The following is a 57671-nucleotide window of genomic DNA, read 5'->3' on the forward strand; positions in this document are numbered from 1 at the left end:
CAGGGCGCGCCGCTTTCGCTCGTCCAATCGACATAGGGCGCTTGTGGGATGAAACCGTCATCCAACTCAGCGTAGATCAGGCGCACGGAGCCAGCCACATCGTTGCGAATGGCTTTGCCCAGGGTCTGCGCCGCCTCGCCCAGCACCGAGCAGGGCGCAGAAGACAACAGCAGGCCTTTTTGTGCGGCCAGCTCATGTAGCGCGATGGCGTCAGCCATATCGGTGGCCAAAGGCTTTTCGGAATAGACGTGATGTCCTGCTTCCAAGCAGGCTCGCGAGACCTCGTAATGCGCGCCGGGGTTGGTCAGGTTCAACACCAGAGAGCCTTGCGGCAGGTTGCCCAGAAACCGCTCCAAACTGTCCGCGGTGTGCAGGTTCCAGTGGTCGGAAAAGGCTTTCAGGCGCTCTGGATCATGGTCATACACCTGCGTCACCGCGATGTCGGGGTGGGCTGCAAACGACCGCATGTAGAGGTCGGCGACAAAGCCGCAACCGATGATCGACACACTGCGGGTTTGGGCGGCTGACATGGTGGGAATCCTTTTGAACCAATACGGCATGACTATAGGTATTTTGGCGCGAAATACCACCAAGGCAGGGCGCTTGGGCAGGGGAATTGTGGCGGTTTTGAACCACTTGAGGGAAATTGCCGCACAGTTTCTGACGCTGCCAGCGGGAGTTGTTAAACTGTGCCAAATTTCAGGATCGAGGGGCGGCCAACGTGCAGTTTTCCACCATCAAAGGGCCGGTCACGGTCAATGTTGCTGATCGCGCCACCTTGGAGCGCGTGGTGCGGGACCGGTTTGCCGCCCATGAAGGCTTTGCGCTGGCGACCATCAATCTCGATCATTTGGTGAAGCTGGCCAAAGATGAAGTCTTTGCCGCTGCCTATCTGGCGCAGGATTTTGTGGTGGCGGATGGCAATCCCATTGTGTGGTTGTCGCGCAAGGCCGGGAAACCGGTGGACCTGCTGCCGGGTGCAGATTTGGTGGTTCCATTGGCGCGGTGGGCAGCTGAGGAAGGCACGCCGGTAGCCTTGATTGGCAGCACGGAGGAGGCTTTGGCCGCGGCGGCGGAGGCTTTAAAAACACAAGCACCGGGATTGGAGGTCGCGGCATGTATTGCGCCACCCATGGGGTTTGATCCCGAAAGCGCTGCGGCAGAGGCTGTGCTGAAACAAGCTGCCGAGGCGGGCGCGCGGATGGCGTTTCTGGCGCTTGGCGCGCCGAAGCAGGAACGGTTGGCCGCGCGGGGACGACAGGTTGTGCCGCAGATGGGCTTTGCCAGCATTGGGGCGGGATTGGATTTCCTCGCAGGCACGCAAAACCGTGCCCCGGCTTGGGTCCGGAAGCTGGCGCTGGAATGGCTCTGGCGTGCGCTGAGCAATCCGGCGCGACTGGCCGGGCGCTATCTGCGCTGTATCGGGATATTGCCGCGCCTGATGAAAGAGGCATGCGCGCAGCGGGACTAAGTCGGGCAGAGCCCGACCGCGGGTGGGCGTGCTTTGATCTATTTGCGCGCGCTAGGGTTCCCTCTGTGTGAGTGGGTTTTTGGGTTTTGCGAGGGTGCAGAAGCGCCCGCCCATGGGGGCGGTCGGGCGCTGCCCGGCGGCGTGCAGGGCACGCCACTTTTCGGGCTAGGTCGGAATGACGCGCGGCTTGCGGCGTTTCAATCGCACCGCATCTTTCAGGCGCCCTTTCAAACCGCGCGGCGGCAGGATTTCCCGATCCATTTCAAACACCGCACCATTCAGCGACGGATCTTGCCAAAGCGCCAGACCGGCGCCCCATTTGGCCGCCACGGCTGGATCAAGCCCTTCGGCCAAACCCATCTCCGTGTTGAGCATGCCGGGCATCCATGTGCTGATCACAATCTTGGGCAAACGATCCCCAAAATCGGCCACCAACGCGCGGGAGAAAGTTGTCACCGCGCCTTTGGACACGGAGTAAGCTGCGCTGCAGGGCAGGGGGTGCATATCCGCAAAGCTCGACACGTTGAGGATGCGGCCGCGCCCTGCCTCGGTCATGTCCTTGAGCGCCTCAGACGTGCAAGCCACCGTGCCACCAAGGTTGATGGCGACAGTCTGCATAAAGCTTTCCGGCGTTTCGTCCAGCATGTCGCGGTGCGGATAAACCCCGGCGTTGTTGATCAGGATCGAGACCGGCGCGATGGCGCGGATGCTGTCAAAAGCGGCGCGTACCTGCGCGGGGTTGGAGACATCTGCCACCACAGGGGTGAAGCTGTCACCCGCCAAGGCCGCTGTCTCGCGCAGCGCGTCTTCACGGCGTCCCAAACCCGCGACCAGCAGGCCCCGCCCGCAAAGCTCTATCGCCAAGGCCCGCCCCAATCCAGAGCTCGCGCCAGTGATGACCGCCAGTAGCTTAGCCATTTTGGGTCTCCATCAGTTCTGCCGCCACAACCTCCCCAACCCGCAGCGCATTGGCGGCGATGGTCAGCGACGGGTTCACCCCCATGGATGTGGGCATAAAGCTCGCATCCGCCACCCATAGGTTTTTCGTGCCGTGCACTTTGCAATTGCGATCCAGCACCGAGGTTTTGGGATCATCACCAAACCGCAAGGTACCGCAGGGGTGGCCAAAATTCAGTTCCGGCCCCGCGCCGGTGAACGCCATGCGGATGCCTTTGAGGCGCTGCTTCAGAGCTTTGCGGAAAGCCTTGCGCCGCGACAGCAGTTCCGGTGCCATGTCATAGGTGATCGCCAAACGATGCGGATCAGCGGGATCGTGAAACACGCGGTTTTCCGCATAGGGCAGGTCTTCCAAGATGCCGACAAAGATCTTGGCGCTGCCAAACAGTTTCACGGCAATCGCGGCGGGCAGGCGGGTGAACTGACGCAGCCAGCCCAGCTTGCGCAATGGCGAGCGGTCAAAGGCCATGTTGAGATAATGCACAATCTCACCATAGCGCGCCTCAACCCCCAAAGCCTGCACCATACCAAAGCGCTGTCCGTCCTGATGGTACAGATCGCGAAAGGCGAGGGATTTGGACGCCCCCGCGCTGTGTTTGCCTTTGGGCGGCCAGAGCGCAAACATCTCGTTGAGGTGAAACATCAGGTTGCGGCCAACAAGGTCATTTCCATTGCCCAAATTTCCCGATGCCATCAACAGGCGCGGAGAATGCAGCGCTCCGGCAGCCAGCACATAGCTGCGCGCGGTAAGCGTGGCTTCTTTGTTTTTGCACGCCACATTGAGGCCAATCACAGTGCCGTCCTTGGATAGAATTTCCTGCACTTCGCAAAAGTCCAACAGGGCCGCGTTGCCGGTTTCCAAAGCAGGCTCCACGCCCGCGGAGCGCCCATCCATCTTGCAATCGTTGGGACACTTGCGGCCCAAATACTGCTCAAACCCGTCCTCTTCGCGGACGGCCATATGGCCCCGATACGGGGTTAGCCCAATATCTTTCATGGCCGACATCAAGCCTTGATCTGTCGCGCTCATCACCGTTGGCGGGAAGAGGTTGCCGTCTGGCTGCAAGGGATCTGGCGTGCCGCGCACGTGATACAGCGCTTCGGCGCGGTCAAAATAGGGTGCCATCTCCTCGTATGACACCGGCCAGCCGCCGGTTGGGTGCGGGCGGGCGTCGCTGTGGTCCAGATCATGCGGCGCGGGGCGCTCTAACGTGGCGGCGTAAAACACCGAACTGCCGCCCACACCGGCCCCCAACGGTGCGTGGAAGGTGGTGGTCATCCCGTTCACTGTCGCTTCCAGAGGTTCGGGCCAATAACCGCGCACCAGTCTCGCCTCGCGGTCCCAAATGTTGGGGTTGAGCTCCTGTTCTTCAGCGCGAACACCGGTTGGCCCACGCTCGACAAACAGCACCGACAGGCCCTGTTCCGCCAAATAGCGGCCAATGGTGCCGCCGCCCATGCCGGTGCCAATGACGATCACGTCCCAAGAGGTGCCGCTGGCCTCGGCAAGCGTGGTCATTGCGTGGCCCGGGCCATGACCGGGTAAAACACCGAGCGCATCCGCCGCGCCGCCGAATTGGTCACGTGGTTGTTGTCAAAATACTGGCCCACGCCGCCTTGCACCGCGTCACACAGGAATTGGTCACAAAACCAGCCCCAGCTGTCCAAGATGGTTGCGCCGCTTTTGGCCAGGGCCGCCGCCGCGCCGCGTTCGCGGGTTTGAGCGTCGGTCACGGTGATCTGCCCAATCCTGCGGGCCAGTTGCTCCGACAGGCGGCCATGCACCAGCGCGCGAGCGACTTTCGGGGCGTGGTAATTCTGAATTTCCGGCGGTTGGCGCAGGATGTAGACCTGTCGGTCCAGATCGCCAATATCGGCAACCGTGGCGGCCAAAGCGGTACCCAAAAGCGCGTCCTGGGTCATATTGCCATAAACGTCGCTGCGCAGGCGGATGGTGTTGTGCGCGTCACTGCCGCTGCCTTTGCCGGAGGCATAGTAAGACCAGCGCCCGATCAGGATGACGTCTTGCAGGTGGCGCATGTCGCGCAGCGCCTTGCGGATTTGCGCATTGGCGTCCGCACAGGCGGCATCCTGTGCCGGGGTGGCCGCGCTTTCGCGTTTTTCAAGATCAAAGGCCGGGGCACAGCCCGCGCGCCAGATCACCAAGGCGCTGCGATCGGCCTCACGCGCGGCTTGCTTCAGACCCTCGTAGTAGGCCCGCACATGGCTATCGCCCCAGATGATCAGGCTCGGTGAGCTTTCCTTGGGGCCAATCGGGCAAATCTCGATGCCCTCAAACGGTCCTTCGTCGGGCACGTAACAATCAGAGAAATCCTGCAGAAAGTCACCGGTAGCCGCGATATGCACCTGCGCTTGTGGGCCAAAGCGCTGCGGCATGCCGTCTGCCTTGAACACCATAAACGACAGGCCCACCACACTGACCGAGGCCAGCGCGGCGGTGAACAAGAGACCCCAGGTCGGCAGGTTCTTGGCCTGACGCACCGGCTGTTCCACCAGGCGCCAGGAGAGCACGGCCAGCACAAAGGAAATCGCGATCCAAAGTGACGTTTCGCCGGGACCGCGATACTGACCTTGCAGGTATTTGGTGAAGGTAAAGACCGGCCAATGCCAGAGGTAGAGCGAATAGGAGATCAGCCCGATCAGCACGGGGATGCGCATCGACAGGCCACGGTTGACCCAGTTGTCATCCTGCCCATTGCCGATCAACAGCACGGTGCCGAGCACCGGGAAGATCACCTGCCAGCCGGGGAAGCCCTCGCCCGGCACCACCAACACAACCGAGGCCAGCACCAACGCTAGCCCGGCCCAGCTCAGCGCTTGGTGACGGCGCCACAGATCGGGCCGTTCGATGTTTAGCACGGCCAAGCCAACACCGACCAAAAGCTCCCAAGCGCGGAAGGGGAACAGGAAGAAGGCCGCCGGATGGGACACGGGCGTGGTCGCCAGATTGCTGACAAACGACAGGCCAAACACCGCGCCCAAAGCCCAGAGCATCACAGTTTTGTTGCGGGCAAACAGCAAAAACAGTAGCGGCAGGAAAATGTAGAACTGTTCCTCCACCGACAGAGACCAGGTGTGCAGCATGATCTTGTCTTCAGCCGCCCCGTCAAAATAGCCGGATTGGCGGAAAAACAGAACGTTTGACAGATAAACTGTGGCCGCAATCACGCCTTTGGCGGTTTCGCGGAAGTCATTGGGCAACAGGATCCGCGCGCCAATGATCAACACCACAAAGGCCATGACAAAATAGGCTGGTGCAAGGCGTTTGATGCGGCGGATGTAGAATTGACCCAAGGCCAGCCGCCCGGTCTCCTGCTGTTCGCGCCATAGGATGCCGCCGATCAGAAAGCCGGAAATCACAAAGAAGACGTCAACCCCAATGAAACCACCGCCAAATCCCGGCACGCCAAAATGATAAAACACCACCGCCAGCACCGCGATGGCGCGCAGCCCGTCGATCTCCGCTCGGTGGCCTTTCGCGGCTTTCAAATCAGCGGCAAGTTTGGGCGCGGAGGTTTCTACCTCAGGCGACTCTTGGGTGCTCATGCGCTTGCGCATCCTTGGGTTGCTTTTTTGCTTTTCTCCAAAAAACATAACTCCTCCCTGCGCCGCAAGCGCCACCGCACAGCAGAGTTAAGTTGCTTTAACACAGAGGTTTTGCGACAACGCTTTGAAACGGCCCGCTTTTGCGGGATTTGGCGCGGAGGCAAATGCTGTGCAGACTGACCAAAATGTGTCCGCCACAGAGCCGGATTGGTCGCGAGAAGTGCCACGAGGCTTCTGGGATCCCGGACCCAAGCTGCTGCGCGCGCTGCGCCGTTATCAAGCGGCCAAGGCGCGGGGTGGTCTGCTTGGCAAGCTGGCGTCCAAACGCTGGGTGCTGTCCCACCGTTTTTGGTCAGTGATTACTCAGTCGGAGCTGCATCTGAACATGCAGATCGCAGGCGGGCTGCGGCTGCCGCATCCCACCGGCATCATTGTGCACCCAAACGCCACCATTGGACCAAACTGCCAACTGATGCATCAGGTGACCCTGTCTGGCGCGGTGGTGCTGGAAGGCCATGTGGACATCGGCGCGGGCGCGAAGGTGATTGGTCCTCTAACAATTGGCGCGGATGCTGAAGTCGGCGCCAATGCGGTGGTCACAGGCGATGTGCCCGCCGGGGCTGTGGTTGGCGGAATACCTGCGAAGGTCTTGAAATTGAAGCCGGGATACGGCGACTAAGTCACAGAATGGTACGGCGCTTTGATGGCGCGGGCTGCTTGGTGGCCACGGACTGCGGTTCTTCTTCGCCCTCTTCCCGGCGGCTCATCGGGCTGCGGCGAAACGCCGATTCCGCCCCGCGTCGAATTTGCGCCAGCCGCTCCGCGTGGCCAAACAACGTGCCCGCAATCAGCCAGGTGGTGGGCGTGAGCGTGGCGTTGGGCAGCATATCGATCATGTTGAACCCCAGCATCAAGGCCAACGGCCCAAGGTAGGGTGATAGCCCACGATCGTCGCGCTCCTGGAGATGCTGCTCGTCCAGCAGCGCAAAAGACGCATCGCGTTTGAAACTGTCCCGCTCTGCTATCCTGATCCGGCTTAGTTCCCGGTGCACCAGGAAGATCGGCAGAGCCATCAGGCCAAACTGGGCGATGTATCCGGCCCAGCCCCAGACCCCCATCACGATGATCCAGTATCCGTCAGTGACCGAGGTGATTAGCCCTGTGGTGGGGTTGTGGATGTGGTTGCGCCCCCAGATGCCCCAGCCAAACAGCGGTTTCTCCAATGCCCGATCCAGCAGCACGTCCTCGTTCTCGATCCGGAAGCTCAGGGAATGGGCACGCTCGGCACTGACCTTTTCGGCTTGGGCAATGATGGCGTCGCTTGGCACCAACCCGGAAGTTTTGAGCACCGGATAGGCCAGCATCATCAGCGCCAGTATGGCCGCTACTTTCACCTGCGCGCGGGTGTTGAGGAAGACAATCAACAGGCCCGCCGCCCCGGCATAAACCAATGTCGCCAGTGTTTTGCAGAGCACCAGCACCGCTGCGAAATAGAAGGCGGCAATCAGGTATTTGGCGCGGGTGCGGCTGGTGTCGGCCTTCCACAGGGTCAGCGCGGCCAACAGCGCCGTGAGTACAAAATAGGCCAGCCAGATGCCATGGTAGAGGAACACCATCGGGCGATAGCCATTGCCACGAATGGTCTGGCTGAACAGGTGTTGATAATAGCCATAGACCCAATTGTTAAGCTGCGGGCTGAGCCGCACTTCGATCAGGATCGGCAGGGAATAAGCCAGCCCGGCAATCATCAGCGCCAACAGTAGGTCGCGCTGATCCTCGCGGGTGCGCAGAAGGGCGCGGGCCATCAAGAAGCCAATGATGCCAATGAACTGGTTGATTGGCTGGGCAATGGCGTCCTGAAAATACAGGCCACGCACATAATTCTCGGTGAAGACCAGTGGCTCGCCATTGGTGAACACGGTGAGCACCGGGCTGAAAATCATGATGCCCAACAGCCAGCGTGCCAGAATATTGTCCGGCAACAGCTTGGGGCGTTGCGGCAGCACAAAGAACACCACAATCAGGATCGCCAGATTGGGCAGGCTGCCTTTATCCAATGCCGGCATCAGCGGGAAGTCAAACTCCGCTGGCGGTGGGGGCAGCAGCAGGTAGGCTCCCAACAAGGACCAAATCAGCGCCCGGCCCGGCGACAGGCTGACAAACAGCCGCCAAATGACCACCGGCCAAAGCATCAGCATCAACGTGGCGAGCATGTTGGGCATAGGGGGCAGGTCTTCCTTTGTCAGCGGCGTGGTCAGGGCCACACAAACGCAAAACGCGCGCCATGACTATAGCGCGCGTGTCTCAAACTGTCAGGGTGTGGCGTTCACACGCCGGTGCCGGCCATCACCACGGCCACGGTGCGCCAGACAACCGAGACATCGGTGCGCAGGCTCAGCGCGCGGTCATAGTGGCTGTCGTGAATGGCACGCTCGGCAAAGGAACACTCGTTGCGCTCGGAAATCTGCCAGAAACCGGTGATGCCTGGGCGCATGCGGTAATAAGCCGTGCCCGGGTACAGTGCGGTCTGTTGCGGCATCATCGGGCGCGGGCCAACCACGGACATGTCGCCCATCAGCACGTTCAGGAACTGTGGCAGCTCGTCCAGCGAGGTTTTGCGGATGATGCGGCCAATCGGTGTGATGCGCGGATCATGCGTCAGCTTTTGCTTTTCGTTCCACTCCAGACGGGCGGCTGGATTGGCGCGCAGATAGGCCTCCAGCTTACGGTCTGCATTGGGCACCATGGAGCGCAGCTTCAGCATGGAGAAGCGCTTGCCGTTTTTGCCAACACGTTCCTGACGGTAGAACGGAGACGCGCCATCCAGAGAGATGAACAGGGCGAGCAGCAGTACAACCAGCGTGACGGGCACCGCAATGATCAGGACAAACAGGATGTCGAACGCCCGTTTGAACACGCTGCGGTAAACGCTGTAGCGCACCGGCGTGACCTCAAAGGCCTGTTCAAAATCTTCACGCGAAAAAATCGCCATTCGGTGTCATCCCCGTAACCCAACCAGAAGGGCATCAAATTGAAACGCAACATCGGTTCGCCGGACCAGACATGGCCCGAACGTGTGTCTCACGTACCTTGTTTGCTTAAGCACCCCGGCAGCAGGGGCTGATCACATAGGTCCTTGCGACGTCGCTCTTTTTGATGCTCCTTCATAAGAAGCGCCCACCCAGGACTTACATTAGTCGCAAATTTACAGAAATCCACCTTATCTTTCGGATAGTTTTGTCTAAGTAATTGATAATAAACGATTTGATGAATTCCGTTTTTGGCGTTTTTTGCAAACTTGGTTAAAATTTGTGGCAACCCTGCCATTTTGTGGTTCGTGTTTGGAAACGGTGATGTAGGCCACTTTTTGATTGTTTCTTAGGGTGAAAAATTGACTTGGCGTCACCCAAACAAAACTTGGCAGCGATTCGCCGAAAACTGGCGTAAGCGGGGTGAAATGTGGCGCAATTGTGGCCGCTATTTGCCCAATTTCAGGATCATTGCCGCCAATCCTCCTGACACCGCCAGCAGGCCAAACACTTTCGTCAGACGTGTCAGCTTGCGCCGTCGCCGCTGGCGCGGAGTTTCCAGAACCGGAATGGCCGCCACGGCGCGCAGGCGCAATTGGCGCTCCAACTGGCCACGGGTCCAGATCACAGGGCTGCGCATCTCCAGCACAAACACCAGGCTTAAGGCGACCATGACAGACAGCACGCCACCCATCGCCAAAATGCGTTTGCGCGAGGGCGCAATCGGCCAATCCGGCGGCAGCGCTTTTTCCAAAACGGTGAAACTGTCGGTTTGCTGGCTGGCCTCCAGCATCTGCTGCATCTCCGCCTCGGCCTTGCCTGCGGTGATCGCCTGATACTGTTCTTCCAGCTTGGTCAGCTGCCGTTCCAGACGGTTGTATTGTTGTTCAATACGCGGCGTGTCTTTGAGCGCGGCCTCAATCTCGGCAATCTCGATTTGATAGAGTTCGCTCTCTTCCTGCAGCCGGCGCAGGCGCTGGGCACGCACGGAATTGCCACCGCTGGAAATACCCACGTTCTCCAGAAGTTGGCGCTGCACTTCCAATTCGATCTGCTGCAAATCCACCAGACGGGTGCGCAGGGCTTCCACGCCGCCGGGCAATAGCACCGCGTTTTCCTGTTTATAATCGGCGATCTGCTGTTCCAGGTTGGTGATCGCCGCGCCAATGCGGCGCTCTTCGCCATCAAAGAAGGACAGGGTCTCGCTCACCTGTTCGGTGCGGCGCTTCTCTTCCTGCTCCAGCACATTGTTCACCAACTCGTTGGCCACATTGGCCGCCAGAACCGGATCGGTCATGCGCACAGAGACCAACAGCGCGGAGGGGCTGATGTCCTGACGCCAGCGGAAGTCGGGGTTGGTGATGTGGATCACGCCGGCCGCTTTGCGCAGCAGCTCCACCTTTTGCAGCTCGCTCAAAGGGGCGTCATTGTAGAGGCCAAACTTGTCGATGATGGTCAGCAGGTTGTCCCGCGCCATTACCCGCTGCTCCACAATTTGCAGCTTTTGCAGTATGTCCGCGTTCAACGCACCGGGGGAGGTGGCGCCGGTTTTGATCGAGGGCTGCTCGATCTGGATGGTGGCATAGGTCTCATAATCGCGTGGCAGACCCAGCACGTAGGCCAGCGAGATCAACCCGCCGATGACAATGATGCTTGCCCACAGGAAGAACCTCCTGCGCAGCATGCTCAGCACCTCGCCAAATGATTGGAACTTGTCCATGCCCGTCCTCAATATCGTCTTGGCGCGACTCGGATTCGCGCTCTTGAAGACAATTTATGACAAGCGAATGTGGTTATCCCGTGGCGCAAACCGGAAAATTTGCGTTCTCCATACCCGCCTGCGCGCCCAAAGTGACCATGGCCAACACATGTTCCCCGCCGGTGCCGCATTGCCCGGACAGCACCGTGCCCTCGGGCACCTCGCCTACAGACTGCATAAAGCGCGCGGTAAACCCGGTGCTGCGCACGTTGAGCGTGACTTGAATGGTGTCAAAGCCAAACAGGGTCTGGGTCAGGGGATATTGCGCCTTATACACCGCCTCTTTGGCGCAAAACAGCCGCCGCGCCATCAACGCGCGACGCGGTGTCGGCACCTCCATCAACCAGGCGCGTTCCTGCGGCAGGCAGATTTCTGCGGTCAGGTCATCATGTAGCGGCGCATCCGGTTCCACATCCACGCCGAGCGCGCGGAAGTGCCCTCCTGAGCCCACAATGGCGACACAGCTGGTGGCATCATGGGTGATCGAACCGGTCAGACCCTTGGGCCACTGCGGCGCACGGTCGGGGCGTGTCGGCACCGCTTGCTCCGGTCGTCCCAAAGACCGCATCGCCAGCCGCGCGGCTTGCCGTCCGGCGGCAAACTCGCGCCGCCGTTTGGGCACCGCGCGGGCAATGGCCGGGGCTTCTTGCGGCCAGACAACGGCCACGCCACGCGCAGGGTCGGTCACGGCCACGGCAACTTGTGGCGGGGCAATACGCTCCGCCAGAGATTTTAGGGCCACAAGGTGCTGGTTGGGTGACAGGCTCATGTCCGCGCCCTCCGACGTGCGCGCATGGCGCGGCGCTTGCTCATGGTTTCCGCGCGGCTCTGCGCTTGGTCGCTGACCTCTTCGGCGGCCTTGGCTTCCGGCGCATCCGCTGGTTTGGGCGTGCCGGTCAACTCCTGCACCCGGCCTGCCAGCGCATTCAGCGTGGGGAAGCGGAACACATCGGTGATCGACAATTTCGCCGCGCCGGACCGTGCCCGTATTTCGCGGTGGGCCTGTACCGCCAGGAGGCTGTGCCCGCCAAGGTCAAAGAAGTTGTCGGTTGCCACCACTTCGCGCACGCCAAGCACCTCGGCCCAGACATCGGCCACCAGTTTGGCAATGTCACCACCGGCGGCAACGGGCGCTGCTGGTGCCGCCGTCTCCACTTTGGGCGTGGTGATCTTGCGGGTCTCTTCGGGCCGAGGCAGCGCCTTGCGATCAACTTTTTTGTTCGGTGTCAGTGGGAACTCTTTTAGCGTGACATAGTGCTGCGGCCGCATGAAACTTGGCAGGTTCTCGCGCAACTGCGCCCGAATGTCGGCCTCCACAGGCACATCACCTCGCAGATAGGCCACCAGCCGCACGTCGCCCTCGGTATCTTCACGCGCCATGACCACCGCCTGCGCCACGCCGGGCACCTCTTCCAGCCGGGTTTCAATCTCACCCAGTTCAATGCGATAGCCGCGCAGCTTCACCTGATGATCGACACGGCCAAGGAAGTCGAGCTTGCCATCCGCACGCCATCGCACAAGGTCACCGGTTCGATACAGTCGCCCATCCCCAAACGGATTGGCAATGAACCGCTCCGCCGTCAGCTCCTCCCGCCGCCAGTACCCACGGGTCACCCCCGCGCCACCAATCAGCAACTCACCCGCCACGCCCACCGGCACCGGAGCGCCCGCGTCGTCCACCACATAGACCTGCGTGTTGGCAATGGGATCACCGATGTTGGCCACGCCCTCGCTGGCACCCGCTATCGATGTGGTCGACCAGATTGTGGTCTCAGTCGGCCCATACATGTTCTGCACGCGGGCACCGCTGGCCGCATTCAGATCGGCCACCAGACTGCCAGACAGCGCCTCGCCGCCCACCATCATCTGCTGCACACCCGAGAGCGCAAACCGCGCCTCTTCGTTGTCGGTCAAAAGCCGCGCCATCGACGGGGTGCACTGCAGGTGGCTGACCTCATGGCGGATCATCTGCGCCGCAATTGAGATATCCTCGGGGTCCAGCTCGCCGCCCTCATTGGCGCGTTTCAGCACCTCGGCCAATGGCTTCAGCCCTTCCAAAACGGTCGCGCTATCGATGCCGTAATCGATCAGACAGGCAATCTCGGTCACACCAATGCGCTTGACCTGTTCCACCCGATCCAAGGCATCCTCAACCGTGCCAAACAACCCGCTGTCCTCAAAATACCGCAGGAAGGCAAAGTCGAGGATTTCTTCGAGTTCGTCTTCGCTCAGAATGCCGAGGTCCAGCTCAAAGGCGTTGTTCACCCCTTCGGGTTTCTTGAACGCGGGAAACGCCCAGGCATAGCTTTTGATCAAGCCCGCCGCCGCGCGCAGGTAGTCTTTCATCGGCTCACGCGCGATCTCGCGCGCTTTTTCCCGGTCTTCGGCCAGGAAGCTGTGCAGCATCAACGTAACGCTAAAGTCATCCGGGTTGTGCCCCGCCTCGCGCAGCGCATCATGATACAGCGCGATCTTTGCGCCCACTTCTTCCACGCTTTGCCCCAACAGGTGCGTCAGCACGTTACAGCCATTCCGCCCCGCATCTTTCCAGGTCTCCGGGTTGCCGGCCGTGGTCACCCACAATGGCAACTCTTTGGACACCGGGCGCGGCTGCGTCATCACCGGATGCATCGAGCCGTCTTTTTTCGGGAATTCCACCTCTTCGCCGCGCCAAAGTTTGCGCAGGTCGTCCATCTGCTCAAACATCACATCGCGGTTGCGCGGCGGGGTGTTTTCGGGCCGCAACACAAAATCATCCGGCTGCCAGCCGCTGGCAATCGCCAGGCCTGCGCGGCCATTGGTGAGGTTGTCGATCACCGCCCATTCTTCTGCGATGCGCGCGGTGTGGTGCAGCGGCGACACGCAGGATCCAGCGCGCACGCCGATCTGTTTGGTCACAGCCGCCACCGCCGCGCCGGTCACCGACGGGTTGGGGTAGGGGCCGCCAAAGGCGTGGAAATGCCGCTCCGGCGTCCAGACCGCGCAGAACCCATGGGCATCGGCAAACTTCGCGCCTTCCAGCAGCAATTCGTATTTCTTTGAGCCCTGACCATCGTCGTTGCCCCAATAATAGATCGAGAAATCCATTCCGCCAGCCGTGGCTGGCAAACGGCCACCAGAAATCTGCGTGGTGGTTTCATCGCCTGACAGCACCAGCTTAAAGCCGCGCGACAGGGTCCAGAACAGTTCCAGAACCGAAATGTCAAACGACAGCGACGTGACCGCCATCCAAGTATCACCGGCCTGATGGGGCACCCGCGCGTCCATCCCGGCAAAGAAGTTGGCCACGTTTCCATGCTCGACCATCACGCCTTTGGGCGTGCCAGTGGAGCCAGATGTGTAGATCAAATAGGCGAGGTCGCCGCCGGAGACGATGGCCTCTGGATTGTCCGCCGAGGCCGTCGAGAGCCGCGCGTCGCTGTCCATCTCCAGCACTTGTGCGCTGTGGTCTGGCAAGTCGCGTGTCAGCGCCGCTTGCGTCACAATTACGGCTGCGCCACTGTCGCTGATGTAATGGGCCAAACGGTCAGCGGGGTAGGCCGGGTCCATCGGCACATAGGCCCCTCCGGCTTTCAAGATCGCCAGCGCGGCCACCACCAGATCGGGCGACCGGCGCAAACAAAGACCAACCAGCGCGCCGCGGGTCACGCCCATGTCACGCAACACATGCGCGGCGCGGTTGGCCCGCGCGTTCAGATCGGCGTAGCTGAGCACTTCATGCTCAAACACCAACGCGGGGGCGTCCGGTGTCTTGGCAACCTGCGCCTCAAACTGCGCCGCCATGGTGAAATCCGGGTCAAACGGCGCATCGGTGGCGTTCCAGCCCGTCAACACCTCGGCGCGCTCTGCCTCTGGCAGCACATTTAGATCCGCCACATTGGCCGCGGTGCCAATCTGTGTGCAGATCAGCTCCAACCGCGCAACCAAACGCGCGGCGTGTTCTGGGGATACCCGCGCCGCATCAAAATGCAGCACAGCACCCGCTGCGCCAATGGCCACGGTCATCGCCGCGCCGTCGATTGGACCAGCCAAGCCGCCAGTCGTCACCGCCAAGTCCGGCATGGTCGGTGCAGACAGCGCCGGATCGCGGGCGATCAGGTCGCTGGCAAAGCTGCCTTTGGCATCTGCCTGCGCCACACGCTCGGCCATCGCGGTATTGGCCTCGGCCACTGTGTCATGCAGCAGCTCGGCTCCCACACGCAGCGGTACCCATGGCGAAATCAGCCCGGCGGCTTGCGGATGCTCCGCGCCGCGATAGGCCACATCACAGACCTCCGGAAGGCCTGACCGCAGCGCCCAAATGGCGACCGCGGTCAGGATACTCTTGGAGGGAGTCTCGGAAATCTCAAGCGGCAACTGCCGCATATCGGCCAGATCACCTGCGCCACGGATCAGCGGCAGGGTGGCTGGCACAAATTCACCCAAACGCGCGCGCCAGAACGGCTCGGCTTTGGCAATGGGGGTCATGGTGGCGGACAGCGCCTCACTCGCGGCTTTGTCCAAAAGCGGCAGGCGTTCACCGGCACGGATCACATGGCTGGCGGTCTCTTCTTGACCTGCCCCATCGCTCAAACCGCTCAACACCACGGCTCCCCGTCCACAGGCCACGGTCACATTGTCTTCTCCAACGGCTAGAACCGCGCCCGGCTCTCCCCGGCCCGCGCTTTCGGCGACTTCGGCAGATGTCACCAGCAGCACGCGTCCGGCGGCGACCATCTTGGGCGCAAACAGCGGGTTGAAGTAATCGCCATGATCCAGCGCGCGCACGAGTGCCACCACATCCTGTGCATCGCGGCGGAAATCAATCCGACCTGCAGCCTCTGGCCGTTTGGCACGGCCAAAATAGCTGCGTTGGCTCATGTCCTGCGCCCGCGTGTTGGCGAGGTCTTCGCCCAAGGCGCGCATCACGTCCGGGAAGCTTTCAATGGCGGCGGCGTAACATTTGGTATTCAGTGTCAGCGCGGTGTCCGCCTGCCCAATGTCAAACATGCGCTGGGCAACAATCTCGCCGGTGTCCGCGCCCACTTCCATCTTGTGCCATGTGATGCCGTGGCGCGGCTCCTGAGCCAGGCGCGCCCAGACCGGTGCATTCAAGCCCGCATAACGGGGTAGTGGCCCATCGTGGAAGTTCACCGCACCTTTGGCGGGCAGCTTCAGCACGGTGTCTGACAGCATGTCCAAGTTGGCGACACTCAACAGCCAGTCAAACCGCTCCCCCAGCAGTTCACCCGCAATATCGCTGTCCGATGATATCACCCGCAGCCCGGCCTCGGTTGCCCAGTCGCGGATCTCTGGCGCGCGCGTGACCACAGCGGCCAGCGTGTTGCCAGTGTCGAGCCACAACGTGGCACATTGGATCAGCAGACTCTCGTTGCCAATCATTACGGCAGACATCGGCGCGGCGTTGGTGAAACTATCAAGGCTCATGAGGAGGCCTCCTTGCGAACAGACAAAGTGGGGATTTTGGACGGTTCGCGCTGCGTCCGAGTGAAGAGAGATTTCAGGTAGTGGCTGATCAGATCCCGCAGAAAATGATCCGGGTCCCGCTTGGGTTTGCCGCCAATCACACGGCGCAGTTTCCACAGGCAGGCACCTGTGACATGCGCCAAAGTGGCGGCAAAGGCGTACGCCCCACCGTGGTTTTTGCGGAAGTAATGCAGGCGGCTGTCAAACCAGTACTGCGGCATGCGCTGCCAGGTTTTCATGCCGGTAGACACGGACCCGATATGGGTCACAGAGCTGGGGCGCACATAATCCGTATGCCACCCCGCGCGCTGGGCACGCAGGCAGAGGTCGGTTTCCTCAAAATAGAGAAAGAAGGTCTCGTCAAAGAGGCCAATCTGTTCCAACACCTCACGCCGCATCAACATGGACGCCCCCGCCAGCCAATCCACCCGTGTGGTTTCCGCCGGGATCGGCAAGGGCACGATGTGTGTGTGCAAAGCACGGCTGATCAGCCCGACCCGCGCCGCGCCTTCCAGTTCACTTCCAATGGTATGGAAGCGAAAGGCGGTCAGGTGCGGTTCGTTATCTTCGCCGTGAATATAGCTGCCCGCGAAGCCGCAGGTGGGCATCTGCGCCATATGATCCAGCAACGCGGTGATGCTGCCCGCGTCGGGAAAGGCGTCGGAGTTTAGGATGTAGACAAAGTCAAAATCGCGCTGCACCAAGCCATGGCGGATGCCAAAGTTGTTGCCCGCGCCAAAGCCACCATTGCGACCCGACTGCACCACTTCCACGCGGCCCGCAGCCCAATCGGCCTCAGCAATGCCCGCCGTCATAGCCTCAAACGAGCCATCGCCGCTGTCATTGTCGACAATCACAATCTGCCCGTCGATGCCCGCCATCTCGCGCGCCGCCGCCTCGGCCGCTTTCAGCGTCATCTCCGGCGTGCGCCAGTTCAGGATCACGGTCAAAAGGGATGAGTCACTCATTCTGCCGCCCTCCGCGCCGCGCGTTTGGGCAGGTCTTTCTCCGCCGCCGCAATCACCTTTTTCATGCGGGTTGCCAGTACCCGCACGTTGGGTTCCAGCACCATGCTGTCATGATCGCCCGGCACCTCAAACACCTGCACATCGGGCACCCATTGGCTCCAGTCATTGTCTTGGAACACATAGGCGCGGTCGGCGTCCACCAAACGCCCGTCGCCCATGTCCCATTTGCCCACCAGCGGCGGACGGAACAGCACCAAATTGCCCTGCCAAGCGTGCATCGGGTATTGCGCCACAGCCCGCAGGAAAGCCGCCTCGATATCGGCATCATGGAACTGCTGCCCCTGCGCCTCGGCTTCGGTTTCCTCTGTCGGGCGACGCTTCTCGATCTCCCAGGCAATGCGGTTTTTGGCCCAGATCAACGGATAGGCCGCGCCTTTGGATTTGAGCTCTTGCATCTGGATGCGCATCCGGTCCTGGCGCGACAGCGGGCGACGCACAGGTAAGGGCGTATCAAGCATCGCCACCAGCGCAACCTCGTCGCCGTGCGCCTCTAGCTGTCGAGCAATCTCATACGCGGTGATGCCGCCCCCGGAGAAACCACCCAACAGGTAAGGCCCTTCAGGCTGCACCTGTTTCATCTCCGCAATGTAATCCGTGGCCGCCTCGACAAGGTCATCATGCGGCGCGGCATCGCCAAACAGGCCGCGCGCTTGCAGGCCATAGAATGGCCGATCCGCACCGATCAGATGCGCCAGATGGCGCAGGTTCAACACGTTGCCAAACATGCCCGCCACCAGGAAGAACGGCGTGCGGTGCCCGCCTTCACCCTGATGCATCGGCACCAGATGGGTGAATCGGCTTTGCGGACGCGCCTCTGACTCCGCAGGACTATCCCCAGTCGCAACCTCCCCCAGCGCCGTGTCACCTACCCGCTCCGCAATCATCGCGGCGCAGGTTTCAATGGTGGGTGCCTCAAACAGCACCGAAATCGGGAACTCAATCGCCCAGGCCTTTTTGACCATGGCAAACAGGCGCACTGCGATCAGGCTGTGCCCGCCGAGATCAAAGAAACTGTCGCGGATGCCAACCAGCTCCACGCCCAGCAAATCCTGCCAGAAGCCCGCCAACGTGCGCTGAATATCGGTTTCCGGCGCGACATAATCGGTTTCCAACTCTGGCCGCTCAAAGCTCTGGCTTGGCCCATTGTCCTCATCCGCGCCCGCCTCGGCCTGTGCAATCAAGGCTGCCAGATCCAGCGAGGAGATCACCACCTGCGACCGGTCCCCGCGCAGCGCGGCTTCAAACAGATCGGCCCCCATGTCCGGCGGAATGCCTTGAGACAGATTGTGCGCCAGTCGCTCTTCGGCGGTGGACAGCGGCGCTTGCGCCTGCGCGTCTTCGTCAAAGGTGACTTCTGCCTTGCTCAACGGTTGCGCCTTGGCAAAGCCCGCGGCGGTTTCCACCTGCCGCAACGACAGGCCTTTGACCTCAATGCTCACTGCGCCATTGGCATCGGACAGCACCACGTCAAACCGGGCGGAGCCAGCATCGCTGCTGCCCTCGACCAAGGTCACATGGCTCATCACCTCGGCGGGCAATGCGCCATGGCGAACCAGCCGGTCATAGCCCACGGGCACCCACAAATGCTCCTGCGCATAGCCGGGGATCAGGTCCATGGCCCAGCCAGTGGCGATGTCCAGCAGGCCAGGGTGCAGCTGCAAGCCGTCGCCGTCAAACTGCGCGTCCAAACTCAGCCGCGCGAGGCCCTGTTGCGCCCCAAGCGCGGTTTCGCGCAGCACTTTCCAACGCGGCCCAAAGCGCATGTGCGCTTCTTGTGGGGCGCTCAATGCCGCGCCAAAGCCGTTCTGCTGCACCGGGCAGTCCGCCTTGAGCGCGTCCAGATCCAACGCCGCCGGCGCACCGGATCGCACCGGTGCCAGCCGTGCCTCGGCGTGGGTTTGCCAGCCGGGACGGCCGTCAAAGCTCACCGCTGTTTGCACCTCAAACCGATAGCCTTCATCCGAGCGGATCAGGCGCAGGCGCATCTCCGTGCCGCTGTCGCTCACGCGCATCGGGCGCAGGAACAGCAGGTCATGTATCGCGAAGGGTGCGCTCTCGCCCTGCGCCTTCAGCGCCTCATAGGCCAAGGAAATGTATCCGGTGCCGGGCATAACCGCGTCGCCATCCAGCGTGCGGTGCTCGTCCAAAATCCAATCTTTGGCAGACAGGCTTGCGGTGAAAATCCGGTTGCCCTGTGCGTCAAATCCCGCGCCTTGCAGCAGCGGATTGTCGATCGCCTCAGTCGGCACATCGACAACATGGCCCTGCCGTGCCGCAACCGCCTCGGCGGCCATGCCAACCTCGGCCCAAAGACCCCAGTTGATCGCCCGCACGCGGGTTTTGTCGGTTTGACGCGATTGCGCGTAGGCGTTCAGATAGGCGTTGGCGGCGACATAATCGATCTGCCCTGCCGGTGCGGTGGCCGTGGAAGACGACGCAAACAGCAACAGCCAATCCAGACTGCCATCCGGGAATAGTTGCTCGAGCACCTGCGTACCGTGCAGCTTGGGCGCCAACACATCGTCGATGCCCGCCGAGGTTTTGGCCAGCAGTGGCCCGTCGTCGATCACACCGGCGGCGTGGATCACGCCGTTGATGTCGCCAAAGGCCTCGCGCGCGGCATCTATAGCCTCCGCCATTTCATCCACGTTGCACACGTCTGCCGCCAGCGGCAGCACCTTGCCGCCCAGGCTTTCCAGCCGCTCCACCGCGCGGATGCGTTGGGCCACGCGATCATGCGGCGCGTGCCCTCGCAGGTAATCGCCCCACTTCTCGCGCGCCGGCAAGCCTTCGCGGGCCAAAAGCACCACGTTGGCGCCGGCGCTTTGGATCATGCGCTCCGCCAGCGTCAGGCCAATGCCGCCAAAGCCACCGGTGATCAGATAGGTGCCGCCGTCTTTGAAAACCGGCATCTCCGCGCCGTCCATCGCCACCTTGCGATAGCCGCGCTCAAACCGTTTCTCCCCCCGCCAGGCCGCGATCTGCCCCCGGGGGGCGGCCAGAATGTCTTCGAGCAGTTTGCCCACCAACCCACCGCGCGCTTTCTTCGCGGGTGGCTCCACATCCAGCAGGGCGCAAGTCACGCCGGGCAACTCCCGCCCAATCACCTGCACCGCGCCCAGCACCGTGGATTTCTCCGGATAGGGCAGCGCCTCTTTGCGCACCTGCACTGCGCCAGAACTCACCGTGGTGATGTGCAAAGGCGTGGGGAGATTCTCGTCGCTCACCGCTTGCGCAAGGAAGAACAGGCTCATCAGCCCCTGTTCCTGATTGCGGTGGAAAAAGCTCGACCCCGGACGGTGGCTTTCATTCTCGGTCAGCAGCCACAAATGCACAACGCGATCCGGCACGCGGCCTTTGCTCATCAAGCTGTGAATCAGCGCGTCATACCCATCGCGCCCGCGTTCCGGCGCCAGTGCGTAGCTGTCCGGGCCGGTCTCGGCAAAGGCGTCGCCAGTGGTCACGGTCACCACATCCTGACCCGCGTCGCGCAGGCGGCTGGCCAGCGCCGTGCCAGTGCCGCCTTGGTCAATAAAGATCAACCAGCTGTGCTTTTCCGCGTCGCTCAGCTCGGTCTCGATATCAATCTCACATTCCGCCAACCGTGGAGTCCACACCGGCGCATAGCTCCAATCCGCTGTGTCCTCGAGCCGCATCAACAACTCGTCTTGCGCCTCAATCTGACCCTGACCCGGCTCAATGAAATAGCGGCTGCGTTGGAAGGCATAAGTCGGCAGCACCACCTTTTGGCGCGGGACGTCCCCCCAATATTGGTCAAAGTCCACATCGACCCCGCAGGCCCAAAGCTGGCCCAAGACGGTGAGGAAATAGGCATCATCGCCAATGTCATCTTCTGGGTGGCGCAGGGAGGACAGAACTTTGTCGGCCTTCACCTGTCCGTGCATTTTTACCAGCGACGACAGTGCCTTGCCCGGGCCGACCTCCAGAAACACCCGCCCGCTTTCCTGCGCGAGGGTGGTGATGCCGTCGGCAAAGAACACGGTGTTGCGCAGGTGCCCAACCCAATACTCGGGATCGGTCGCTTCGCTGTCGAGCAACGTGGCGCCCGTGCGGTTGGAAATGATCGGCAGGCGCGGCGCGTGAAGCTGAATTGTGCGCAGGTAATCCCCGAACCGTCCCAGTATCGGCTCCAACATACGCGAATGTGCGGCGATGTTGATCGGCACGCGCTGCGTTTCAGTCTCCTGATCCGCCAGCTTGGCCGCCAAAGCATCCAGCGCCTCATCCGGCCCGGACACCACGGTCAGCGCAGGCGCATTCACCGAGGCAATATCAATCTCGTCGCTCAGGTGGGTTTCCACTTCGGCCAATGGCAGCGGAATCGACAACATCCCGCCCGCCGGTACCGTGTCAAACAGCTGCCCGCGCAGCTGCACCAGCCCCAGACAATCCTCAAACGACATCACACCGGCCAAACAGGCCGCTGTGTTTTCGCCCATGGAGTGGCCCACCAGCGCGGCAGGTTTTACGCCCCAACTCATCCAAAGCTGCGCCAGCGCATATTCCACCATCATGATCAGCGGCAGTTGCAGGCTGGGTTGTTTCAGACGCTCCTCAGCCTCGGCAACAGCCTCCCCTTCGGCCAGCCACAGCGCGCGCAATTCCTCGCCGCCTTTGCCCGCCAAATGGGCAAATCCGCGCTCCATCCACTCTTCAAAGACCGGTTCGGTCTCAAACAGATCGCGCCCCATGCCCACATACTGCGCCCCGCCACCGGGGAACATGAAGACCACTTCCGGCGATTCCGCCTCAGCCGTGTGCGTGAACACCCGCCGCAGATTGCCGCTCTCCAGATAGTCCGCCGCCTGTTCATGGCTCTCCGCCACAACCACACGTCGTTTCTCAAACGCCCGCCGTCCGTTCAGCAACGTATGTGCCACATCGGCCAGCGGCTGTTCCGGATTGGCCTGCAGATGCGCCGCGAGGTTGGCCGCATTGGCGTCCAGCGCCTTGGTCGAGCGGCCCGACACCGCAATCAGTTGAAACGGCCAGTCGCTCTCTTGGCTCTCGGCCCGCACTGGCGCTTCCTCGACCACCACATGCGCATTGGTGCCGCCCACGCCAAGGCTGTTCACCCCAGCCCGTCGTGGCCCTTTGTGGCTCTCCCACGCCCGCAAGCTGGCGTTCACCGCAAACGGGCTGCTCTCAAAATCAATCGCCGGATTGGGCTTCTCAAATCCTAGGCTTGGCGGCATCTCTTTGTGGTGCAGCGCCAAAGACGTCTTGATCAAGCTCGCCGCCCCAGCTGCCGTGTCCAAATGGCCAATGTTGGTTTTCACCGAGCCAATGCGACAAAACCCGGTCTCCTCGGTGGTTTCGCGAAACGCCTCGGTCAGGGCCGCCACCTCAATTGGATCGCCCAAATATGTCCCGGTCCCGTGGCACTCGATGTAATCCACCGTGTCCGCGGGCACATCCGCAATCGCCAAAGCATCGGCGACCGCCGCCGCCTGTCCGCCCACGGATGGTGCCAGATAGCCCGCTTTCTCAGAGCCATCATTGTTGACCGCAGAGCCTTTGATGACGGCCCAGATGTGATCGCCCTCGGCAATCGCATCCTCCAGCCGCCGCAACACAACCACACCTGCGCCGGAGCCAAACACGGTCCCCTGAGCGCGATGGTCAAAGGCGTGGCACTCGCCGTCCGGGGACAGGATTTCGCCATCCTCAAACACATAGCCGCGCCCATGGGGCAACTCGAGGGTCACCCCCCCAGCCAGCGCCATGTCGCATTCGCCGTTCAGGATCGACTGCGCGGCATAATGCACCGCCACCAGCGACGTCGAGCAGGCGGTCTGCAATCCAAGGCTTGGCCCATTCAAATCCAGAATGTGGCTCAGCCGCGTGGTCATGAAATCCTTGTCGTTGCCCGTATGGCGCAACAAGAACATGCCGGTGCTGTCCACCAGATCGCGGTTGGAGCAGATGTTGAAATAGAAATAGCTGCCCATTCCGCAGCCGCCAAACACCCCAATAGGACCGCCGAAGTTCTCCGGCATATGGCCCGCGTTTTCGAGTGCCTCCCAGCTCACCTCTAGAAACTGGCGGTGCTGCGGGTCCATGATCGCGGCCTCTTTTGGCGACAGCCCAAAAAACTCCGCGTCAAAATCGGCAAAGCCGTCCACTGTGGCGGCGGCGGGCACATAGTTGCGATGCGCCATCTTGGCCCGGCTCTCGCCATTGGCCAGAAGCTCGTCTTCACTCAGCTTGCGGATGGAACGGATGCCGTTGCGCAGGTTGTGCCAATACTGATCAATCCCGCCCGCGCCGGGCAGGTGGGCCGCCATGCCCACAATTGCAATATCCGTCTCTGCGACCGGTTGGTCCGTCGGGCTTGTCACCACATCCACCTGCTATTCCATTACGCCTTCGTCGGTCCCCTTCTGATAGGGGGACTCTTACACTTGGCTTAAAGATAGAATCCCATCGGACCAGTAGGAAGGTGAAATCAGGGCAAATTGAGGGCAGAAAGCTTAACAATCGCGCTCTGATATAGCCAAAAGGCAAGGCCGCCTATGCCAATGCCCACGGTCCAAAACACCGCATCATGGCGCGCATCCCAGGCATCATGTGCCCGCGCCAGACAGACCACCGCCGGATAGGCCAGCACCATCGCCAATCCCTGTCCCAGCAAGGCACCGGTGAGGCCATACTGGCTTGCTCCGATCATCAGGCCCACCATCATGAGCGCCGCCCGTGTCGCGGCCAACAGGAAGAAACCACGGCTGTCCCCGGCGGCCAAAGCGGCCTGGTCGTAGGTCAGGGCAATCACCTGCGGGATTTGCATCACCGCCAAAAGCACCACCACCCCCCCGGCCAGCGCATAGCGCGGATCATAGAGCGCGGCGACCAGCCAGACGCCGATCAAGGCAAACAGCGTCAAAAGTCCCATCAACCCGCCGCTCAAGAGCATGCGCATCTTGTGCAATTTGGCGCGGTTCTCGGCGCTCTCGCTTGGGGGCTTTTCGCGGTAGATCGGGATCATGATCCGCCGCATCAACATCCCGCCCAGCAACAGCGGGAAGGATGCCAGGAAGTAGCCGATGTTGTAGACCCCTAGCGCGCCAAGGCTGAGGTGTTTGCCCAGCACAATTTTGTCACCTTGAGACAGCAGAAAACCGGCGGCGGTGGAGAGGAAAATCCACTTGCCAAAGTGGATTAGTTCTCCGGCGGCGGGCTTGTCCCAGCGCGGCTTATTGATCGCGCCGGGCAGGAAAATATAGTAGAAAATCAACTGCATGACCGTGGTGGTCACCGCATTGGCCACCAAGGCCCAGACCGATCCCGTGGCCCAGGCAATGGCCACGCCGACCACCAGTCCTATCACTTGCGCTGACAGGTCGATCATCGTGATCCGCCCCAGCGCAAGGTGCCGGTTGGCGCTGTCTTTTTTGGTGGGGAACAACCCCATGATCAACAGGGTCAGGCCGACCACCGGTAGAATCTCGGCCAGCTCCGGCGCGTCATAAAACGCCGCCGCTGGCACAGCCAAGGCCCAGGTCAGGATCAGCAGGAACACGCCGCGCAACACCTGGATGGTCCAGGCGGTGTCGAGGAAGGCGCGATCCTCGCCGCGTTTGCTTTGCAGGATCGACTGGGTCACGCCCATGTCCGACAGGTTGGACAGCCCCTGCAAGAAGACCCAAACAAGGCTCATCAGGCCAAAAGCTTCTGGAAAGAGCAGGCGAGTGAGGATCAGGTTGGAGGCCAGTCGCAGCGCTTGAGACCCGCCATACCCAAGGATGGTCCAGCCGCCACTGCGAATGGCGCGTGCGGCAAGCGAATTGCCCTGCGTGAGGCTTTTGAGGCGGCTCATCTTCCGCGCTCCCAGGCACTGGATTTCTGGGGCGAAAACTTCACCACAATCGAGACCGCCGCATAAACTGCAAAGCCCAACGTATCGCGCACCATCATGGTTAGTTTTGTGCCTAAACTGAGGGTGAATTTATCGTCGTTTTGCAGCAGGTCCGGGAACCGTGCCTTAATTTCGTCTACACCTGCGTTTTGGCGTCGCCGAACTTTGACCAAGGCGGCGAATCCCTCAACCAGCGGCCAGTCATAACCCGCTTCGGTGCCGATCCGTTCTTCTGGCGTGAAGTTCAGCCGCACAAAGGTGTCGTCCGAAATGATACCGGGAAACTCATCCCAGCGCGCGCGACCGGCGGCGTTCACCGCAAACAAGCCAGCCCCCGGCACGCCGTGAGTGATGAAAGGCACTTTGCTGTAGGTGCGTGCATAGGCCCGCGTAGCCCATGTCTTGGCGCGCGGCAGTCGCAACTTGCCGCTGGCATATCGTGGCGCATCTGTGTTCAGCGCTTCGGCAATTTGTCCCATCAGAGCTGGGTCGACCCGAACATCGGCATCCAGATAGGCGCGGGTGCCAAAATTGGCAGCGTCATCGGCGGCATTGAGCGCGCCCATTTTGCCCAAAGCGGGCAGGTCCAGAACCGTGAGGCTCCAGCCTTTGTCTTTAGCTTGTGTACGGAAGCCCTCGGCAATCTGCACCGTGTCGTCCTCACAGCCATTGGCCGCCACCACAATCTGCGCCACCGCTGGCCCGTCAGAGGCCAAAACGGCTTCCAAACAAGGGCCGATATGGGCGGCCTCATTGTTGGCCGGAATGAGAATGCTCAACACGGAAATGGCTCGCCTCTGACGTCACGTTTGGCGCAACCTATCAGATCGGCTAGGGTCGGGGCAGGGGGATTTCCCTTTCACATCAACCCTGTGTCACAAAAGCCCGCTCAGCGGCAGCACCAGCGCAGGGGCGTCTTCAAAGGCCACGGCCTCCATCTCGGTCAAAAGATAGCTGCGACCGTCCGCAATGGCCCGCACCTGCGCGCCCTCGCGGCTGAATTCATACTCGCTCTGTGTCCCCGGCAAGATCGCCCGATCGGTACCCGGCCCACCATGCAGCAGATCGCCCGGACCCCGCGCCACCAGCACATCGTTGCCGCCCATGCCCAACAGCACATCGCGTTTGCCGGTGCCTTCCAGCCGGTTGGTTTCGTCGTCACCAAGGTAAATTCCGCCGTGCAGGAAAGTATCTTCGGCGCGGTCCTCACTCCAATGTGGGCCGGTGAGGTTATACTCCATCAGCACGTCATGCCGGGGCGTCTTGTCCCCTAAATACCGCAGATGCCCCCAGCTGCCCCATTTGCTCGGCTTGCCCACATCGGTAAATGCATTGAAGCTCTGCCCGCCCAAACTGCGCCAGCTTGCCAGCAGCTCTTCATACATCGCGCCCATCTCGGCGCTGGTGCTGAACTCCATGAAAAACGCCGTCAGCGCCGCGTCATTTGCCTCAACACCCACACCCACCGCATGGTTGCCGCCTTCATACATCACCAGTTTCAGACCATTCTTGCGCGCCACATCGCGGTGATACGGCAGCAGCTTCCCGGTCAGTTCCTTCAACTCCCCCTTGCGCAGCCACGCCGCCGCCTGCGCCGCCACGCCGTCATGCGCGTGGTCCTCTACATAAGCCGTTAGCGCCGCCCGTTGCAGCCCTTCTGCCGCCCCCGCAGCCTCGGCCTTTTTGCGCGCGTCCGCCAGCCAGCCGTGCAGCTCTTGCGCGCCTTCATCTTCCAGCCCCAACGTCACGCCAAAATAGCCTGTCACACCGTAAGCCTCAAACAAGCTCACCGGCGCCGGATTGCCCTCCGCCTGCCACAGCGGCGCCTGCAGAAGTCCCTCTTCAAAGCCGGGCCAGTTGGTGTGTGTCGCAATCACACGCGTCAACCGCCCTTCGGCCGCCTCGCCATAAACCTCGCCCCAAATGCGCGCCATCTCTGCGGCGCGCATGCCGGCAAACTGCATCTGCACGTCCTGGCCTTTACCCCAACGCGCTTCGCCCTCTTTCAAGGCCCATTGCGCCTGCTCAAAGCCCCAGTTCCACATCTCGTTGGAGTATTCGACATGGGCGTTGAGCGCGGCATCCAGATGGTCGTGCACATAGCTGGCAAAAGCGGTCAGGTAGCCCTCATCCGCCAGATGCGGCATGGTGAACCACGGGTCCGCGCCAATCTCATTGGCCAGCCGCACCATCACCTCCACCGGCACCCCGCGCCAGCCATAGGTGAAGTCACTCTGCAAAGGCCGCCCGTCCCAGCTGGACTGGGTAGAGCCATTCGTCTTCATCCAATCCATAAATCGCACAAGGCGCAGGTCATCGACCACGTTGAGCCAGGCCGGGTTGAACACCGCCCCGGCCTCCGCCAGCATAATGTAGGGCTGCGCCATCACCTGAATGTCGCGCACATAATCGCCGGTCATATCCGGGTCCGGTTGGCGGATCTTGATGCCCACCGGTCCTTCGCCGGGCGTGAAGTCAAACCAGATCTCCCCTGGAACCTTGGAGGTCACCCGTGCCCGCCCAGTGAGCTCAATCTCCCCCACGCCTTGCCACGTCACCCGATAGCGCCCGGCGAGACCGCTGGCCTCTTCCGGCAGGTCGGTCAGGATAAGCGCCTCAACCGACTCGATGTCCTCCGGCACGCCCCAGACCCAGCCATCCTCGTCCAGCAAGCCGCGCGCATCCAACTCTTCGAAGCTCACGCCGCCCCATTGGCCGGGCAGATGCCCCACCCAAGGCCGTGCAGTTTTCATCACATCGATAAACGGCCGCTGCGTGGACCAATCGCTGATCCCGCTCAACCCCATGGCCAGCGCCGGATCGGCCAATCCAAGCCCGGCTAGCTGCGGCGCATCTCCCTCTGGCGTGCGAAAGGGCACACCGGACGGCACCTCCCGGGCCGCCGCTTGCTGCAAAGGTTTCAACACCAGCCGGTGAATTTCATCGCGCACCGCTTCCCAATAGGTGAGCACATCCGCATGGATGCTCTCCGGAATATCCAGCACCAAGGGCAGCTCCGCCTCATAGAGACCCACATAAGTGATCGCGGCGGCCAGGAAATAGGTGGTTGGCGTGCCATGGGGCGCGTCGTCGGTGTAAAACACTTCCGCGTCCAACCCATCCAGCACGCCGCCTTCAATCAGCTCCGCCAAGGTGCTCGCCACCGGGATCAGGTCAATCTCCGCATCCGGCCGGGCCTCGCGCAGCGCGTCGACATAGTCCTCAAACCACTCATGGTAATCGCCGCTATTGAACCGCTGATACTTGCGCATCTGCCGCGCACTGGGCGGGAACTTTTTGACCTGACCGCCCATGTCAGCCCAGCCTTCATAGATCGCAATCCGTATCGGTCCCACGGCACTCTGCATGGTGTCGATCACCTCCAGCGTGGCCGACAGCGGCGAAGCATTGTCCGGGTTGTCGCCATGGAAGGCTTTGTCGGCGTCTTGATACTGAATGAAGTTCGCCGGGGTGATCACAATCGTATCCCAGTCCACGTCGGCAAAGTTGCGATAGTCCCGCGTCCAGCCACGTTCTACATCGCCAAATCGCCATCCGGCGCTGGGTGTTTCACTCTTTGCAAAATCGCGCAGAAAGCCCCATTGCCCGTCCAGTTTTAATTCCGTGCCTGCCGCCACTGCCATTTGGCTTAACCAATGTGGCACAGCGGTTTCATCGGTGTCGGTCAGGTGATGCACCAGGCTGTTGCCAAACACATAAACCGTCTGCGGGGCAGGGGGCTCTGTGGTTTGGGCTGTGTCCTGCGCCGTGGCAATCTGCGCCGTCACCAAAAGGGAGACCGCCGCAACCGCCGCCCCAAGTCTCTGTTTCAAGGTCTTTGTGAACACGCGCCGCGTCCTCCTGGCCTGTTGTTGGGTCCAATATGGGCGATTTAGGGGGCTGTTCAAAGGGGATTGCTCGGGAATAGGGACCTAGGGTTAGGGTTGAACGAACTACGTAGTCTTACCACCTTGCCCGTGGCCCCACCCAAAAGGCACTGTTGGTGTCAGATCAGGCAGTTTGGGAGGCATCCATGATCGGCACAGCTCTACCGCAGGACCGGGGGTTTGACACCAACCGCTTGGCGCAGCTGTCGGGCTGGATGGATCGATTGGTCACGGATCGCAAATATGCCGGCTGCGGCGCTTTGATTGCGCGCGACGGCGACGTGGTGTTTGACCACGCCACCGGTCTGCGCAGCATCGCCTCCGGTGCGCCATTTGAGCGGGACACCGTGGCGCGGATTTATTCCATGACCAAACCAGTCACCACAGTTGCACTGATGATGCTGGTGGAGCGCGGCCTTGTGCATCTGGATGCGCCGGTGTCCAATTTCATTCCCGCCTTCAAAGACTGTCACGCGCTGGTGCCCGGCGCGTCGACGATGGATCAGGTGGAGCCCTGCGCCACGCCCACGTTGCATCAGTTGGCGACACACACCAGCGGTCTGAGCTACCCGTTTAATCCCGGCCTGTTGGCCAATCAGATGGACGCGCAGGACCTGATGTTCAAAGCCAACCAGGGCGCACTGGCCGATATGGCGGATCAGGTGGCGGCCCTGACATTGGCGTTTCAGCCCGGCACGCGCTGGGAGTATTCCGTCAGCATCGACATTCTGGGCCGCGTGATCGAAGTCATCACTGGGCAAAGCCTTGCCGAGTTTTTGCAAAGTGAAGTTCTCGACCCGCTGGGCATGTCGGAAACTGGATTCTCGGTCATTCCCGGCACAGAGGAGCGGTTTGCCGATCTCTACACGCCGCTTGAGGGCGACGCGATGGCGCTTAATCAGGCGAAGATCGGCGCGGACACCCTGCGCCTTGTGGACACAACCGACGGCTCGCCCTTCCTCAACGCTTCCATGCACTCTGGCGGCGGCGGTTTGGTTGGCACCATGGACGATTACCTGCGCTTTGCCGAAATGCTGCGCCGGGGTGGCGCGCTGGGCGACGTGCGTCTGCTGTCCCCGCGCACCGTGCGCTTCATGACCTCCAATCACCTGCCCGGCGACATCGCCTCCATGGGGCCGATGAGTTTTGCAGAACAGCCGATGGACGGCATGGGCTTTGGTCTCGGCGGGGCCATCGTGCTTGACCCGGCCCGCGCCCGCTGTCCGGGCAGTGTTGGCGACTTCAGCTGGGGCGGCATGGCCTCGACTTTCTTCTGGATTGATCCGGTTGAAAAGTTGTCGGTGGTGTTCTTCACACAGCTCTCGCCGTCGAGTTCTTATCCGACCAGGCCACAGCTCAAAGCTTTGGTACATGCGGCTCTGACGGACTAAAGGTTAACGGCGGGCGAGTGCCAAAATATGCACCTCCGCAAAACAGACGTGATACCGACGTAATACCGACGTGGATTTTGGCGGGTTAACGGGCGCTTCTCAGCACCACCCGCGCCACCAGATTGAGCGCCAGAAAGAGCACCGCCGCCGCGCAGACAATCGACGGTCCGGCAGGGGTGTCCATCTGATAAGACAATCCCAATCCGCCCACTGCCGCCAGCGCCCCAATGCCCGCCGCGCCAAAAGCCATCGCCTCTGGGGAGCGTGCCAACGCGCGCGCCGCAGCCGCCGGAATGATCAGCATCGCCACAATCAACAACGCGCCGACAACCTTGATCGCGACAGCCACCACAATGGCGAGGCCGAGCGTCATAAGTTGTTGTTCTCGCTTAGGATTGATCCCGCTTGCATAGGCCAGTCCACGGTTCACAGTCGAGGTCAAAAGCGCCTGCCAGCGCCAGGCCATCAGCCCGATTACAATAGCCGCGCCGATCCAGATCACCAGCAGGTCAACCTTGCTCACTGCGAGGATGTCGCCGAACAGATAGGAGTTCAGATCCAGCCGAATACCCCGCAAAAACGACACCGCCACTAGGCCAAACGCCAGCGCAGAATGCGCCAAAACGCCCAGAATCGTGTCCACGCCATAGCCTTTTTCCGACAGGTTGGACACGGTCAACGCCATCGCCAAAGCCACCCCAAGCGCCCCGATGAAAACCGATACACCAAACCCCAAAGACAGCGCCACCCCAAGGATCGCCGCATGCGCCGTCGCGTCGCCAAAATAGGCCATGCGGCGCCACACAACAAAGCAGCCCAAGGGGGCAGCCGCCAAGGCGACGCCCACGCCTGCAAAGAGCGCGCGGATCAGGAAGTCGTCAAACATATCAATAGGATCCGTGGTCGTGCCCGCAATCATGCGCATCGTCATGATCGTGGTGATGGTGGTGGTCATGCTCGTGCCGATAGAGCGCGAGCGCGCCATGGGTGCCGGTGCCAAAAAGCGCGCGATATTCTGGTGCCGAGGCGACAATTTCCGGCGTGCCGTGACAGCACACATGGCCATTCAGACAGACCACACGGTCCGACGCGCTCATCACCACATGCAGCTCGTGACTGACCATGAGCACCGCCGCCCCGGTGTCTTGGCGCACTTGCTCGATTTGGGTGTAAAGATCCGCTGACCCCGGTTGGTCCAAGCCAGTGGTCGGCTCATCCAGAATGAGCAGGTCCGGCTTGTCCATCAACGCTCGCGCCAACAGCACACGCTGAAACTGCCCGCCGGACAGGCCAGCCATCGGACGATCCTGCAACCCATCCGCGCCAACCTGTTGCAGCGCCGCTTGAATGTCCGCCGCACTGCGCCGCTTGGGCAGAGACAAAAAACGCGCCGCCGTAAGTGGCATGGTCGCATCAATGGCAAGTTTCTGCGGCACATAGCCAATCCGCATGCCTGCGGCTTTCAGAATGGTGCCGCTGTCCGGTTTCAGGGCCCCGATGATACAGCGCAGCAAGGTCGACTTGCCGCTGCCGTTGGGCCCCACAATGGTGACAATCTCACCCTTGTCTATTGTCAGCGCAACGTTGGCCAAGGCCTGATGGTTGCCCTGTTGCACCGACAAGCCGTTGACAGTCACCAGCCTCATACGGCGGTCTCCGTGTCGCGACAGGTCGGGCACATTCCCTCAGCCTCAACAATGGTGTTTTCGATCTTAAATCCAATTTTTTCAGCCACTTCGCCGAGTGTGGACTGCAAAGGTGCTGCGGTTTCAGCTACAGTTTCACATTCGCGGCAGATCAAGAAAACCGGGGTGTGAGAGTCTCCCGGATGGGCACAGGCGATGTAGGCGTTGAGCTTTTGGATTTTGTGGGCAAAGCCATTGGCCACCAGGAAATCCAGCGCGCGGTAGACCACCGGTGGCTGCGCGGCGAAGCCTTCATCTGACAACATGCCAAGGATGTCATAGGCTCCCATAGCGCGATGTTCCTGCAGCAGGATTTCCAGCACACGCCGCCGGCCTTTGGTGAGCCGCAGCCCTTGCGCTTCGCAGGCGTCCTCGGCGGCTTTCATACCACCGCCGACACAGGCTGCGTGATCGTGCTGTCCAAAGCCCACTGTTTGCATGTCGCCTCTCCACTCAAAAGGATGACTTGATATAGTATAACATTTGCACTAGAGCCAGCGCAAATATTCAAACCAGAGGATACCCTCATGCGAATCATCAGCGCGGCCCTCGCGGCCTCTCTTGTAGCATTTTCCGCGCAGGCCGATGCCCCAAAGGTGGTGACAGATATTGCGCCGATTCAAGCGCTTGTTGCCAAGGTGATGGACGGGGTCGGCACCTCCAAGCAGCTTCTTCCTGCCAATGTCTCACCGCATGACTACGCCATGCGCCCATCCGAGGCTCGCGCGCTGCAAAACGCCGAGCTGGTGATTTGGGTTGGGGCCGAACTGACCCCAATGCTGGAGGATTCGATTGAGTCTTTGGCGAGTGAGGCTGCGACGCTGGAACTGCTGCATCTGAATGGCACGCGCGAATTGGAGTTCCGGGAAAGCGAGACCTTTATCGAGATGTCTCTGGGTGGCAAAGATCCTCACAATCACGGTGATGATCACCACGACGAGCATGAAGAACATACAGATCATGGCGACCACGACGACCACGACGAGCATGATGATCACGATAAGCATAATGACCATGCTCATGAGGATCACGCTGATGAGGATCACGACGATCATGAAAAGCATGAAGATGAAGAACATGCGGAGCACAAAGAAGGTCACGACGATCATCACGATGAACACGACGCACATGGTTCCCATGACGGTCACAGCCACGAGGGTGTCGACCCACACGCCTGGCTTGATCCTGAAAACGCCCGTTTCTGGGCCAGCGCAATTGCCTTGAAGCTTTCTGAAATCGACCCGGGCAACGCGGCGGCCTATCGCGCCAACGCCGCGGATCTGGATGCGGAACTGGCCGCTCTCACGACATCGATTTCAGAACAACTGGCGCCGCTTCAGGGCAAAGGCTTTGTGGTGTTTCACGATGCCTACCAGTATTTCGAAACCCGGTTTGACCTCGCGGCGTCCGGTGCTTTCTTGAACGGCGATGGCGCATCGCCAAGTGCAGCGCGTTTGGCGTCCATCCGAGATGTGCTGACCGACAACAACATCACCTGTGTCTTCACAGAGCCGCAGTTCAATGACGACATCGTGAAAGCGATCAGCGAAGGTCTCGATCTGCATTCTGAGGAGTTGGACCCAACCGGCGCCAAGCAGGACGCACCAAATTATGTGGACCTGATCCAGACTTTGGCCAACCAGTTTGAGGCCTGCCTGTCGCACTAAGGCGTCAGGTCCAATGCAACGCTGCGGGGCGGATCTCAAACGAGATGTGGTGCGCCCCGCCTTCTAGCCCATCCACTGTGTGGTTCGCCAAGGCACGCCAATAAGGCTGGATGGTTACCGCGTCGTCTTGCAGGATTTTTTCGCCCTGCGCGACCAACGCGCGGCGTTTGTCGATGTCCACGGTGCCCAAGGCCTCGTCTAGGATGGCGTCAAACGCGGGGTTTGAATAGCCAAACTCGTTCCACGCCTCGCCGCTGCGATAGGCCAGAGCCCAGATTTGCACGCCAAGAGGGCGGTGGTTCCAGTCCGTGGCGCTAAACGGGAAGCTGTCCCAGTTGTCCCAATAGGTGTTGCCGGGCACGACACGGGTTTTGGCTTTGAAACCAGCGTCCCGCAGTTGTGCCACCACGGCGTCGGTGGTGTTTTTGCGCCAGGCGTCGTCGATGGTGTGAATTTCCATCTCGAAATCCTCGGCGCCCACCTCTTTTAACAATGCCCTTGCGCCTTCGGGGTCGTATTCCGGCACACCAATGTCGGCGTATTCCGGATGGGCTGGTCCAATGTGGTGGTTTTGCGCCACCTCGCCACGTCCATCGTTGCCCAGTTCCAGCAAAATGCCATTGTCCACGGCTTTCATAATCGCTTGGCGAACCCGCGCGTCCGCGTAGGGTTTGATGCCGCCTACCTCGGCTGTCTGATTGGGGCGGACTACAACCGTGGCCATGGAAATCACATCGTGTTTGGTCCAGCCGCCAAAGCTGCCAATCAGATCGGCGTATTCGCCATCAACGGAGTAGGTCATATCGATGTCCCCGTCCTGCGCCGCGCGGGCCCAGGCGGCAGGGTCGGTGCCAAAATCAAGAAACTCGATCCGGTCCAGCCAAGCGCCATTGCCCGCGTTCCACCAGCTATGATTGGCATTGCGCACAAGCACGCCTTTTTCACCAGGGAGCAAACTCTCGGGCAGGTAAGGTCCTGTGCCAATGGGGTTTTCCAACATCTTCGCCGCATCAAATCCGTCCGGCACAATCGCGGCAGGGTAATCCGCCATGCCGGGGATCAGGGAGATGTCAGGTTTGGGCAGGTTGAGCCGTACCGTGTGGTCATCGACAACCTCTATGGCGCCTTCCAGCGCTTGGTTGGTGTTTGGATCAATCAGTGTGGCAAAGCGCCCGGCCATGGAGTTGCCAGCCATGTCGCGGTCACACCAGCAGTGGATGTTGCGGGCCACATCCTCTGCGGTGAAGGCGGTGCCGTTGTTCCATGTCACGCCTTTGCGCACAAAGAGCGTGTAGGTTTTGGCATCGTCAGAAATCTCCCAGCTTTCTAATAGCGCGGGCTTGAACGTGCCGTCGCTTTCATAAGTGATCAGCGTTTCAAGCCAGCCACGTGTGAAATTGGCGATCTGTGGCCAGTCAAACAGGCGCGGATCTTTCAGCGCGCGCACCTCTTGCTGAATGCGGACCGTACCGCCTTGTTTTGGCGCGGTTTGCGCGGCCGCGGGCGTGGACAAGCCCAACATTCCATACGCGGTGGCGGAGGTGGCCCCAAACGCGCTCGCCAGGGCCAGGAACTCCCGCCGGTCCACGCCGCGTCGTCGCACCCTGTCCGCGTGGTGCAGAAGGTGGGAGGGTAGCGGCTGTCCGTTGCGTTTGGTAAAAGTCATGGCGTCCTCTTGAGCAGGCGGAGGTCGAGGTGGCGTGTATCTATTCTTCACTGTGTGTGTTGCAGGGGCAAGACATAAGCCTGTGATCTGACAGGTGTTTCCGGCAAGACTCAGCGTAGGATGTTTTTCTTAAGGGCTGTTTAGCCGTGCCTGCGCGCTGTGGTATGCACAGTTCAAACAAACCTTGAGGCCAGTTCGTTGCGCATTTTGAGCGTCACATCGGTGCGAAATGAAGCGCCCTACCTGTTGGAGTGGATCGCGCACCATCGCGGCGCGGGGCTGACGGATTTTCTGATCTACTCAAATGACTGTGATGATGGCACGGATCAGATGTTGTCATTGCTGGCGGACGCAGGCGAAGTGGTGCATGTGCCGCATGTGCCAGAGCCGGACAAAAGCATCCAATGGCAGGCGTTGCGACAGGCCTGGAAACATCCGCTGCGCAAGGTGGCAGACTGGATCATGGTCACGGATGTGGATGAGTTCCTCAACATCCATGTGCCGGGACATCAAATTCCTGATCTGCTGGGCAAAGTGCCAACAGACACCGATGCGATCATCATGCCGTGGCGCCTATATGGCAACAATGAACGTGTCGCCATTGACGATGTGTCGGTCACCGAACAGTTCATCCGCTGCATCCCGGCGGAAGCGCAATACCCGGTGGCGGCCAGCCTGTTCAAAACCCTGTTTCGCGCCAAGGGGCCTTTCAACCAGCTGGGCGTGCATCGTCCCAAGCAGAAAGACCCGGACAAGGCTGGTTGGCCCAAAATGGTCGATGGCTCTGGCCAACCCGTGCATCCGTTTCTGGCCAAGACCCCGCAGCGCTTGTCACTCTATGACCTAGGCGTCGCGCGGGACTTGGTGGAGTTGAACCACTACGCGGTGCGCTCGGCAGCGGCCTTTGTCGTGAAGCGCGACAGGGGGCTGCCCAACCGCGCGACCAAAAAGGTCGACCTCGCTTATTGGGTGGAGCGCAATTTCAACACCGAAGAAGACACCTCCATCGCAAAGATGCGCCCGGCAACGGAGCGGGAGCTGCAGCGATTACTGGCCATTGAAGGCGTCGCAGAGGCGCATGCCGCTGGTGTCCGTTGGCATCAAGAGCGATTTCAGGCGTTGATCGCGCAGCCGGAGGTGCAGGAACTGATGTCGCAAATTCTTTGTGCCGGCAGCAGTCAGGTGCCCCCTCGCGATTTGCAGCGGCAGTTGGTAAAGTGGTATCAATTGGCCAACTATAAGAATTCCTGACACAAACGTGCAGGCAGGCAGGGTAAAACAAGGGCCACAGCATGGGCAAAGCAGCGTTTCATTATCGCGAATTGTCACACACGCAGGTGTCGGGCAGCACGGTGTTGTCATGCCTAAAGCTGGATGAGGCCAAACAGCCCGAATGCATGGCCTTCTTTAAAACAGGCCTCACAGAGAACGCTCTGAAGGCCGGAACAAAAACCAAAATTTCAAACCTTCGCAGCGTTGGCAATGGGTTGATCGTGAACCTGACCTACGAAAGCGACGCGCCAGCGGTCAAGGTGAATGGCCAAGAAGTCAGCCTGCCGATGCAGCCTCAAGAGCTGGATGTCTTTGCCGCGCTCAATGTGATGCTAGCAGTGCGCACCGGCGAGACCGCACAGGCCACCTTGGACTGGCTGCGCTACCACGCCCGCTATCACAACCTGCAAGGCGCGGTGATCTTGGATCGGGCCGAACCGGGCACCGACGCGGCCTATCTCGAAGAGTTGGAGGCCGGTGTGTCCATCATTGCCGGGCTCAAGCAGGTCATGGTGCTGCGTGCTGACACGCCATTGGGCGCTTTGGACTTGCCGTCGGAAGCTCATCCTTTCAACGCCCCTGATGCACCTGGCAAAGACCGGATGGAGATTCCGTCTCCCAGCCCATGGGACTCGCCGCTGGCCGAATTGCAACTGATCGAGATGATCCGCTACCGCTGGCTCAACACCGCGCGCGCCATTGCTCTGTTGGATATTTCCGATCTGGTCATGCAGATCAAAGGCAAGGGTACCAAAGGCCGGACTCTGTTTGATATGGCAGTGAAGTCTTCGTCCGGTGTGGTGACATTGGTCGGGCAGCACTGCTACCCATGGCGGGTGCGCAATGACGACGCGGTCAGCCATGGTGACCACATCTGCGTGCAGTTTGACGCGGCCAAAATGCGCCGCCGCTGGGTGGTGGCCCCGCAGAAGACCGGACCTGAGGTGGTCTGGCGCTTGATCCGCGTGGTTGGCGCGAAACCCGAAGCAGACGAATGGGTCAAATTCTACCGCTGCATGGGCCTGCGCCACCCCACTGACAGTGTCGGGCAGATTGTGCCCAAGACCTCGCTGATTGAAGAGGCGGAGCTGATCAAACTGTCTAAAAAGAAGTTTGACCACAAACCGATCCGCATGCCGGAAATCGCCGCCCCCAAGGTAAACCCGGCGGCCAACGATGTGGCGATAATCACCTGTATGAAAAACGAAGGGCCGTTTATCCTTGAGTGGCTGGCCTATCACCGCGCCATCGGGGTGAAGGACGTGCTGGTCTACACCAATGACTGTAACGATGGCACCGATACCTTCTTGGATCTGTTGCAGGACAAAGGCTTTGTGCAGCACCGGGAAAATCCGTTCAAAGGCACCAATCTCAAACCGCAACACGCCGCGCTTCAGGCCGGGGAGAAAGAAGAGATCATCCAAAACGCCGATTGGGTGATTTCCATGGATGTGGATGAGTTCATCAACGTCAAAGTGGGGGACGGTACGCTGCCCGCGCTGTTTGAGGCGGTGGGCGATGCCAATTTGATTTCCTGTACGTGGCGGTTGTTTGGCAACTCAGATGTGCATGAGTATGCGGACGAACCGTTGATGGCGCAATTCACCCGCTGTGCCCGTGAAATGACGCGCAAACCGCATCAGGCGTGGGGCTTCAAAACGCTTTACCGCAACATTGGCCTGTTTAAGAAGCTGGGTGTGCACCGGCCCAAAGGGCTCAATCCCCAGCTTTGGTCCCACATCAACTGGGTGAACGGCTCCGGCCAACCGCTGCCCAAGGACATGTACCGCAACGCCTGGCGCTCCACGACTGACACCATCGGCTATGATCTCGTGCAGCTTAACCACTACGCCGTGCGTTCGGCTGAGAGCTTCTTGGTGAAGCGGGACCGAGGCCGCGTGAACCATGTCGATCGCGATCAGGGCATGGCTTATTGGTTCCGGATGAACAACAACACCGAAGAAGACACCTCGATCCAGCGCATGATCCCGGCGATGCAGGCGGAGATGGATCGGCTGTTGTCGGACCCTGAGATTGCCGAGGCACATGCGTTTTCCGTGGATCGCCACCGCGCCAAAATCGATGCGCTCAAGGAAACTTCCAACTACAGCAAGTTCTATGACGACCTGACCAGCGCCCGTCAGGAACGTCTGGCACGCCTGCATCCGCATTTTGGCGCCAACGTCTTCTTGGCTGGTCCTGAGGTCATCCCCGATTGGGTGGTGGAACGCGATTTGCCGGAGGACTTCTTCTTCACCGTCGAGAAGCAAGACACGGCGCACTAGCGCAAATTGTCGTGGAATTTCCGAAGACAGCCCAATGGTTTCCGGGTAAACTGTTTCCAAAGTAAGAACAAAGGTTGAGGTAAAATGGCCAAACTTCCCGAAATCGCGTCCCTATGGATTGGCGGGCAGCTTTCCTGGTTGGAGCAGCTCTGTCTGAAATCCTTTGCGGATGCGGGCCATCACACCACGCTTTACAGCTACGAAGAGATCCCAAATGTACCTGAAGGGGTGCATGCGGCGGATGCGGCGGAGATTTTCCCGGGCGAGCCAATGCACCGCCACGCGCGCACCGGCAGCCCGGCAATTCATGCCGATCTGTGGCGGCTCAACATGCTGAAAAAGACCGACAAGATTTGGGTGGACGCGGATGTCTATTGCTACCGCCCGTTCAACTACACCCGCAAATCAGTGTTTGGCAGGGAAAAAGAGGGGCTGGTCTGCAATGCCGTGCTTGGTCTGCCAAAAACCTCCAAAGCGCTCGATGCGATGTTGACGTTTTTTGAAGACGAATACGCGATTGGCCCGTGGTTGAAGCCTTGGCAACAAAAAGAGCTTCAGGCGGAGAAGGACGCAGGGCGTCCGGTGCACATGACCGAGCAAAACTGGGGCTTTACCGGCCCAGCGGCGGTGACCTATTTCCTGCAGCAGTCCGGCGAAATCAAATATGCGGAGCCTGAAACGGCGTTCTATCCGGTGTCGTTCAAAGACCGCAACAAGATGATCCGCAGCGCGTTTGACATTGAGAAAGACTGGCTGACCGAGGAGACCAAGGCGGTGCATTTCTGGGCGCGTCGGATGAAGCCGCGTTTGGAAGAGAAAGAGAACAACCGCCCGCGGCGCGGCTCGTTTATGCACAAGGTCATGCAAAAGCACGACATTGAACCGGATGCGGCCCTGATCCCACCCAAGAAGAAAACCGCCAAAGCCCCGATCACCGATCCGGAGTTTCAGGCCAAGGTGGCCATTGAGTCGCTGAAAGGTGAGGCTTCGGTCGAAAAACTGTCGCGCGATTTCCTGGTGGAAACCGGGCAAATCAAACAATGGCGAAACCAGCTGATCGAGGGCGCACCCAGCCTTTTTCGGGAGGGCTGAGCGTGGCGGACGGTGATACAAAACCCGACGCGCCCAGCCAAACCGACTGGCAAAGCAATCTGAAAGAGATCGGCGCAGAACGCGGGTTTTTTGAGGAGTTGGGCGAGGAACACTCAGCGCTATATATCAAACAGGGCAAAACCCTGATTGTGACCTTTGAAAACCTCGACCATGTCTATGAGGACAGTGCCGAGCGCATGCCGTGGGGCTACAACTTCGTTACCGCGCGCGGCTGGTCGATGCTGGGCATGATGGCGCATGGTTGGTCGTGGTATCGTGACGAGGCGGTGTTTGATTTCTTTGACCGGCTGCGCGACGAATGTTTTTTCGAGCAATTCGACAAAGTGGTGTTTTACGGCGCGTCGATGGGCGCCTATGCGGCCTCAGTCTTTTCTGCGGCGGCCCCCGGCGCAACGGTCATTTGTATCTCCCCACAGGCGACGTTGGATCGCGAGATTGCCAGTTGGGAAACCCGCTACCGCAAAGCCTGGCACCGGGACTTCAGCGGGCGCTATGCCTATGGGCCGGACATGATTGCCGAGGCCGGTGAGGTGAATATCTTCTACGATCCTCGCATGGGTCTGGACGCAATGCACGCCGCGCTGTTCCGTGGCGACAACGTACGCAAATACCGCTGCCGCTATATGGGGCACCGGATTGCCTCGCTCTGGATTATGTTGGGACTGTTAAAGCCGGTCATCGAGAGCTGCGTGGCCGGGGACATGACCGCGCCCAAGTTCTACAGCATGATGCGAGCGCGGCGCGATGTAGGGCGGTACCAGAAAGAGATGCTCAAAACGGTTCTGGCGGACGGGCGACCGTGGCTGATCGCCACCTACTGCTCAGCCGTGCTTGCGCGCCGACGCGGGCCAAACTTCCGCAAAGCCTTGCGGGCTGCCCGCGCCAAAATGGGGGGCTAAGCCCCCTTACACGCCACGCAACGTATCGCCAAAGCTGATGGTGGGGGCTAAGGTCACCTGACCCTCTTTTTCCACGTCGTTCACCCGCGCGGCGATGATCTCCGCCGCCTTGGTGCCAATCTCGCGGCGGCAGGCGTCCATCGTGGCCAGCTGTCGTGGCAAGCCTTGCAACAGCTCGACACCGTTGAAGCCCGCCAGACCAATCTGGCCCGGGACGTCGATGCCTTTCTCCAAAAGGTAGAGCAGACCGCCCGCGCCAATCATGTCGTTGCTGTAGTAGATGAAATCCACATCCGGGCTGCGCTCCAGCACCGCTTCGGTCATCTCGCGGCCTTTCGCCAGCGCGGACCCGCCGGAATAAAATTCTCGATCCACCACCTCAACGCCGGATTTGGCCAGCACTTCGGTAAAGCCTTCAAAGCGTTTGCGAGCGCGGTGATCGAGCGGCATTTTGGTGCCTAGGAAGGCGATTTTCTTATAGCCGGCTTTCAGGATTGCGGCGGCCATTTCTCGGCCAGCGCGGCGGTGCGATATGCCCACCATGGCGTCCACAGGATCACCATCGGTGTCCATGATTTCCACCACTGGAATGCCGCTGGCGTTGAGCATCGCACGGGAGGCTTCGGTGTGCTCCAGTCCAGCGATGATCACACCAGAGGGCCGCCAGGACAGCATTTCGTAGAGAACTTTCTCTTCTTTTTCAGGGAGGTAATCTGTCACGCCGACAACCGGCTGCAACTCGGTGTCTTCCAGAACCTGGCTGATCCCACTCAGAACTTCAGGAAAGACCATATTTGACAGGGACGGGATGATCACCGCCACAAGGTTCACCCTCTGACTGGCCAGCGCCCCGGCGATTTTGTTGGGCACATATCCCAGCTCTTTGGCCGCTGTCAGTACCTTGTCGCGTGTGGCTGCGGACACGTCCCCGCGGTTGCGCAACACGCGGCTGACCGTCATCTCGGACACCCCCGAAGCTTCAGATACGTCACGAAGGGTCAAGGAACGGTTTTTCTGAGTCACTGATATTCTTCCCGATAAGACTATCGGAATGTTACCGCGATCAGTTGCGCCTGTTCAAGCACTCGCTGCCTGCGCACATGCGCACAGTTAACAGGACTGGTTACATGTCCGCCGAAATAGCAAAGCTCTCTACTGGCTCCTTTACGTTGTGCAAGGAGACAGGCCCAAGTGGTTTGCTGTCAGGGGCGTGTTGCGCTACGCGGCCGGAGGCCACGATGCGGTGACCCACGGTCTTACCGTAGTCGCCGAGGCGGGCCGCGATGTTGGCCGGGCGGCCAATCACGGTGAAATCCAGCCGTTCCTGAGAGCCAACGTTGCCGTAGGTGACCTGCCCGTAGCAGATGCCAATCGAGCATTCACAACAACGATTTGGGTCTTCCTCGCGCAATTCAGCCAGCTTGGTAACAATGTCGCGCGCGGCCTGCAAAGCCTCGGCGCCTGCATCGGTGCCATCTTCGGTGTCGGGGAATACCGCGAGCACAGCGTCGCCGATGAATTTCAGAACCTCGCCGCCATGGGCATGCACAATCGAAGACGCGGTATCAAAGAAGGTATTGAGCAACTCGATGTAATCCTTGCGCCCCAGTTCTTCTTCCAGTCGGGTGGAGCCGCGCAGGTCGCAGAACATGATCGCGGCGTCGATGTCATCGCCATCGCCCCGCCGGATTTCGCCGCCCAGTACCCGTGCCCCGGTGCGGCGTCCAACGTAAGTCTCTAGCAGGGACTGGGCGTTTTCTTTCTGGGTAAACACCTCAAAGAAGCGGCTGATCACGGTGGAGACTTCAAAGATCAGTCCAAGGTTGGCGGTGGTGAAGCCTTCGGGATGGTCGCTGGTCAGCGTCAGCACGTTGATTTGCCCATCGCTAAAAAACAGCGGCATCGCCACATAGTCCGTCGCGCCTTCGGCTTTCAGGTCCTCCATCACCGGAAACTGCATCTCCGATTTGGCGCAGGTGAGTTTCTGCCGCACACCTCCAAGTCCCTTGGAGACATAGCTCAACGGGCTGTTTTTGAAGGACGGGTGGTCATAAAGTTCGTAGGACGGCGCAAAGGTGGTGATCTCTTCTTCGTCGCGTTTCCAGATGTAGTTCTTCCCGGCAATCATTGGGTGCAGCGACCAGATCATCGCGCTCATCCGGGCCACGGCAATGCCGTGCTCGACCATCTTTTTGCCCAAGGTACCAATGAAGTCCTCCGGCGTGGTCTCAAACGCCGCCCCGCGCATCAGCCAATCCACCAGCGGCCCGGTGATATTGCCATCCGCCACCGGATCAAGCTCCACGCCGCCCAGGTCAAACTCCACCTGCGCACCAGGCATAAAGCCGATATGCCCATTGATCGCGCGGCTTTCCGGCATGGCGTCGTCGTAACACCAGACGCCATTGTAAATAGTCTCGCCATCTAGCATCAGGTCATGATAGCGCGCCGTGCCTTTGAACGGGCAAAAGGTCTGCAACTCGGTCTCATTCGAAAGTGGCGTCAGAATGTCTTCTCTAGGAATGTAGATCTGAGGCGCCAGCCGGGTCTCATACATCACCTTGGCATTGGTGCTTTCCGCCAGAACCTGCCCGTTTCGCAAAACCCGCACCGTGGAGGCAATCGGTTTGATCTCAATCCCGTAGCCCGCGTTGGCGCCAAAACGTGAACCTTCCATGCCCTGATCCTTCCCTGATCGTCACCCCTGTCACGCAGTCTCCCCTATGTGGGGAGTGAACAAAAGGCAAACAAGAGGATGGGCGGCACATCAAGAAATTGTGTGCCGCACCTGTTAGAGCACTTCTATCACATCTTTGTCGATCGAGAGCACATAGCCTTTGCGGGCGATGTTCTTGACGAGGAGCTGGCTCACCATCTGATTACCCAGGGAGTCCCGCAGGCGTTTGATGCGCGTTGCTCCGGCGGCCTCTTCGCAATCGGTGGCCGGTTTGCCGGAGATCATGCTTTCCAGCTCAATACCCGACAGCACGTCATCATCCATACGCGCCTCGGCCAGCACCGACAACGTCTCCATCGCCGCGTCGGTCAGCTTGAAGCCCATCTCGTTGAGGTACACGGTTTTCTCCTCGCGGCTGACAATCAGCGAGGTTACCTGAATGCCCGCACGCTCGATCTGTGCCATGCGGCGGTTCATGGTGATGAGCCCAACCAGAAACACCAGCGCAGCAATCATCATGCCGGTGGCGAACACTAAGAGCACCAAAATCACCATGCGATAGCTGGCAAGCGTGTCGGCAAAGGCGGTGCCGGATTGTGCAAGAATTTCGAGCAGTTTGATTTCCGCCTGACCGGTCAGGTCATCATTGGCCAGAAACAGCGCCTCGACGCGGGCGTTAAACGCATTGGCATCCGGCAAGGTCAGCAGCAACAGCGCTGCGCAGGCCAAAAGGATCAGAACAATCGCCCCAATCCCAAGTGCCACGATCCGCCCACCGCTGCGCCGTGTTTCAATAACGGAGGTAGAATTGTCCTGCACTGTCTTCCTTTCCGGAGAGCTCTGAGGCGTCAAACACCGAGAGCACGTTTAACAAGGTCCATCCGTCTTTCCCAATGCGGGCGGCAACTTCTTGCTTTGCAGATCCGGCGTCACAGCCGTTTTTGAGATCGATCACACCGTAGTGCAGGCGCAACGGGGCGTCTTTCTTGGCTTTGTAATCGGCATAGCAGTCGGCCGCATGCGCCGCATCAGGCGCTGCAAGGGCGGCGACCAGCGCGGCAATACAAAGGCTATATGTCATGAGCTGTTTCATGAGCCGACCTTGGCGCAAAGACGCCCTGTTATTCAATAACCAAGTTGGTTTGAGTACCTGATATCTCATAACAAGATGCTGATATTGTGAGATTTTTGGAGTTGCGGCGAAAACGGATGGGCAAACCGGCGCACAGCCCGGACAACATTCAAAAAACAGGACTTCGCCATGACTTCCAAGACGTTTATCGCCTCCGTACTGAGTATCGCCATCATCCTCACCGGCGCCACAGCCCCGCGTGCCCACGCTATGGATGAAGACGCCATCGCCGCGCTGCTGTTTGGTGTGACCGCGCTGGCTGTGATCGGAGCCGCCGTGGCGGACAACAAGAAATCAGACCCGGCTCCGGTGGTGTCTAAACCAGCGACCAAGCCGAAACCCAAAAAGACCCACAAACCCAAGAAGAAGCACAAAGCCTGGCTGCCAAGCCACTGTGCCAAGCGGTTTCAAACTCCAAAAGGTCGCATCATCCAAGGCTACGGCCAGCGCTGTCTGTTTCGCGCCCAATACCCGGCCTACCGCCTGCCAGAGCAGTGCTACTTCAAGCGCAAAAGCGCCCATGGCCGGATTGCTGGCTACCGCAGCCAGTGCCTGAGCAACAACGGTTACAAAGTGGTTTGGCGTTAACCTGATCCCCACCATCGAGCGGTGTGCAAGCCGACAGTAAGATCGGCAACTGGCCGGGCAGACGAGGGGCTGCCCGGCTTTTTTCTTGCCTTTGGCCCCATGGAATGCTTCTCAACACAGCATGACAAAAGAGATCACCGCCCCCGACTTTTCCCTAGAAGAAGCTGCCTTTGCCCGTGGCCTAACCCGCGTGGCCGGCGTGGACGAAGTCGGGCGAGGTCCACTGGCCGGACCCGTGACGGCGGCGGCGGTGGTGCTGAACCCGAACAATATCCCTGCCGGTCTCAACGACTCCAAGAAACTGACCGCCAAACGGCGCGAGGCACTGACCGAAGAAATCCTGGACGTGGCCGATGTCTGCATCGCCCATTGCACGGTCGAAGAGATCGACGAACACAACATTTTGCGCGCTAGCCACATCGCCATGGAACGGGCCGTCGCGGGGTTGAACTCGGCGCCGGATCACCTGCTGATCGATGGCAATTTGATCCCCTCTGGATTGCAAATCTCATCCGAAGCAATCGTCAAAGGGGACGCGCGGTCACTCTCGATTTCTGCCGCGTCCATCGTGGCAAAAACGGCGCGTGACACCATCATGATGGATTTGGCGCAACAGTTCCCTGGTTACGGATGGGAAACAAACGCCGGATACCCGTCCAAAAAGCACAGAGAGGCGCTGGTCGAACTGGGGGTGACCCCACATCATAGGCGTTCGTTTAAGCCTGTGCACAATATCTTGTATCAAGCGAAAAACTAACTCTCTGATTCAAAAAAGAAATTGACGCCGAATCACGTTTGACTCAAACTTATCCACATAACGAGCGCACCAAAAAAACCGCGCCGTAATGAGGCAGAGAATGAAAACGATGACCAAAGCGAAGGGCGCATCCGCGCTCCCGATCAATAGTATATTGTCCGGCGACTGTATCGAAGTGATGAACAGTCTGCCTGAAAACTCGATCGATCTGATCTTCGCAGACCCGCCATATAACCTTCAGTTGAAAGGCGAGCTGCACCGTCCAGACAATTCCAAAGTGGACGCGGTTGACGACGAGTGGGACCAGTTTTCGAGTTTCACCGCGTATGACAAGTTCACACGCGAATGGCTGAAGGCGGCCCGCCGTCTTCTGAAACCCAACGGGGCAATCTGGGTGATTGGCTCCTACCACAACGTGTTCCGCATGGGCGCGGAACTGCAGAACCAGGGCTTCTGGATTCTCAACGATGTGGTCTGGCGCAAGTCCAACCCGATGCCAAATTTCCGTGGCAAACGCTTCACCAACGCGCATGAAACCATGATTTGGGCGTCCAAATCCGAAGGCGCGAAATACACCTTCAACTACGAAGCGCTCAAAGCGCTCAACGAAGGTGTACAGATGCGCAGCGATTGGGTGCTGCCGATCTGCACCGGTCATGAGCGTCTGAAAGATGAAAACGGCGATAAGGCACATCCGACGCAGAAACCGGAGAGCCTGCTGCATCGCGTGCTGGTGGGCTCCACCAACCCCGGAGACGTGATCCTTGATCCGTTCTTTGGCACCGGCACCACCGGCGCTGTCGCCAAGATGCTGGGTCGTGAGTACATCGGCATCGAACGCGAAGCCGCCTATCGCAAAGTGGCCGAAAAACGCCTGAAGAAGGTGCGCAAGTTTGACCGCGAAGCGCTGGCCGTGACCGCCTCCAAACGTGCCGAGCCTCGTGTGCCGTTTGGTCAACTGGTTGAGCGCGGCATGCTGCGCCCCGGCGAAAACCTCTATTCCCTGAATGGCCGTCACAAAGCCAAAGTCCGTGCCGATGGCACGCTGATTGGCGACGACATCAAGGGATCCATCCATCAGGTTGGTGCGCATCTGGAAGGCGCGCCAAGCTGTAACGGTTGGACCTACTGGTCCTACAAACGCGAAGGCAAGAAGGTGCCTATCGACCTTCTCCGTCAGCAAATTCGCGCAGAAATGGCGGCACGTCCCAACTAACCTGCTTTGCGTTATCCCAAGACCCGGGTCGTCTGTTGCCCTTGCCAGAATGGCAAACCCGCGCACAGACGATCCGGACCCAACGCAAAGCGCTCTGGGGCGCGTCAACTTCCATACCACAGATAACCAATACCGCCGGATGCCTGTAGCCGAACTGACTACGCAGGTATCCAGACTTCCCCGCCGAACTCCGGCGGGGTTTTTTTGTGCGGCGCAGGGGGTGTAAGCTGCCCCATGGTCACCTATCTCAGCCGAGGACAACGGAGAGCCAGCCAATGGTCGAGCAGACTCAACAAGACAAGCCGGTGTATCTGGATCGGTTTGAGGACGGCGAAGAGCGCACCGACAGCTACACCGAGGCGGTTCTTGAACGTCACAAGCGGGAAGGTCTGGACTTGGCTGTAAAAGCCCGCTGGGTGGCGATGTCCATCATTGGCGTCTTCCTGCTGTTCACCGTGCATTGGCCGGAAGTCTTCTATTACGAGTTCATCCTTTTTCTGCTTTGCGTGAACGGCTGGCTCATTCGTCGTGCCGGTCGGGTGGGGCGCTCCAAGCTGGAACTCTTCCTGATCTTTGTGGATCTCCTGCTGATGGTGGTTGGCATCATTGGTCCCAATCCGATTGGGCTGGATGATTGGCCGCAGGCGATGCAGTACCGCTTTGGTAATTTCCAGTACCTCTTCTTGATCTTGGCGATGGGCACTTTGGCCTATTCCTGGCGCACGGTGATTGCGATTGGCACCTGGACGGCTGGCATGTGGGCTGCGGCTTTGGCGCTGTCGATCTGGCTCACTGATCCGGTGCCGGTCATGAGCGATGCCATTAAGTTTGCGCTCCCCGGCTGGCCGGACCTCGCGCATATTCTCGACCCGAATAACTTCAATGTCCGCCTCCGCATTCAGGAGATAGTGGTCTTCCTTCTGGTCGCGTTGACGCTGGGCATCTCCATGCGGCGTTTCAACGGGCTGCTGAGGTCCAATGCGGCGCTGGAACGGGAGCGCACCAACCTGTCACGCTACTTCTCTCCCAACGTGGTGGAGGAGTTGAGCCAAAACGACGAACCGCTCAAACAAATCCGCTCCCACAACATCGCCGTGCTTTTTGTGGATATTGTCGGCTTCACCGAGTTCGCCGCGACCCGCAAACCGGAAGAGGTGATCGAAACCCTACGCGACTTCCACGGGCTGATGGAGCGCGCGGTGTTTGCCCATGAAGGCACGTTGGACAAATATCTTGGCGACGGTTTGATGGCCACCTTTGGCACGCCCAGCCCGTCTGATCACGACGCGCAAAACGCGCTGCGGTGTGTGCGACAGATGATGGCGGATGTAGACGTCTGGAATGACGCGCGCATCGTCAAAGGCCAGCCGCCGCTAAGGGTCGGTTTTGGCGCGCACTATGGTCCCGCGGTTCTCGCCGACATTGGCGCCAACCGGTTAGAGTTTGCCGTGGTCGGCAACACCGTGAATGTGGCGTCCCGTCTGGAAAGCATGACACGCGGTCTGAACGCCCGACTGGTGATCAGTGATGGCATGCGCTCCGAAGTGCTCAAAGAGGGTGGTGACGAATGTCTGGATGGCCTCCAGAGGTTCACCGATCAGGACGTGCGCGGCGTGGCGGAGAAGCTCACCGTCTGGGCCTTTGAGCGGCCGGATGACCACAACGTCTGATCCCTATCTAGGCATCGGATTCTTGGCCTTGTTGTAGGGCTGCCAATTGGTGATTTCCGGATAATACATGTCCCGCCACTTGCGCACGCGCGGGTTCATCACCCGTTTCCACACGGGCGGGATCATCGCCGCGATTGTCATAATCGGATAGCCAAAGGGCAACTGCGGCGCCTCTTCGTCCGTATAGTTTTGCAAAAGCGGAAAACGACGGTCCGGTTTGTAGTGGTGGTCTGAATGGCGCTGCAAGTTGATCAACAACCAGTTTGAGGCTTTATGAGCCGCGTTCCAGCTGTGATGCGGTTTGACATGCTCATATTTACCTTCGCCAAGGTGTTTTCGTGTGAGCCCATAGTGCTCCACGTAGTTCACCAACTCGAGTTGCCAAATTGCAATCCACGCCTGCCAGATGAACAAGGCAACTCCCAGCCAACCGCCAAGGAGAAGCGCCAGCAACAGCATCCCGCCCTGCAGCGCCCAGTAACGGAAAAACGGATTGGACAGGTCGGTCCAAGGCAGCTTTTTACGCGCCAGCATGGCTTTTTCGGCATTGAAGGACGATTTTAGTGACCCAATCAAAACACGTGGAAAGAACCGGTGAAAGCCCTCGTTGTAGCGCGCCGTGACCGGGTCTCGCGGCGTGCCAACATACCGATGATGCACCAACAGGTGCTCGCTGCGGAAGTGCGAATACAGCACCATCGACAATAGGATGTCTCCGAGCCAGCGTTCCGCTTTGGGTTTTTGATGCATCAGCTCATGGCTGTAATTGATGCCGATTGTACCACTGATCACACCAACCCCAAAGAACAGGCCAATAAGCGCGCCGGTGCTGAGGTGGTCCGCCCGTGTGGCATAGAAGATCAGGCCAAAGATCGTGATGAACTGCACCGGCGCCCAAATCAAAGTGACCAGTTGATACCACTTTAGCTGGTCATCGCTTGTGTCGAGATCCGCGTTCTCAAGGTTGAGCCCTGTGACTGCGTCCAGCGCCGCAAACAGATACCAGGTGGTGATCGGCACCAGCACCACCCACCAGCCGCCCAATCCGGCGGTGGTCCAAACGAGTGGCACGAGAAGAAGCGAGCACCAAAAGGGCAAAGCGCTGGTGAACTTGGCAACGTGAGAGGAGGCGATCATAACCACAGTCCTTTGACTTCATTGCGCAAACTATGCGGCGAACCGCGCGTATGTGCAATGAGGTCAAGTGCCGCGATAGAGATCAAAAGCTTTGCGCATTGCCGTGGGTAAATTGCCCGCATCAAATTGTTCGGCGTCAACAAACCCACCAACGGTGGCTTCGCGGTCCATTGGCACCAGCGCGGTTTTCACCGTTAGGCGCAGATGGAAATGCGTAAATGTATGCCGCGCCTCAGCGTTCAGCGTTTTCCACTCCGCCTTGATGGGGGCGTCATGTTTGGGCGCTTCCCCTTCGGTCCACTCTGACCCGGGCCATCCCAGCATACCGCCCAGCAAGCCACTGTCGGGCCGCGTTTCCAGCAAGAAAGCCCCGTCCACACGTTTGGCGATGTAGACAACGCCGTGGCGGATGGGTTTGGGTTTCTTGGGCGTTTTCTTCGGCAATTCCGCTGCTGTTCCAGCCGCCTGTGCTTGACACGGGGAGCGCCACGGGCACAGCCCACAAGCCGGATTGCGCGGCGTGCAAATTGTTGCGCCAAGGTCCATCACCGCCTGCGCATAGTCTCCGGGGCGTTCGTTTGGGGTGAGTTCAGCGGCTTTCTCGGTCAACTCGGGCTTCGCCGCAGGCAATGGCGTATGAATGTCAAACAGCCGCGCCATGACGCGTTCGACATTGCCATCCACCACCGTGGCGGGTTGGTCAAAGGCAATTGCCGCCACAGCGCCCGCTGTGTAAGGCCCCACGCCCGGCAGTTTGAGCAACTCTTCCACAGTGCCCGGAAACACGCCGTCATATTCCGCCACCACGAACCGCGCGCATTTCAATAGGTTGCGGGCCCTCGCGTAGTATCCAAGCCCCGCCCATTCCGCCATGACATCCGCATCTTCTGCCGCCGCCAAATCCCGCACCGTGGGCCATTTCGCTGTGAACCGCTCAAAGTAGTCCTTCACCGCCGCCACAGTGGTCTGCTGCAACATGATCTCCGACATCCAAACCCGATACGGGTCCGGCTGTACCCCTCTGGCGCGGTCTTTTGGCCCCACCCGCCACGGCATCTTCCGCGCGTTGTGATCATAGAACGTCAGCAGGTCGGCGCTGTTTGGCCTATCACGCAAGTTTTATCCTCACTTGGGTTGGGTTTCACTGGCGCCCTCGCGCCGAGCCACTAAAATAGCGACCGACCAAAGGATGCAAGACCAACATGCGCAAAGCCTCAACCAAAGGGTTTTCCCGCACCTCTTCGCTGCTGCAAGAGCGCATCCGCAAAGCCAGCGAAAGCAGGGGTTTTGCGGAATCTCGTGTGTTGACCCATTGGGCAGAGATCGTTGGCGAAGACACCGCGCGCATCTGTCAGCCGGTGGATGTGAAATATGGCCGCCAAGGGTTTGGCGCCACGTTGACGGTGCTGACCACTGGCGCGCAGGCACCGATGCTGGAAATGCAAAAAGAAACCCTGCGCACGCGCATCAACGCGGCTTACGGCTACAACGCCATCACCCATATGCGCATCACCCAAACCGCGCCCACTGGCTTTGCCGAAGGGCAGGCGGTCTTTGGCGCGGCGCCCAAGGCCGAAAAGCCCAAACCCGATGCCGCCACCTGTGCTGAGGCCGCCGAAGTGGCCGCGCCGGTGGGCGACGATGACCTACGGCAAGCGCTGGAACGCCTTGCGCAAAACGTAATCTCAAAGAACAAAAACGCAAAGAGAGGCTCTGAATGAACCGTTTTATCCCTGCAATCGCCGCTGCGGCTGTCGCCGTTGCTGGCGGGGCTTACTGGCTGAGCAACACGCAAACGTCCGCAACCGAGACGGCGTTTAGCCTGCCGGAAATCAGCAACATCCAAACGGTGTCTTCCGAAGGCGCAGCCAACGAGCACGGCATTGTCGAAATGGTCATGGGCTCTGAAGACGCGCCAATCACCATCATTGAATATGCGTCCTTCACCTGTCCGCATTGTGCGAGCTTCCACGAAAATGTGTTGGAGCCGTTGAAGGCAGACTACGTTGACACTGGTAAAGTGAAGTTCGTATTCCGCGACGTGTATTTTGACCGCTACGGCCTCTGGGCCTCTATGGTGGCGCGCTGTGGTGGTCAGGAGAAATTCTTCGGCATGACCGACATCCTGATGAAAACCCAGAAAGACTGGACCCGTGCCGGTGATCCTGTGGCGATCTCTGACAGCCTGCGCAAAACCGGCCGTCTGGCAGGTCTGGAAGACGATCAACTGCAGGCCTGCCTGCAGGACGAAGACAAAGCCAAAGCGCTGGTGGCCTGGTTCCAGGAAAACGCCGCAGCTGATGACGTGAACTCCACGCCAACGCTGATCATCGACGGCGAGAAACACTCCAACATGAGCTACAATGATCTGAAAGAGATCCTTGACGGCAAACTCGGCGGCTAAGCCATATCCATTTGACCGGGCGGGTTACGCTTGCCCGGTCACCCCGATGCGTTCCAGAAGCGCATCAATCGGCGTCCACTCCTGCAATTCCAACCGCACCGGTAAGGTCAGCACCTGTGGCCGCACTTCTAGTGGCAGGCGCACGGCGTCCTTTTCAGTTGTGACCAATTGCGCGCCCATCTTTTGGGATTCCGCGTAAAGCCGTGAGAGCATGGCAGGTGGCAGCGCCTGATGATCGGCCAGAGCTTCCGTGTGCACCAATGTGGCACCGAGGCTGCGCAGGGTCTCAAAGAATTTTTCCGGATGTCCAATACCGGCAAAGGCAAAAAACGGTGTTTCCGTCCAATCCATGCCGGTTTGCAGCGGCACCAATGCGCCTTTAGCGTGTGGCAAGGTCACTTGCGTGCCCCAGGTTTCGGCAAATCTGACCTGTGCGGCATCGTTACCAATCGACAGAACCACGTCGCCTCGCGCCATGCCTGCTGCCACCGGCTCGCGCAAGGGTCCCGCCGGGATGCAGCGCCCGTTGCCAAATCCGCGATGCGCATCCACGACAATCACGCTGGCGTCTTTCTGCACGGAGGCGTTCTGAAAGCCGTCGTCCAGCAGGATGACATCCGCCCCAGCCGCCTCTGCTGCCCGCACGCCCTCGGCGCGGTCTTTCGACACCCAAGTGGGGGCAAAGGCCGCCAGCAAAAGCGGCTCATCCCCAGTTTCTTCCGCCTTGTGTGTGCGTTCGCTAACCTGCACCGGACCTTCAAGCGTTCCGCCATAACCGCGCGAGACCACATGCGGGGTCTTTCCCATGCCAATCAGCCGTTGCGCCAAAGCGATGGTGGTGGGCGTCTTGCCAGTCCCACCCGCATTGATGTTGCCGATACAGATCACCGGCACCGAGGCCTTATAGCCATCCGTTTTGTTAACGCGTGATTGGGTGGCCTTGGCGTAAATCCCCCCCAAGGGGGCCAAAAGCCGGGCTTGCCAGCCGGGGCGGTTGGGGGTGTTGGACCAGAACAGTGGCTCCCTCATGCAGGCTCCTCCTGCGTGTCCATCAACATATGCGCGTGCTCAAGTACTTTGTCTGACACCGCCGCGCTGTCTGACACCACTTGCCAGCCCGCGTGGGCCATGGCCGCCACCTGATCCGGTGCGGCCAAAAACATCAAGGCGGCGGTCAAACTGTCGGCGTCTTTCACAATGCGCGCGGCACCAACATTGGCCAGCCTTGTGTAACTTCCCAAATAGCGCCGCACCGATGGTCCATAGAGGATCGCGCTGCCCAGAGCCGCAGGCTCCAGTGGATCGCGCCCACCGGCACCGGCGATCAATGAGCTGCCCACAAAACTGATCGGCGCAATGCGATACCACAAGCCCAACTCGTCGGGCGTTTCGGCAAAGAGCACCTGCGTGTTTTCTTCGGGAAAATCGCCATTGTCCCAATCCGCCACGCGCCAGCCGCCTGCCGCGATGGTGTCGCGCATACTCTGCGCATTAGCCGGATTGTCCGGCACCACCACCAGCAACATCCGGAACGACAGTCGTAAAACCGCGCGATAGGCGTTGAGCACGGTTTCCAGTTCTTCCGGCTGCAAACGCGCTGCCAGCCAGACCGGTCGCCCGGCCAAACAACCGCGCAGCTCGTCCAGATCGCTTTCACGCACCGGCAAGGCCGGGGCTTCTTCCATCAAGGTCCCGCTGATCTCGACTTTGGAGCTGTCGCCGAGCAGCTTGCGCAGGCGAATGGCTGTGGCCTTGTCTTGTGCGAAGACCGTGTTGAACCGCGACAAAGTTCCGCGAATAGGCTCCGGTCCCCAACGCCGTTTTTGATCCAGCTTGGGGCGATGCACTTCCAGCATCATCGAGGGGATATCGCGTGTGCGCACCGCATCAATCAGCGCGGGGCGAATGCTGGACCCTAGCCAGATCATGATTTCCGGCTGCCAATGCGCCAGAAACACGGCGATGTCGGCAGGGCTTTCAGAGGGGCAAGGTTGCCAGATCACACCATCAGGCAGCGTCTGGGTCAGCGGCACATCATGAGGGGTGGTCAATAGCACCCGCGCATCTGTGCGCTGCGCTGCCAGTCGTAGGCCCAATTTGGCCAGGGTGCGCGCGCGTGTGGGATCGGTGCTGTGCAGCCAGATGACCGCGCCTTTGGGGCGCGGACAGTCAATTGCGGCCAGCCTTGGGGGCTGGCGGCGCGCAAACGCAAGATACGCCGCAAGGCCAAGCGAGCGCGCCATCCGGAAATCTTACCCGAGTTCTTCGGTGGAGGAGGCCGCCGCCTGCTCATCCCGCAGACGGTGCAGGTGCGCAATGAAGTAGCGCATGTGGGCGTTGTCCACGGTCTTCTGCGCTTCGGCTTTCCACGCGTCATAGGCGCTTTTGTAGTTCGGGAAGATGCCAACCACATGGATGTCATCCACATCTTTAAAGGCGGTTTTTGTCGGATCGATCAGTTCGCCACCAAAGACGAGGTGCAGTCGTTGTGCCATTTGTGGGCCACTCCTGTGAGGTGCTGAATTGGCCGCAACCTACGGCGCTTGGGCCAAAGCCTCAAGGGGAGGAACGCGCCCCTTGGCGCAAGTTTGACAGGAATTGCCCCCCATTGCGCCGTGTCGCATGGCTTTGAGCTGCGCTTTTTGCTAGAGCGCGCGGCATGAAACCATTTTTGATCCTGCAATTGCGCCCCGAAACCGTTGCCTCGGATGCGGAGTTCCGCGCCTTTCTTGAGAAAGGCGGGCTTGCGTCAAGCGAGGTACACCGCGTGTCGCTGGATCAGGAAAGTTTGCCAGCGGATCTGGATTTGCACAGCTACTCCGGCGTGATTGTTGGCGGCGGTCCCGGGTGTGTCAGCGATTGCCCGACCAGCCGCGATCCGCTGGAGGCCAAAATGGAAGCGCAGGTGATGTCACTCATGCCGCAGATTGTCGGCGAGGACATTCCGTTTCTTGGCTGTTGCCTTGGCATTGGCGTTTTGGGCCACCACCTGGCGCAAGCTGTTTCCAAGGATCGCTATGGGGAAGAAGCGGGACTGGCGCGTTGTTCCCTGACGCCGGATGGGCAAAACGACCCGCTGCTCGAGGAGGTGCCGCAAGAGTTTGACGCGTTTGTTGGCCACAAGGAGGCACTGCAACACTTGCCCGAAGGCTGCACCCATCTTGTGCAATCTCCGTTTTGCCCATTCCAGATGATCCGCTATCGACGAAACGTCTATGCCACACAGTTCCATCCTGAAGCGGATGGTGCGGAGTTTGCCAACCGGCTCAACATGTATCGGGACAAAGGCTACTTCCCGCCGGAAGAAGTGGACCGGCTTATGGCCTTATGTCGCGCGGCAGATGCGTCCGCCCCACCCAGGATTGTTGCCAACTTTGTGCGCCGTTACCGGGCGGCGTGAGCCGGAGCCAGCGCTGCACAAATCTGATCTTTTAATGGTTTTGGCGCTGCAATCACACCGGCCAAGCGCGGATCGGGATTGTTGAACCGCAGCGGTGCGCCATTGCGGTCTGCCGTCGCAGCGCCCGCCTCACGGATGATCAAATCGCCTGCGGCCACGTCCCATTCCCAGGTGGGGCGCAGTGTGACCATGGCGTCAAATCTTCCCTCCGCCACCAGCGCGGTGCGATAGGCCAGCGATGGGCGATAGCCGCGTTTAAAGTCTGGCGGCGTCCCTTGCCAATGGGACGCGTCCATCACCGGACGGGCCACCAAAACTTTGGCCCCTGTCATGTCAGACCGCGCGCCAGAGGTGATCGACGTGCCATTCAAAAACGCGCCCTGACCTTGTGCCGCGCTATAAAGCTTGTTCCTGCGCGGCAGGAACACCACGGCTGCCGTGACAACACCGCGCTCGGCTATGGCCAACGCATGGGCCCAAGTGTCGGAGCCTTCGATAAAGCTGCGGGTGCCATCAATGGGATCAACAATGAAGGTTTTCTCCGCGTGGACGCGGTCACCTTCATCCAAAGATTCCTCGCTCAGCCAGCCATAATCTGGCCGTGCGGTGCGCAGCGTGTCTTCCAGCATGTCGTTGACCGCGAGGTCGGCCTCGGTAACTGGTCCCGCCCCTTCCGGCTTGTGCCACGCCTTGGCGTCCGGCCCGCTGAAGCGGGTGGCAATCTCGCCCGCCCGCTGCGCCGCCACGATCAGCAGATCAAGATCAGTTTCCGGCAAGAGTCATCCCCGGAATGAGCAGCGATGGCACGACGCGCGACAGATAGCTGCGGGCATCATTAGCAGGCACAATCGACATCATCATGTCGTGCAGGTTTCCTGCGATTGTGCATTCGTTCACCGGATAGGCAATCTCGCCGTTCTCGATCCAGAACCCAGCTGCGCCACGGGAATAATCACCCGTTGTCGGGTTGATGGTGGAGCCAATCAGCGAGGTCACCAGAAGGCCGGTGCCCATGTCCTTGAGCAAATCATCGCGGCTCTTGTCCCCTTGGGTCAGCGACACGTTCCAGCTGCTTGGGGAGGGCGGCGAAGAAATCCCACGGGCGGCATTGCCGGTGGAGGCCATGCCTAACTTGCGTGCGGTGGCCAGATCCAAGGTCCAGCCGGTCAACACCCCGTTGTCGATGATCGCACGGCGCTGAGTTGGCAGGCCTTCGGCATCAAACGGACGGGAGCCGGACACACGTGGGCGTTTTGGGTCTTCGATCAGCGACAGTCCGTCCGGCAACACCTGCTGACCCAGCTTCTCCCGCAACCAGGAAGAGCCACGCGCCACCATGCCGCCGTTGGCTGCGGCCAGGACATGGCCGATCAGCGACGATGAAATACGCTCATCAAACAGCACCGGAAAGCTGCCGGTTTCCGGCTTGCGGGCGTTCAGCCGCTCCACCGCGCGTTGCCCCGCGGAGGTGCCAATTTCGGTTGGATCGCGCAGGTCGTTTTGAAAAATCCGGGAGTCGCCATCATAGTCGCGTTCCATGGCCTCGCCTTCACCGGCAATGGCGGTGGCGTAGATGCCCCGGCTGCTGCGAGTATAGCCGGCGGCAAACCCGTTTCTGGCGGCCAAAAACACTTCGCTGCTGCTGTAGCCGCCGGTGGCTGATTGCACTTGC

General features: G+C 60.1%; 45 protein-coding genes (2 of these 45 only partly in view). 15 read left to right on the forward strand and 30 right to left on the reverse strand.

Annotated features, from left to right (window positions below):
* Positions 1-530: the start of a Gfo/Idh/MocA family oxidoreductase gene (locus MK208_RS08550; RefSeq protein ID WP_294115920.1), read on the reverse strand. 604 nt of this gene lie to the left of the window's left edge; the window shows 530 of its 1134 coding nt (coding positions 1-530); the start codon lies at positions 528-530; the stop codon falls past the left edge of the window.
* A gap of 191 nt (positions 531-721) precedes the next feature.
* Between MK208_RS08550 and MK208_RS08555 the strand changes: the two genes are divergently transcribed.
* Positions 722-1471 (forward strand): WecB/TagA/CpsF family glycosyltransferase, encoded by a 750-nt coding sequence (locus MK208_RS08555; protein WP_294115923.1) that lies wholly within the window; start codon positions 722-724, stop codon positions 1469-1471.
* A 165-nt stretch (positions 1472-1636) separates the two neighbouring features.
* Here the strand turns inward: MK208_RS08555 and MK208_RS08560 are convergent, their stop codons facing one another.
* The 3 genes from MK208_RS08560 to MK208_RS08570 are packed head-to-tail and all read right to left on the reverse strand — an operon-like array spanning position 1637 to position 5995.
* Positions 1637-2389 carry an SDR family oxidoreductase gene (locus MK208_RS08560; protein WP_294115926.1) on the reverse strand — a complete coding sequence of 251 codons (753 nt, stop codon included), beginning with the start codon at positions 2387-2389 and terminating at the stop codon, positions 1637-1639.
* Positions 2382-3947 carry a GMC family oxidoreductase gene (locus MK208_RS08565; protein WP_294115929.1) on the reverse strand — a complete coding sequence of 522 codons (1566 nt, stop codon included), beginning with the start codon at positions 3945-3947 and terminating at the stop codon, positions 2382-2384. The genes MK208_RS08560 and MK208_RS08565 overlap by 8 nt, the downstream gene beginning before the upstream one ends.
* Positions 3944-5995, reverse strand: coding sequence for an acyltransferase family protein (locus MK208_RS08570; RefSeq protein WP_294115932.1), 2052 nt, complete (start codon positions 5993-5995; stop codon positions 3944-3946). Before MK208_RS08570 ends, MK208_RS08565 begins: the two co-directional genes overlap by 4 nt.
* A 169-nt stretch (positions 5996-6164) precedes the next feature.
* Here MK208_RS08570 and MK208_RS08575 point away from each other — a divergent pair, with 169 nt between their 5' ends.
* Complete coding sequence (locus MK208_RS08575; protein ID WP_294115934.1) at positions 6165-6674, forward strand: serine acetyltransferase; 510 nt, start codon at positions 6165-6167, stop codon at positions 6672-6674.
* Between the two features lies 1 nt (position 6675).
* Here MK208_RS08575 and MK208_RS08580 read toward each other — a convergent pair whose 3' ends face one another.
* The 11 genes from MK208_RS08580 to MK208_RS08630 form a co-directional block, all read right to left on the reverse strand.
* Positions 6676-8217, reverse strand: a complete 1542-nt coding sequence (locus MK208_RS08580; RefSeq protein WP_294115936.1) for a hypothetical protein — start codon at positions 8215-8217, stop codon at positions 6676-6678.
* 104 nt (positions 8218-8321) lie between these two features.
* Positions 8322-8987 (reverse strand): sugar transferase, encoded by a 666-nt coding sequence (locus tag MK208_RS08585; RefSeq protein WP_294115938.1) that lies wholly within the window; start codon positions 8985-8987, stop codon positions 8322-8324.
* 89 nt (positions 8988-9076) lie between these two features.
* A complete protein-coding gene (locus MK208_RS08590; protein ID WP_294115940.1) occupies positions 9077-9322 on the reverse strand; it encodes a hypothetical protein in 246 nt (81 codons plus the stop codon).
* 150 nt (positions 9323-9472) lie between these two features.
* Positions 9473-10744, reverse strand: a complete 1272-nt coding sequence (locus MK208_RS08595; RefSeq protein WP_294115942.1) for a Wzz/FepE/Etk N-terminal domain-containing protein — start codon at positions 10742-10744, stop codon at positions 9473-9475.
* Positions 10745-10817: 73 nt separating this feature from the next.
* Complete coding sequence (locus MK208_RS08600) at positions 10818-11552, reverse strand: 4'-phosphopantetheinyl transferase superfamily protein (protein ID WP_294115943.1); 735 nt, start codon at positions 11550-11552, stop codon at positions 10818-10820.
* Positions 11549-16210 (reverse strand): MupA/Atu3671 family FMN-dependent luciferase-like monooxygenase, encoded by a 4662-nt coding sequence (locus MK208_RS08605; RefSeq protein ID WP_294115945.1) that lies wholly within the window; start codon positions 16208-16210, stop codon positions 11549-11551. The genes MK208_RS08600 and MK208_RS08605 overlap by 4 nt, the downstream gene beginning before the upstream one ends.
* The gene (locus MK208_RS08610; protein ID WP_294115947.1) at positions 16207-17217 is read right to left on the reverse strand and encodes a glycosyltransferase family 2 protein; all 1011 of its coding nucleotides are present in this window, start codon (positions 17215-17217) and stop codon (positions 16207-16209) included. Before MK208_RS08610 ends, MK208_RS08605 begins: the two co-directional genes overlap by 4 nt.
* Positions 17214-23639 carry a type I polyketide synthase gene (locus MK208_RS08615; RefSeq protein WP_294115949.1) on the reverse strand — a complete coding sequence of 2142 codons (6426 nt, stop codon included), beginning with the start codon at positions 23637-23639 and terminating at the stop codon, positions 17214-17216. Before MK208_RS08615 ends, MK208_RS08610 begins: the two co-directional genes overlap by 4 nt.
* Before the next feature lie 107 nt (positions 23640-23746).
* On the reverse strand, positions 23747-25114 hold the full coding sequence (locus MK208_RS08620) for an oligosaccharide flippase family protein (protein WP_294115951.1): 1368 nt from the start codon (positions 25112-25114) through the stop codon (positions 23747-23749).
* Entirely contained in the window at positions 25111-25935 is an 825-nt protein-coding gene (locus MK208_RS08625; RefSeq protein ID WP_366010733.1) for a glycosyltransferase family 2 protein, read from the reverse strand. Before MK208_RS08625 ends, MK208_RS08620 begins: the two co-directional genes overlap by 4 nt.
* A 93-nt stretch (positions 25936-26028) precedes the next feature.
* Positions 26029-29001 carry a calcium-binding protein gene (locus tag MK208_RS08630; RefSeq protein WP_294115952.1) on the reverse strand — a complete coding sequence of 991 codons (2973 nt, stop codon included), beginning with the start codon at positions 28999-29001 and terminating at the stop codon, positions 26029-26031.
* Positions 29002-29255: 254 nt separating this feature from the next.
* Here MK208_RS08630 and MK208_RS08635 point away from each other — a divergent pair, with 254 nt between their 5' ends.
* Complete coding sequence (locus MK208_RS08635) at positions 29256-30431, forward strand: serine hydrolase domain-containing protein (RefSeq protein ID WP_294116252.1); 1176 nt, start codon at positions 29256-29258, stop codon at positions 30429-30431.
* Positions 30432-30516: 85 nt separating this feature from the next.
* On the opposite strand, the gene MK208_RS08640 is transcribed toward MK208_RS08635, so the two are convergent.
* From MK208_RS08640 to MK208_RS08650, 3 genes are read right to left on the reverse strand one after another with little or no spacing between them, the layout of a single operon-like run.
* Positions 30517-31317: a metal ABC transporter permease gene (locus tag MK208_RS08640; protein ID WP_294116254.1), complete on the reverse strand. Its 801-nt coding sequence runs from the start codon at positions 31315-31317 to the stop codon at positions 30517-30519.
* Position 31318: 1 nt separating this feature from the next.
* Positions 31319-32077: a metal ABC transporter ATP-binding protein gene (locus tag MK208_RS08645; RefSeq protein ID WP_294115953.1), complete on the reverse strand. Its 759-nt coding sequence runs from the start codon at positions 32075-32077 to the stop codon at positions 31319-31321.
* Positions 32074-32556, reverse strand: coding sequence for a transcriptional repressor (locus MK208_RS08650; RefSeq protein WP_294115954.1), 483 nt, complete (start codon positions 32554-32556; stop codon positions 32074-32076). Before MK208_RS08650 ends, MK208_RS08645 begins: the two co-directional genes overlap by 4 nt.
* Positions 32557-32643: 87 nt before the next feature.
* Between MK208_RS08650 and MK208_RS08655 the strand changes: the two genes are divergently transcribed.
* On the forward strand, positions 32644-33783 hold the full coding sequence (locus tag MK208_RS08655) for a zinc ABC transporter substrate-binding protein (RefSeq protein ID WP_294115955.1): 1140 nt from the start codon (positions 32644-32646) through the stop codon (positions 33781-33783).
* Between the two features lie 4 nt (positions 33784-33787).
* Here the strand turns inward: MK208_RS08655 and MK208_RS08660 are convergent, their stop codons facing one another.
* Positions 33788-35449, reverse strand: coding sequence for an ABC transporter substrate-binding protein (locus MK208_RS08660; protein ID WP_294115956.1), 1662 nt, complete (start codon positions 35447-35449; stop codon positions 33788-33790).
* Between the two features lie 207 nt (positions 35450-35656).
* Between MK208_RS08660 and MK208_RS08665 the strand changes: the two genes are divergently transcribed.
* The 4 genes from MK208_RS08665 (at position 35657) to MK208_RS08680 (ending at position 41018) form a co-directional block, all read left to right on the forward strand.
* Complete coding sequence (locus MK208_RS08665) at positions 35657-36700, forward strand: glycosyltransferase family 2 protein (protein ID WP_294115957.1); 1044 nt, start codon at positions 35657-35659, stop codon at positions 36698-36700.
* 41 nt (positions 36701-36741) lie between these two features.
* Positions 36742-39006 (forward strand): glycosyltransferase family 2 protein, encoded by a 2265-nt coding sequence (locus MK208_RS08670; RefSeq protein WP_294115958.1) that lies wholly within the window; start codon positions 36742-36744, stop codon positions 39004-39006.
* Between the two features lie 84 nt (positions 39007-39090).
* Positions 39091-40098 carry a hypothetical protein gene (locus tag MK208_RS08675; RefSeq protein WP_294115959.1) on the forward strand — a complete coding sequence of 336 codons (1008 nt, stop codon included), beginning with the start codon at positions 39091-39093 and terminating at the stop codon, positions 40096-40098.
* 2 nt (positions 40099-40100) lie between these two features.
* Positions 40101-41018 (forward strand): phosphoadenosine phosphosulfate reductase, encoded by a 918-nt coding sequence (locus tag MK208_RS08680; protein WP_294115960.1) that lies wholly within the window; start codon positions 40101-40103, stop codon positions 41016-41018.
* A gap of 6 nt (positions 41019-41024) precedes the next feature.
* Here MK208_RS08680 and MK208_RS08685 read toward each other — a convergent pair whose 3' ends face one another.
* The 4 genes from MK208_RS08685 to MK208_RS08700 form a co-directional block, all read right to left on the reverse strand.
* Positions 41025-42020, reverse strand: coding sequence for a LacI family DNA-binding transcriptional regulator (locus MK208_RS08685; protein ID WP_294115961.1), 996 nt, complete (start codon positions 42018-42020; stop codon positions 41025-41027).
* Between the two features lie 121 nt (positions 42021-42141).
* Positions 42142-43695 (reverse strand): DUF427 domain-containing protein, encoded by a 1554-nt coding sequence (locus MK208_RS08690; protein ID WP_294115962.1) that lies wholly within the window; start codon positions 43693-43695, stop codon positions 42142-42144.
* A 114-nt stretch (positions 43696-43809) separates the two neighbouring features.
* Positions 43810-44514, reverse strand: coding sequence for a hypothetical protein (locus MK208_RS08695; protein WP_294115966.1), 705 nt, complete (start codon positions 44512-44514; stop codon positions 43810-43812).
* A complete protein-coding gene (locus MK208_RS08700) occupies positions 44486-44776 on the reverse strand; it encodes a hypothetical protein (protein WP_294115968.1) in 291 nt (96 codons plus the stop codon). The genes MK208_RS08695 and MK208_RS08700 overlap by 29 nt, the downstream gene beginning before the upstream one ends.
* Positions 44777-44956: 180 nt before the next feature.
* Between MK208_RS08700 and MK208_RS08705 the strand changes: the two genes are divergently transcribed.
* The 4 genes from MK208_RS08705 to MK208_RS08720 all read left to right on the forward strand — a co-directional run bounded on the left by MK208_RS08705 (position 44957) and on the right by MK208_RS08720 (position 49058).
* Positions 44957-45415, forward strand: coding sequence for a hypothetical protein (locus MK208_RS08705; RefSeq protein ID WP_294115970.1), 459 nt, complete (start codon positions 44957-44959; stop codon positions 45413-45415).
* Positions 45416-45536: 121 nt separating this feature from the next.
* A complete protein-coding gene (locus MK208_RS08710; RefSeq protein WP_294115972.1) occupies positions 45537-46172 on the forward strand; it encodes a ribonuclease HII in 636 nt (211 codons plus the stop codon).
* A gap of 100 nt (positions 46173-46272) precedes the next feature.
* Entirely contained in the window at positions 46273-47388 is a 1116-nt protein-coding gene (locus MK208_RS08715; protein ID WP_294115974.1) for a site-specific DNA-methyltransferase, read from the forward strand.
* 275 nt (positions 47389-47663) lie between these two features.
* Entirely contained in the window at positions 47664-49058 is a 1395-nt protein-coding gene (locus MK208_RS08720; RefSeq protein WP_294115975.1) for an adenylate/guanylate cyclase domain-containing protein, read from the forward strand.
* Between the two features lie 3 nt (positions 49059-49061).
* Here MK208_RS08720 and MK208_RS08725 read toward each other — a convergent pair whose 3' ends face one another.
* Both MK208_RS08725 and mutY read right to left on the reverse strand, forming a co-directional pair.
* A complete protein-coding gene (locus MK208_RS08725; RefSeq protein ID WP_294115976.1) occupies positions 49062-50195 on the reverse strand; it encodes an alkane 1-monooxygenase in 1134 nt (377 codons plus the stop codon).
* 63 nt (positions 50196-50258) lie between these two features.
* Positions 50259-51311, reverse strand: coding sequence for an A/G-specific adenine glycosylase (mutY, locus tag MK208_RS08730; RefSeq protein ID WP_294115977.1), 1053 nt, complete (start codon positions 51309-51311; stop codon positions 50259-50261).
* A gap of 86 nt (positions 51312-51397) precedes the next feature.
* Here mutY and MK208_RS08735 point away from each other — a divergent pair, with 86 nt between their 5' ends.
* On the forward strand, positions 51398-51916 hold the full coding sequence (locus MK208_RS08735; RefSeq protein WP_294115978.1) for a DUF721 domain-containing protein: 519 nt from the start codon (positions 51398-51400) through the stop codon (positions 51914-51916).
* Positions 51913-52599 (forward strand): DsbA family protein, encoded by a 687-nt coding sequence (locus tag MK208_RS08740; protein WP_294115979.1) that lies wholly within the window; start codon positions 51913-51915, stop codon positions 52597-52599. The genes MK208_RS08735 and MK208_RS08740 overlap by 4 nt, the downstream gene beginning before the upstream one ends.
* A 24-nt stretch (positions 52600-52623) precedes the next feature.
* Here the strand turns inward: MK208_RS08740 and lpxK are convergent, their stop codons facing one another.
* Genes lpxK through MK208_RS08755 form a run of 3 tightly spaced genes read right to left on the reverse strand, consistent with a single transcriptional unit; the run spans position 52624 to position 55094 of the window.
* A complete protein-coding gene (gene lpxK / locus MK208_RS08745) occupies positions 52624-53628 on the reverse strand; it encodes a tetraacyldisaccharide 4'-kinase (protein WP_294115980.1) in 1005 nt (334 codons plus the stop codon).
* Complete coding sequence (locus tag MK208_RS08750) at positions 53625-54842, reverse strand: glycosyltransferase N-terminal domain-containing protein (protein ID WP_294115981.1); 1218 nt, start codon at positions 54840-54842, stop codon at positions 53625-53627. Before MK208_RS08750 ends, lpxK begins: the two co-directional genes overlap by 4 nt.
* Positions 54843-54851: 9 nt before the next feature.
* The gene (locus MK208_RS08755; protein WP_294115982.1) at positions 54852-55094 is read right to left on the reverse strand and encodes a DUF4170 domain-containing protein; all 243 of its coding nucleotides are present in this window, start codon (positions 55092-55094) and stop codon (positions 54852-54854) included.
* 164 nt (positions 55095-55258) lie between these two features.
* On the opposite strand from MK208_RS08755, the gene MK208_RS08760 reads away from it, so the two are divergent.
* A complete protein-coding gene (locus MK208_RS08760) occupies positions 55259-55999 on the forward strand; it encodes a glutamine amidotransferase (RefSeq protein WP_294115983.1) in 741 nt (246 codons plus the stop codon).
* Here MK208_RS08760 and MK208_RS08765 read toward each other — a convergent pair.
* Both MK208_RS08765 and MK208_RS08770 read right to left on the reverse strand, forming a co-directional pair.
* A complete protein-coding gene (locus tag MK208_RS08765; RefSeq protein WP_294115984.1) occupies positions 55984-56775 on the reverse strand; it encodes a 3'(2'),5'-bisphosphate nucleotidase CysQ in 792 nt (263 codons plus the stop codon). The genes MK208_RS08760 and MK208_RS08765 overlap by 16 nt on opposite strands.
* Positions 56762-57671, reverse strand: the 3' portion of a protein-coding gene (locus MK208_RS08770; protein ID WP_294115985.1) for a TldD/PmbA family protein. The gene runs 437 nt beyond the window's last position; 910 of the gene's 1347 nt are visible here — the last part of the coding sequence; its start codon lies beyond the right edge, outside the window; it ends in the stop codon at positions 56762-56764. Before MK208_RS08770 ends, MK208_RS08765 begins: the two co-directional genes overlap by 14 nt.

Source organism: Shimia sp. (assembly GCF_022448905.1).
Taxonomy (GTDB): Bacteria; Pseudomonadota; Alphaproteobacteria; order Rhodobacterales; family Rhodobacteraceae; genus Shimia.

Coding starts and splice junctions, on each gene's coding strand:
- MK208_RS08585 (WP_294115938.1), bottom strand. CDS start 8,987: ATGGCGATTTTTTCGCGTGAAGATTTTGAACAGGCCTTTGAGGTCACG.
- MK208_RS08700 (WP_294115968.1), bottom strand. CDS start 44,776: ATGACATATAGCCTTTGTATTGCCGCGCTGGTCGCCGCCCTTGCAGCG.
- MK208_RS08620 (WP_294115951.1), bottom strand. CDS start 25,114: ATGAGCCGCCTCAAAAGCCTCACGCAGGGCAATTCGCTTGCCGCACGC.
- MK208_RS08655 (WP_294115955.1), top strand. CDS start 32,644: ATGCGAATCATCAGCGCGGCCCTCGCGGCCTCTCTTGTAGCATTTTCC.
- MK208_RS08595 (WP_294115942.1), bottom strand. CDS start 10,744: ATGGACAAGTTCCAATCATTTGGCGAGGTGCTGAGCATGCTGCGCAGG.
- MK208_RS08755 (WP_294115982.1), bottom strand. CDS start 55,094: ATGGCACAACGACTGCACCTCGTCTTTGGTGGCGAACTGATCGATCCG.
- MK208_RS08650 (WP_294115954.1), bottom strand. CDS start 32,556: ATGCAAACAGTGGGCTTTGGACAGCACGATCACGCAGCCTGTGTCGGC.
- MK208_RS08670 (WP_294115958.1), top strand. CDS start 36,742: ATGGGCAAAGCAGCGTTTCATTATCGCGAATTGTCACACACGCAGGTG.
- MK208_RS08735 (WP_294115978.1), top strand. CDS start 51,398: ATGCGCAAAGCCTCAACCAAAGGGTTTTCCCGCACCTCTTCGCTGCTG.
- MK208_RS08605 (WP_294115945.1), bottom strand. CDS start 16,210: ATGAGCCTTGATAGTTTCACCAACGCCGCGCCGATGTCTGCCGTAATG.
- MK208_RS08645 (WP_294115953.1), bottom strand. CDS start 32,077: ATGAGGCTGGTGACTGTCAACGGCTTGTCGGTGCAACAGGGCAACCAT.
- MK208_RS08705 (WP_294115970.1), top strand. CDS start 44,957: ATGACTTCCAAGACGTTTATCGCCTCCGTACTGAGTATCGCCATCATC.
- lpxK (WP_294115980.1), bottom strand. CDS start 53,628: ATGAGGGAGCCACTGTTCTGGTCCAACACCCCCAACCGCCCCGGCTGG.
- MK208_RS08750 (WP_294115981.1), bottom strand. CDS start 54,842: ATGGCGCGCTCGCTTGGCCTTGCGGCGTATCTTGCGTTTGCGCGCCGC.
- MK208_RS08560 (WP_294115926.1), bottom strand. CDS start 2,389: ATGGCTAAGCTACTGGCGGTCATCACTGGCGCGAGCTCTGGATTGGGG.
- MK208_RS08580 (WP_294115936.1), bottom strand. CDS start 8,217: ATGCCCAACATGCTCGCCACGTTGATGCTGATGCTTTGGCCGGTGGTC.
- MK208_RS08635 (WP_294116252.1), top strand. CDS start 29,256: ATGGATCGATTGGTCACGGATCGCAAATATGCCGGCTGCGGCGCTTTG.
- MK208_RS08760 (WP_294115983.1), top strand. CDS start 55,259: ATGAAACCATTTTTGATCCTGCAATTGCGCCCCGAAACCGTTGCCTCG.
- MK208_RS08590 (WP_294115940.1), bottom strand. CDS start 9,322: ATGGCAGGGTTGCCACAAATTTTAACCAAGTTTGCAAAAAACGCCAAA.
- MK208_RS08570 (WP_294115932.1), bottom strand. CDS start 5,995: ATGAGCACCCAAGAGTCGCCTGAGGTAGAAACCTCCGCGCCCAAACTT.
- MK208_RS08725 (WP_294115976.1), bottom strand. CDS start 50,195: ATGATCGCCTCCTCTCACGTTGCCAAGTTCACCAGCGCTTTGCCCTTT.
- MK208_RS08565 (WP_294115929.1), bottom strand. CDS start 3,947: ATGACCACGCTTGCCGAGGCCAGCGGCACCTCTTGGGACGTGATCGTC.
- MK208_RS08600 (WP_294115943.1), bottom strand. CDS start 11,552: ATGAGCCTGTCACCCAACCAGCACCTTGTGGCCCTAAAATCTCTGGCG.
- MK208_RS08610 (WP_294115947.1), bottom strand. CDS start 17,217: ATGAGTGACTCATCCCTTTTGACCGTGATCCTGAACTGGCGCACGCCG.
- MK208_RS08720 (WP_294115975.1), top strand. CDS start 47,664: ATGGTCGAGCAGACTCAACAAGACAAGCCGGTGTATCTGGATCGGTTT.
- MK208_RS08715 (WP_294115974.1), top strand. CDS start 46,273: ATGAAAACGATGACCAAAGCGAAGGGCGCATCCGCGCTCCCGATCAAT.
- MK208_RS08710 (WP_294115972.1), top strand. CDS start 45,537: ATGACAAAAGAGATCACCGCCCCCGACTTTTCCCTAGAAGAAGCTGCC.
- MK208_RS08740 (WP_294115979.1), top strand. CDS start 51,913: ATGAACCGTTTTATCCCTGCAATCGCCGCTGCGGCTGTCGCCGTTGCT.
- MK208_RS08675 (WP_294115959.1), top strand. CDS start 39,091: ATGGCCAAACTTCCCGAAATCGCGTCCCTATGGATTGGCGGGCAGCTT.
- MK208_RS08690 (WP_294115962.1), bottom strand. CDS start 43,695: ATGGAAGGTTCACGTTTTGGCGCCAACGCGGGCTACGGGATTGAGATC.
- MK208_RS08660 (WP_294115956.1), bottom strand. CDS start 35,449: ATGACTTTTACCAAACGCAACGGACAGCCGCTACCCTCCCACCTTCTG.
- MK208_RS08640 (WP_294116254.1), bottom strand. CDS start 31,317: ATGTTTGACGACTTCCTGATCCGCGCGCTCTTTGCAGGCGTGGGCGTC.